Origin of the sequence: Cerasicoccus sp. TK19100, from assembly GCF_027257155.1 — a bacterium.
Taxonomy (GTDB): domain Bacteria; phylum Verrucomicrobiota; class Verrucomicrobiia; order Opitutales; family Cerasicoccaceae; genus Cerasicoccus; species Cerasicoccus fimbriatus.
In genome coordinates this window covers 1-55,630 of the sequence record NZ_JAPWDU010000005.1, presented here as the reverse complement: position 1 = coordinate 55,630, position 55,630 = coordinate 1, and the positions used below count along the sequence as shown (strand labels likewise).

Annotated in this window: 56 protein-coding genes (1 of these 56 cut by a window edge); 15 read left to right on the top strand and 41 right to left on the bottom strand. The window is 58.8% G+C overall.

Going from position 1 to position 55,630, the window contains the following annotated elements; all coding sequences use genetic code 11:
- On the top strand, positions 1-431 hold the final stretch of the coding sequence (locus O3S85_RS12910) for an MFS transporter (RefSeq protein WP_269540836.1). Its footprint begins 874 nt before the window's first position; the window shows 431 of its 1,305 coding nt (coding positions 875-1,305); the start codon falls outside the window, past its left edge; the stop codon is at positions 429-431.
- Positions 432-607: 176 nt separating this feature from the next.
- Here the strand turns inward: O3S85_RS12910 and O3S85_RS12905 are convergent, their stop codons facing one another.
- From O3S85_RS12905 to O3S85_RS12855, 11 genes are all read right to left on the bottom strand, one after another.
- Positions 608-1,462, bottom strand: coding sequence for an outer membrane lipoprotein-sorting protein (locus O3S85_RS12905; protein WP_269540835.1), 855 nt, complete (start codon positions 1,460-1,462; stop codon positions 608-610).
- A gap of 35 nt (positions 1,463-1,497) precedes the next feature.
- Positions 1,498-2,055 (bottom strand): preprotein translocase subunit SecG, encoded by a 558-nt coding sequence (gene secG / locus O3S85_RS12900; protein WP_269540834.1) that lies wholly within the window; start codon positions 2,053-2,055, stop codon positions 1,498-1,500.
- Between the two features lie 149 nt (positions 2,056-2,204).
- Positions 2,205-3,143: a ParB/RepB/Spo0J family partition protein gene (locus O3S85_RS12895; RefSeq protein WP_269540833.1), complete on the bottom strand. Its 939-nt coding sequence runs from the start codon at positions 3,141-3,143 to the stop codon at positions 2,205-2,207.
- Between the two features lie 59 nt (positions 3,144-3,202).
- Positions 3,203-3,784, bottom strand: a complete 582-nt coding sequence (locus O3S85_RS12890) for a LysM peptidoglycan-binding domain-containing protein (RefSeq protein WP_269540832.1) — start codon at positions 3,782-3,784, stop codon at positions 3,203-3,205.
- Between the two features lie 54 nt (positions 3,785-3,838).
- Positions 3,839-4,822 (bottom strand): methionyl-tRNA formyltransferase, encoded by a 984-nt coding sequence (fmt, locus tag O3S85_RS12885; RefSeq protein WP_269540830.1) that lies wholly within the window; start codon positions 4,820-4,822, stop codon positions 3,839-3,841.
- A gap of 263 nt (positions 4,823-5,085) precedes the next feature.
- Positions 5,086-6,006 carry a hypothetical protein gene (locus tag O3S85_RS12880; protein ID WP_269540828.1) on the bottom strand — a complete coding sequence of 307 codons (921 nt, stop codon included), beginning with the start codon at positions 6,004-6,006 and terminating at the stop codon, positions 5,086-5,088.
- 125 nt (positions 6,007-6,131) lie between these two features.
- Positions 6,132-7,169: a Ppx/GppA phosphatase family protein gene (locus O3S85_RS12875; RefSeq protein ID WP_269540827.1), complete on the bottom strand. Its 1,038-nt coding sequence runs from the start codon at positions 7,167-7,169 to the stop codon at positions 6,132-6,134.
- Positions 7,166-7,876, bottom strand: a complete 711-nt coding sequence (rsmI, locus tag O3S85_RS12870) for a 16S rRNA (cytidine(1402)-2'-O)-methyltransferase (protein WP_269540826.1) — start codon at positions 7,874-7,876, stop codon at positions 7,166-7,168. Before rsmI ends, O3S85_RS12875 begins: the two co-directional genes overlap by 4 nt.
- A 30-nt stretch (positions 7,877-7,906) precedes the next feature.
- On the bottom strand, positions 7,907-8,104 hold the full coding sequence (locus tag O3S85_RS12865; protein WP_269540825.1) for a hypothetical protein: 198 nt from the start codon (positions 8,102-8,104) through the stop codon (positions 7,907-7,909).
- Between the two features lie 40 nt (positions 8,105-8,144).
- Entirely contained in the window at positions 8,145-8,951 is an 807-nt protein-coding gene (locus O3S85_RS12860) for a coiled-coil domain-containing protein (protein ID WP_269540824.1), read from the bottom strand.
- Positions 8,952-8,998: 47 nt separating this feature from the next.
- Complete coding sequence (locus tag O3S85_RS12855) at positions 8,999-10,579, bottom strand: glucose-6-phosphate isomerase (protein WP_269540823.1); 1,581 nt, start codon at positions 10,577-10,579, stop codon at positions 8,999-9,001.
- Between the two features lie 147 nt (positions 10,580-10,726).
- Here O3S85_RS12855 and trpA point away from each other — a divergent pair, with 147 nt between their 5' ends.
- Positions 10,727-11,524, top strand: coding sequence for a tryptophan synthase subunit alpha (gene trpA, locus O3S85_RS12850; protein WP_269540822.1), 798 nt, complete (start codon positions 10,727-10,729; stop codon positions 11,522-11,524).
- Between the two features lie 162 nt (positions 11,525-11,686).
- Here trpA and purH read toward each other — a convergent pair whose 3' ends face one another.
- Positions 11,687-13,237: a bifunctional phosphoribosylaminoimidazolecarboxamide formyltransferase/IMP cyclohydrolase gene (purH, locus tag O3S85_RS12845; RefSeq protein WP_269540821.1), complete on the bottom strand. Its 1,551-nt coding sequence runs from the start codon at positions 13,235-13,237 to the stop codon at positions 11,687-11,689.
- 100 nt (positions 13,238-13,337) lie between these two features.
- Here purH and O3S85_RS12840 point away from each other — a divergent pair, with 100 nt between their 5' ends.
- Positions 13,338-14,036: a type II secretion system protein gene (locus O3S85_RS12840; protein WP_269540820.1), complete on the top strand. Its 699-nt coding sequence runs from the start codon at positions 13,338-13,340 to the stop codon at positions 14,034-14,036.
- Between the two features lie 34 nt (positions 14,037-14,070).
- Here O3S85_RS12840 and O3S85_RS12835 read toward each other — a convergent pair whose 3' ends face one another.
- The 5 genes from O3S85_RS12835 to O3S85_RS12815 all read right to left on the bottom strand — a co-directional run bounded on the left by O3S85_RS12835 (position 14,071) and on the right by O3S85_RS12815 (position 19,424).
- A complete protein-coding gene (locus O3S85_RS12835) occupies positions 14,071-15,123 on the bottom strand; it encodes a type IV pilus twitching motility protein PilT (protein WP_269540819.1) in 1,053 nt (350 codons plus the stop codon).
- A gap of 33 nt (positions 15,124-15,156) precedes the next feature.
- The gene (locus O3S85_RS12830; RefSeq protein ID WP_269540818.1) at positions 15,157-15,516 is read right to left on the bottom strand and encodes a glyoxalase superfamily protein; all 360 of its coding nucleotides are present in this window, start codon (positions 15,514-15,516) and stop codon (positions 15,157-15,159) included.
- Positions 15,517-15,521: 5 nt separating this feature from the next.
- Positions 15,522-17,396 (bottom strand): type IV pilus twitching motility protein PilT, encoded by a 1,875-nt coding sequence (locus O3S85_RS12825; protein ID WP_269540816.1) that lies wholly within the window; start codon positions 17,394-17,396, stop codon positions 15,522-15,524.
- Positions 17,397-17,523: 127 nt separating this feature from the next.
- Positions 17,524-18,615: a glycosyltransferase gene (locus O3S85_RS12820; protein WP_269540815.1), complete on the bottom strand. Its 1,092-nt coding sequence runs from the start codon at positions 18,613-18,615 to the stop codon at positions 17,524-17,526.
- A complete protein-coding gene (locus O3S85_RS12815) occupies positions 18,612-19,424 on the bottom strand; it encodes an SDR family NAD(P)-dependent oxidoreductase (RefSeq protein ID WP_269540814.1) in 813 nt (270 codons plus the stop codon). The genes O3S85_RS12820 and O3S85_RS12815 overlap by 4 nt, the downstream gene beginning before the upstream one ends.
- Positions 19,425-19,433: 9 nt before the next feature.
- Here O3S85_RS12815 and O3S85_RS12810 point away from each other — a divergent pair, with 9 nt between their 5' ends.
- Positions 19,434-20,606, top strand: a complete 1,173-nt coding sequence (locus O3S85_RS12810) for a glycosyltransferase family 4 protein (RefSeq protein WP_269540812.1) — start codon at positions 19,434-19,436, stop codon at positions 20,604-20,606.
- A 64-nt stretch (positions 20,607-20,670) separates the two neighbouring features.
- The gene (locus O3S85_RS12805) at positions 20,671-21,564 is read left to right on the top strand and encodes a trypsin-like serine protease (protein WP_269540811.1); all 894 of its coding nucleotides are present in this window, start codon (positions 20,671-20,673) and stop codon (positions 21,562-21,564) included.
- A 5-nt stretch (positions 21,565-21,569) separates the two neighbouring features.
- Here O3S85_RS12805 and O3S85_RS12800 read toward each other — a convergent pair whose 3' ends face one another.
- Complete coding sequence (locus tag O3S85_RS12800) at positions 21,570-22,034, bottom strand: TFIIB-type zinc ribbon-containing protein (protein WP_269540809.1); 465 nt, start codon at positions 22,032-22,034, stop codon at positions 21,570-21,572.
- A gap of 104 nt (positions 22,035-22,138) precedes the next feature.
- On the opposite strand from O3S85_RS12800, the gene O3S85_RS12795 reads away from it, so the two are divergent.
- Positions 22,139-23,623, top strand: a complete 1,485-nt coding sequence (locus tag O3S85_RS12795) for a sulfatase family protein (protein ID WP_269540807.1) — start codon at positions 22,139-22,141, stop codon at positions 23,621-23,623.
- A 115-nt stretch (positions 23,624-23,738) separates the two neighbouring features.
- Here O3S85_RS12795 and O3S85_RS12790 read toward each other — a convergent pair whose 3' ends face one another.
- From O3S85_RS12790 to O3S85_RS12700, 19 genes are all read right to left on the bottom strand, one after another.
- Entirely contained in the window at positions 23,739-25,526 is a 1,788-nt protein-coding gene (locus O3S85_RS12790; RefSeq protein WP_269540805.1) for an ATP-binding cassette domain-containing protein, read from the bottom strand.
- A gap of 78 nt (positions 25,527-25,604) precedes the next feature.
- On the bottom strand, positions 25,605-26,897 hold the full coding sequence (ftsZ, locus tag O3S85_RS12785) for a cell division protein FtsZ (protein ID WP_269540803.1): 1,293 nt from the start codon (positions 26,895-26,897) through the stop codon (positions 25,605-25,607).
- Positions 26,898-26,910: 13 nt separating this feature from the next.
- Entirely contained in the window at positions 26,911-28,122 is a 1,212-nt protein-coding gene (gene ftsA, locus O3S85_RS12780) for a cell division protein FtsA (protein ID WP_269540800.1), read from the bottom strand.
- Between the two features lie 35 nt (positions 28,123-28,157).
- On the bottom strand, positions 28,158-29,093 hold the full coding sequence (locus O3S85_RS12775; RefSeq protein WP_269540799.1) for a cell division protein FtsQ/DivIB: 936 nt from the start codon (positions 29,091-29,093) through the stop codon (positions 28,158-28,160).
- Positions 29,094-29,095: 2 nt separating this feature from the next.
- Complete coding sequence (locus tag O3S85_RS12770) at positions 29,096-30,025, bottom strand: D-alanine--D-alanine ligase family protein (protein WP_269540797.1); 930 nt, start codon at positions 30,023-30,025, stop codon at positions 29,096-29,098.
- Complete coding sequence (murB, locus tag O3S85_RS12765; RefSeq protein ID WP_269540795.1) at positions 30,022-32,193, bottom strand: UDP-N-acetylmuramate dehydrogenase; 2,172 nt, start codon at positions 32,191-32,193, stop codon at positions 30,022-30,024. Before murB ends, O3S85_RS12770 begins: the two co-directional genes overlap by 4 nt.
- Positions 32,186-33,283: a UDP-N-acetylglucosamine--N-acetylmuramyl-(pentapeptide) pyrophosphoryl-undecaprenol N-acetylglucosamine transferase gene (locus O3S85_RS12760; RefSeq protein ID WP_269540793.1), complete on the bottom strand. Its 1,098-nt coding sequence runs from the start codon at positions 33,281-33,283 to the stop codon at positions 32,186-32,188. The genes murB and O3S85_RS12760 overlap by 8 nt, the downstream gene beginning before the upstream one ends.
- Complete coding sequence (gene ftsW / locus O3S85_RS12755; protein ID WP_269540790.1) at positions 33,280-34,434, bottom strand: putative lipid II flippase FtsW; 1,155 nt, start codon at positions 34,432-34,434, stop codon at positions 33,280-33,282. The genes O3S85_RS12760 and ftsW overlap by 4 nt, the downstream gene beginning before the upstream one ends.
- 3 nt (positions 34,435-34,437) lie before the next feature.
- Positions 34,438-35,658 carry a LysM peptidoglycan-binding domain-containing protein gene (locus O3S85_RS12750; RefSeq protein WP_269540788.1) on the bottom strand — a complete coding sequence of 407 codons (1,221 nt, stop codon included), beginning with the start codon at positions 35,656-35,658 and terminating at the stop codon, positions 34,438-34,440.
- A gap of 11 nt (positions 35,659-35,669) precedes the next feature.
- Positions 35,670-36,977, bottom strand: coding sequence for a UDP-N-acetylmuramoyl-L-alanine--D-glutamate ligase (gene murD, locus O3S85_RS12745; protein ID WP_269540787.1), 1,308 nt, complete (start codon positions 36,975-36,977; stop codon positions 35,670-35,672).
- Between the two features lie 3 nt (positions 36,978-36,980).
- On the bottom strand, positions 36,981-38,081 hold the full coding sequence (mraY, locus tag O3S85_RS12740) for a phospho-N-acetylmuramoyl-pentapeptide-transferase (protein WP_269540785.1): 1,101 nt from the start codon (positions 38,079-38,081) through the stop codon (positions 36,981-36,983).
- Complete coding sequence (locus O3S85_RS12735) at positions 38,075-39,481, bottom strand: UDP-N-acetylmuramoyl-tripeptide--D-alanyl-D-alanine ligase (protein WP_269540783.1); 1,407 nt, start codon at positions 39,479-39,481, stop codon at positions 38,075-38,077. The genes mraY and O3S85_RS12735 overlap by 7 nt, the downstream gene beginning before the upstream one ends.
- Positions 39,481-41,049: a UDP-N-acetylmuramoyl-L-alanyl-D-glutamate--2,6-diaminopimelate ligase gene (locus tag O3S85_RS12730; protein ID WP_269540782.1), complete on the bottom strand. Its 1,569-nt coding sequence runs from the start codon at positions 41,047-41,049 to the stop codon at positions 39,481-39,483. The genes O3S85_RS12735 and O3S85_RS12730 overlap by 1 nt, the downstream gene beginning before the upstream one ends.
- Positions 41,046-42,827, bottom strand: coding sequence for a peptidoglycan D,D-transpeptidase FtsI family protein (locus tag O3S85_RS12725; RefSeq protein ID WP_269540781.1), 1,782 nt, complete (start codon positions 42,825-42,827; stop codon positions 41,046-41,048). Before O3S85_RS12725 ends, O3S85_RS12730 begins: the two co-directional genes overlap by 4 nt.
- Positions 42,828-42,862: 35 nt before the next feature.
- A complete protein-coding gene (locus tag O3S85_RS12720; protein ID WP_269540779.1) occupies positions 42,863-43,315 on the bottom strand; it encodes a hypothetical protein in 453 nt (150 codons plus the stop codon).
- Between the two features lie 16 nt (positions 43,316-43,331).
- Positions 43,332-43,475, bottom strand: a complete 144-nt coding sequence (locus tag O3S85_RS12715) for a hypothetical protein (protein WP_269540778.1) — start codon at positions 43,473-43,475, stop codon at positions 43,332-43,334.
- Between the two features lie 5 nt (positions 43,476-43,480).
- The gene (gene rsmH / locus O3S85_RS12710; RefSeq protein ID WP_269540776.1) at positions 43,481-44,404 is read right to left on the bottom strand and encodes a 16S rRNA (cytosine(1402)-N(4))-methyltransferase RsmH; all 924 of its coding nucleotides are present in this window, start codon (positions 44,402-44,404) and stop codon (positions 43,481-43,483) included.
- A gap of 25 nt (positions 44,405-44,429) precedes the next feature.
- A complete protein-coding gene (locus tag O3S85_RS12705; protein WP_269540775.1) occupies positions 44,430-44,633 on the bottom strand; it encodes a hypothetical protein in 204 nt (67 codons plus the stop codon).
- A gap of 39 nt (positions 44,634-44,672) precedes the next feature.
- On the bottom strand, positions 44,673-45,134 hold the full coding sequence (locus O3S85_RS12700; protein WP_269540773.1) for a division/cell wall cluster transcriptional repressor MraZ: 462 nt from the start codon (positions 45,132-45,134) through the stop codon (positions 44,673-44,675).
- A gap of 186 nt (positions 45,135-45,320) precedes the next feature.
- On the opposite strand from O3S85_RS12700, the gene O3S85_RS12695 reads away from it, so the two are divergent.
- The gene (locus O3S85_RS12695; protein WP_269540770.1) at positions 45,321-46,097 is read left to right on the top strand and encodes a TlyA family RNA methyltransferase; all 777 of its coding nucleotides are present in this window, start codon (positions 45,321-45,323) and stop codon (positions 46,095-46,097) included.
- Between the two features lie 57 nt (positions 46,098-46,154).
- On the opposite strand, the gene O3S85_RS12690 is transcribed toward O3S85_RS12695, so the two are convergent.
- From O3S85_RS12690 to rpsU, 3 genes are all read right to left on the bottom strand, one after another.
- Positions 46,155-46,775, bottom strand: coding sequence for a PEP-CTERM sorting domain-containing protein (locus O3S85_RS12690; RefSeq protein WP_269540768.1), 621 nt, complete (start codon positions 46,773-46,775; stop codon positions 46,155-46,157).
- A 135-nt stretch (positions 46,776-46,910) separates the two neighbouring features.
- Positions 46,911-47,711: a hypothetical protein gene (locus tag O3S85_RS12685; protein ID WP_269540766.1), complete on the bottom strand. Its 801-nt coding sequence runs from the start codon at positions 47,709-47,711 to the stop codon at positions 46,911-46,913.
- 281 nt (positions 47,712-47,992) lie between these two features.
- A complete protein-coding gene (rpsU, locus tag O3S85_RS12680; RefSeq protein ID WP_269540765.1) occupies positions 47,993-48,193 on the bottom strand; it encodes a 30S ribosomal protein S21 in 201 nt (66 codons plus the stop codon).
- Between the two features lie 267 nt (positions 48,194-48,460).
- On the opposite strand from rpsU, the gene O3S85_RS12675 reads away from it, so the two are divergent.
- Positions 48,461-49,189, top strand: a complete 729-nt coding sequence (locus O3S85_RS12675; protein WP_269540763.1) for a TrmH family RNA methyltransferase — start codon at positions 48,461-48,463, stop codon at positions 49,187-49,189.
- Positions 49,190-49,385: 196 nt separating this feature from the next.
- On the opposite strand, the gene O3S85_RS12670 is transcribed toward O3S85_RS12675, so the two are convergent.
- Positions 49,386-50,306 (bottom strand): hypothetical protein, encoded by a 921-nt coding sequence (locus O3S85_RS12670; protein WP_269540762.1) that lies wholly within the window; start codon positions 50,304-50,306, stop codon positions 49,386-49,388.
- Positions 50,307-50,358: 52 nt separating this feature from the next.
- Between O3S85_RS12670 and O3S85_RS12665 the strand changes: the two genes are divergently transcribed.
- The 7 genes from O3S85_RS12665 to O3S85_RS12635 all read left to right on the top strand — a co-directional run bounded on the left by O3S85_RS12665 (position 50,359) and on the right by O3S85_RS12635 (position 55,401).
- A complete protein-coding gene (locus O3S85_RS12665) occupies positions 50,359-51,198 on the top strand; it encodes an MBL fold metallo-hydrolase (RefSeq protein ID WP_269540761.1) in 840 nt (279 codons plus the stop codon).
- Between the two features lie 53 nt (positions 51,199-51,251).
- The gene (locus O3S85_RS12660; protein ID WP_269540759.1) at positions 51,252-51,926 is read left to right on the top strand and encodes a PEP-CTERM sorting domain-containing protein; all 675 of its coding nucleotides are present in this window, start codon (positions 51,252-51,254) and stop codon (positions 51,924-51,926) included.
- A 138-nt stretch (positions 51,927-52,064) separates the two neighbouring features.
- Positions 52,065-52,562: a ferritin gene (locus O3S85_RS12655; RefSeq protein ID WP_269540758.1), complete on the top strand. Its 498-nt coding sequence runs from the start codon at positions 52,065-52,067 to the stop codon at positions 52,560-52,562.
- Between the two features lie 212 nt (positions 52,563-52,774).
- Positions 52,775-53,218, top strand: a complete 444-nt coding sequence (locus O3S85_RS12650) for a methyltransferase family protein (RefSeq protein ID WP_269540756.1) — start codon at positions 52,775-52,777, stop codon at positions 53,216-53,218.
- A 287-nt stretch (positions 53,219-53,505) separates the two neighbouring features.
- Entirely contained in the window at positions 53,506-54,018 is a 513-nt protein-coding gene (locus tag O3S85_RS12645) for a glycine cleavage system transcriptional repressor (RefSeq protein WP_269540755.1), read from the top strand.
- Between the two features lie 195 nt (positions 54,019-54,213).
- Complete coding sequence (locus O3S85_RS12640; RefSeq protein ID WP_269540754.1) at positions 54,214-54,672, top strand: acetolactate synthase; 459 nt, start codon at positions 54,214-54,216, stop codon at positions 54,670-54,672.
- 45 nt (positions 54,673-54,717) lie between these two features.
- On the top strand, positions 54,718-55,401 hold the full coding sequence (locus O3S85_RS12635) for a class I SAM-dependent methyltransferase (RefSeq protein ID WP_269540751.1): 684 nt from the start codon (positions 54,718-54,720) through the stop codon (positions 55,399-55,401).
- Positions 55,402-55,630 lie beyond the last annotated feature (229 nt).

Genomic DNA, 55,630 nt, shown 5'->3' with positions numbered 1-55,630 from the left:
GCGGTAGTGGGCTGGCCGCGCTGCTCAGCTCCTACATTTGGGGGCGTCTTTCGGACAAATCCAGCCGTCTGGTGTTGATCATCGTCGGCTATCTGGGCGCGACGCTGGCGGGCGTTTCCATCTTAATCGCCCAAATGAACGCCTCAACCACGCGCACAGTGCTGGTGATGCTGGTTTTCTTCGCGCTGGCCGTCGTCCACCAAGGGACGCGGATCGGCCGCAAAACTTATGTGATCGACCTCGCCAATGCCGACAACCGCAGCACCCTGGTAGCTCTGGCCAACACGCTGATCGGCATCGCACTGATTCTACTCGGTGGGATCAGCGGTGCCCTTTCCTCGCTCGGCTACGCGTGGGCAATCGGCTTCTGCGCGCTGATCTCACTCGGCGGTGCTTTGCTCGGCCACGGCCTGGATGACGTCCAGAGCTAGCGTACGAAAACAGGTGGCGGCCGATGTCCTCATCGGCCAGAGGCGATTCGAAAAGAACTAATGAGTCCGCGATAAACGCATCACCAGAATGCATGATTTGAAACGTGCACCGCTTAAGGTGATTGCTCTGCCCGATGAGGACATCGGCCGCCACCTTATTCCACTGAAGCCGGGGTTTAAACCGGCTCAAAGATCACCTGCGAAATGTCCGGATCCTTCGTCAAGGTCTCCGGCTGAAACAGAGACTCGGGCAGGAGCAGATTGAGTGCAGCACCGGTCACACGGAAACGGGTTTTGTCGCCGGATCGCTCGTCGATCAAGTCGATCTCCTTGACGATGTATTGCTCATCGATCTCCTTGAAACCGCCGATGTCGAGCGTGCGCAGGCGCTCGCCTTCAGTGTCGAGCATCTTGGCACTCAAGGGTGCGTTGAAGCTGGCGTCGATCGCGAGCTCCACCGCAGCCAGGTCTGGCATTAGGTCGGCGACATCGGCCGGAGCATAAAAGACAAAAAAGTGCGCTGGGCGACCACGCGCCATGCGCTTGGAGGAAACGTATTCGTAGAGGTCCCAATGCGCAAACGGCATCACGACGTCGTATGGCGTATAAACCATTTCCGGGAAAAACGGTTCGCCCTGCTGCTCTTTGCTCATTTCGACAGGCTTACCATCTTGGAGCGTCCACACATGCGGGTCGGCACCGCCCTGAACGATGAACTCACGTGAGTTGGTGTCGCGCTGGCCCTTGGGCCAAACCACTACACGGTCCAGCGGTCCGTGCTCATTCCATGTGCCCCACAGCACGCCTTCGTAAACGACATCCTTGGCACGCGCCGGCTGATGCACCATCTGGAAGGTGAAAATGAAGTCGCCGCGCAAACGCTGGTTGCGGAAACTTTCGATAATCTTACGCCCCTCCTCCTGGTCAATCGGGTCGACGGCTTTCGGGCCGTGAGCGCGTTCACCGGGCTTCTGGCTCCAAGCAAGCGGAGCCAAAAAAACAAGCGTCAAAGTAATGAGTGCCAATCGCATAAAAGTCGGCTTTCCGCCGTGCAATGCAGACAGGGCTACTCAGCTTTTGTTTCGGAAGATTCAGCCGCCGGTGCAGCTTCTTCAGCAGCGGCCTTGGCATCGTCAGCCGTTTGTTCCGCGCTCTCAGTGGCCTCAGTGGAGGGAGTCACCTCAATGGCGTCCTCGGTAACAATCATCGTACCCTGATCACTGGTCACCGTCGTGGTGTTGCCATTTTGCAACGCCTGCGAACCAGCGGTCCAGTCCATGCCTTCTGGCAAATTGACGAGCGGAGCCGAAGGATTCTGTGTCGATTGAGCATCCGGAGCAGCGATCTCAGTCGGCAGGGTGTTGACCGGGCCGGTTTCCTCGGCTTGCGCCAACAGGCCCAGATACAGGCCAAAGCAAAGAATAAAAAACGCTGCGGCTCCAAAGATGGTGCCCTTGGTCAGCACATTGCCTGCGCCTGCGCCCAAGGCGGACTCGGCGGCACCTCCGCCCATGGCGGAGCCCATGCCCGCGCTGCTCGCACGCTGCATCAGGATGATCAGGATAAGATACCCGCTGACGAGGATCAGCAAAAGGGTGAGAAGGCCAAAAATGATTGCACTCATGTGGGAGTTAATTGGAAAACCGCGCAGAATGGGCGTTCAACGCGGCGGTTTCAAGGTTTTTTATTAGGTTCGAATGTTTGGAAGTTTGAAGGTCCGGAGGTTGATCCGCTCGATAAAACAACTTTCGAACCTACGAACTTTCGAACCTTCTACTGCAAGCCCGTGCGTTCGAGGATGCGCTGCAGGTCATCGTTACCATAATATTCGATGATCAAACGCCCCTTCTTTGCGGTGTGTTTCAGGTGGACTTTGGTATTCAGGCGGCTGGAAAGCTGCTTCTCCAGATCGCGGACAACGGTGTCCGAGGCGTCGTCAGTGGAGGCGTTGTCTTTGCGCAAATTGCTCTCGGACTTGATGCGCTTCACCTGCTTTTCGATCTCGCGAACGCTCATGCCGCTCTCGATGGCGCGGCGGGCCAGAATGATGCGCTGGGCCGGGTCTTCCACGCCAAGTAGCACCTTGGCGTGACCGGTGCTGAGCATGCCTTTGGCCAAGTAACCCTGGATTTCGCGATCCAGCGCTAGCAGACGCAAAGTGTTGGCAATCGAGGCACGCGGGCGACCAATGCGGTCAGACACCGCCTCCTGTGTCAGGTCAAAATCCTTCATCAGGCTCGCATAGCCGAGAGCTTCTTCGATCGGATTCAGGCCCTCGCGCTGCAAGTTTTCGATCAGTGAAATCACAGCCGACGACGTATCGCTGGCGTCCATCACGCGGGCGGCGATGGTTTTGAGCCCCAGCTTCTGGTGGGCGCGCCAACGGCGCTCGCCGGCGATCAGCTCATATTGGTCCTTCTGCTTGTTGGGGCGAACCACGATCGGCTGCAGCAGCCCTTCGCTGGAAATACTATTAGCGAGCTCCTGAACATGCGCGGGGTCCATTTCGCGCCGCGGCTGGTATGGGTTGGGCACGATGGCCGAGACCGGGATGTCGCGGTATGGCCCGGCAACCACGGGTGCTGGCTTGGCCTCGGGTTCTGCCTTGGGCGCGGCTTTAGTTGCGGCTTTTTTAGTTGCCGTTTTCTTTGCGCCGCCACCGGCGATGATGCCGCCCAGGCCGCGGCCAAGTCTGCTTTTCGAAGCTGCCATGAATCAGTTCAGCACGAATGTTGGGGGTGTTTCAAATTCTTTCGCGGGCAATTTAAACATCACTCGTTTACGGGGACGAAAATTGTCTCGCCAGCCTTGAGATCTTGCGCGCGCGCAATGCGGTTGGCGTTCATGATGTCCTTGATCGACGAGCCGTATTTCTTGGCGATGCCGGAGATCGTCTCGCCGCCCTTGACGACGTGGGAATAGCCCGTGGTCGGGTAGTCTTCGGAAAAATTAGTCTGCACATTGACGTTTGGCGTGGCGTTCATGGCCTCGGCCAGCGCCTTGAAGCCGGCGTCGGTCTGCTTGGCAAGTACTTCGATCTGTTTGGAAACCTCGGCCAGGATCTCACGCTTGGCGGCGGCTTCGCGCTCGGGCAAGGCGCTGAGCTTGGTCTCCGTCTGCGCGACGAAGGTGTTCAAGCTCGTGGTAACGGCATCCTGCCGCTTCAGCAGCGCCTCATAGTTTTTTAGCATCTGGTCCTGCTGGCGCTGCATTTGCTCGACTTGCAGACGCAGTTGGCCGATCTGCTCCTGCATTAGCTGGACATCCTGCGACATCCGCGCAAAGGCGTTATTTTGCGCAGTGGCGAAAACCGGCCAACTCAGGGCCAGAAAAACGAAAAGAAATCGATACATGACAATGTCTTAGAAAACAGCGGGCATCAACAAAAGCAAAATCCGGCGTATGGGTCAGACTTTGCGCGGAAAAGGCGCTTTTGACACTAATTTGGTAAGTTCGCCGCTTTCGAGAAAGGTTCCCGGCTCCAGCGGATATCCCCGCAAAAAGTCGCCAGCGGTCAGCATTTTGGCCCCAGACCGCTGCAAATTTTCGATGCGCAGGGCCCCCTCCCCGCACGCGACCACGAGGCCATCCACCGTCGCGCATAAAATCTCACCCGGTGCGCCATGACCGCTCTCGGCGTGACCACCCTGCACCTTGATCCGCACGCCCTCATGGTCGAAGTAGCAGCCTGGCCACGGAAAGAGCCCATTCACCCGCGCGGCAAGCTGTGGGGCCTTAGCATTGAAGTCCAACGCGCCGTCGGCTTTCTCAAGCTTGCGACAGTAGGTGACAGCCTCAGGGTCTTGCTCGGTAAACGCCGTCGTCCCATCGAGCAAAGCAGGCAAATTTCGCTCGATCAACGGTGCACAGGCATCGGCCAGCTTGCCACGCATGGAGGCCCCGGTGTCACTCGGGCCGACATCGACGCGCTCCACATCGCAGACCGCGCCAGCGTCCATTTTCGGCACGATGCGCATTAGCGAAACGCCGGTCTCGGACTCGCCACTGGCGACGGCGGTTTCAATCGGCGAGGCACCGCGATAAGCCGGCAGCAGCGACGCGTGGAAATTAACAAAGCCCCTTGGCGGCACGGCCAGGAGCGACTTCTTCAAGATATGCCCGTAGGCCATGACCAAGGCCAGCGCTACGTCGCGCTCGCGCAGCCAGTCCTCCAGCTCGGGCCCGGGCTTTTCCGGACGCAGCAGCTCGATGCCGTGCTCCAGCGCCCAGGCGGAGATTTCATTGGGCGAGAGCTGCTTGCCCCGCCCCTTCCGCCGGTCCGGCTGACTCACCACACCAACCAATGTCACCCCATCGGGCGCACGTTCGCGGAGGTAATTTAACAACGGGAGCGATATCGGATCCGAACCGAAAAAGACGACGTTAGGCATGAAGGGAGATTAAAGGAAAAAGATTAAAGGAAAAAGGCCGAATGCAGCGGAGGATAGGACTATTTAACAGAAGGTTGCTGAGATAGCGAAACCACGTGTAAGAATAATATCAATTCCAACGTAGGTATAAACAGGAAGACCGGGAAGACCGGAAAGATCCTACGAGTTCGCTTCCCGTTCTTCCCGATCTTGCTGTTAAAAAAGCGAACACGCCCGTCTGGCTTCGTTCCCTTTCTTACCTGCTGCTCAAAAATTTAATCCGCCTAGCTGATCAAATCCGCGCGCCAGCCTTCGATGACCGGGCGAAACTCGTCGCGGTAGATTTCGTCGGTTTCGGGCTTGGGCAGGCCGGCGAAGACGCCCCAATACTCGACGTGGTCAACGCTGGCACCGGGCTGGATCGTGACCAACGGCCCAAGCGTTTCCAGCTCGATCATGAAATCATTGCAGAAGGTCTCATAAACACAGCCAAAATCCGGGTAGGTCTTGCGCGGGTCAAACGTCGCCGCCTTCACAAAGGTGCCCGCCTCCTGCCAGTAGGCCGCCCAACCGGGATAATTGCTCAGGCCTAGCTTCTGCGGGACCTGCGCCTTGGTGGTGTCGATGCCGATAAAGTCCGGGTGAAATTCCCACTCGGGGCGCGAAAAGTCGGTGTAGGTCCACGGCACCATGTGGTAGTTGGGCAGCAGGTCCGTCTCGTGGCTTCCCTTCGGCAACAGTGGGATGGTGGAGTAGCCGCCGCGCTCCATGACAGTCATTGCCCAGGGCGCGCATTGGACGGGCCATTGCAGGGTGTTGCGGATGCGGTGCGTTAGCTTGAACGTTTCCGCGCCGAGGGCGGCAATTTGGATGGTTTTTTGGATGCCGGACGGGTCTGGCGTCGGCGCTTCAAGCAACAACTCGCGGCCTTCGTCGATCTCGGCAATATTGATAGTGGCGTTGTCGGGGTCGTAAGTGCGGGGCTTGATTTCCGGCGAATGCCAGAGGCGGTGGCCACCGCGCAGGAGCCATTCTTTTTCGCCGCTGCCGCCACGCTCCTCCTTGACGCTGTGGAAAAGGTTCGCGCCGTTGTCGATCGTGCAGGAGACGATACGGGGGCCGATTTCAGTCGGGATGGCGAGTGTCGCGCCGCCGGAGCTAAGCATTACACAATTCCAGCCATAAATTTCTGAGGTGGTAGGCATAGATCAAAATATTAGCGTAGTGAGCCCGCCTAAGATGCGGACCAACGATCCGGGGAAGATAGACGCGGATCGAATCGGCGCAAATATCATTTGCGAAAATATCCCATCAATCCTGCAGAAGCGCTCTAGTTGGCACCTGGCGCACTCCGGTTGGCCGCATTGAGATCTTGGTGCTTCTCGATCCGGCGCTCCGGACTCAGCCCGGCTTGTGCCGCGTGGGCAAGGAACTGGGGCGTCCCTTCCTCGTTGGAGAAGTATTTCGCCGCAATGCCGTAGCGCAAATTGTGCGACGAGAAAATGTAGGAACCGGCACCCGCCATCTCAGCGACCGTGAGCAGGATCAGCAATGCTGCGGGCATGATGTCCGCCCGCTCCGCCGGTAAAGGCGGAATTTTCGTGCGCTCCTCCAGCTTCATCGCCGCGAGTTCAATATACAGAAAACGCAAATATGCCAAGCTGAGCGAGTTACCCGCCTCCTGCTCGGTCTGGCCAAGCCAGGACGCCCGGATCGCCCGAGCAACGGTCAGCGCGCCACCGGTGCCAGCCAGGATGCTGACGTCTTTAGGAAACTGAAACCCGGATTCGTCGATCGTCTTACGCACGCGGCGGATGATCTTTCGCATTTCCACGGACTTCATCGGCTGATTCATGTCGTCGAGAAGCTGCTGCGAGAGGCGAATCGCGCCAAGAGGCAGGCTAACCTTGGACACAATGTCTCGGTTGCGCACGTGGATCAGCTCCAGGCTGCCACCGCCCAAGTCGGCGAGGCAAAATTCCTGATACTGCGCGAGCACGGAGTCCGTCGAAATGCCCCAGGCAATGTAGGCTGCCTCCTCATCTCCGGTCAGTACCTTGAGTTTTTGGCCGGTGGCCTCGCGAATGGCCTCAATGAAGTCGTCACGGTTTGAGGCATCGCGCACCGCGGACGTCGCGGCGATAAAGAATTTTTCCACGTCATACCCGGAAGCTTCTTCGATGAGGGATTTGACGGCGGCGCAGGCGTTCTCGATCGACTTGCGCGTGAGCACCGGGTGATCCATGCCCATGACCGTGCCAATGCGCGTCTCCCAGGTGGTCTCATAGTGAATGGCGAGTGATGATCCGGTTTCCGCCACCAAAAGCTTGATGGAATTGCTGCCGATATCGATGACTCCCAATCTCATAATGTAAAACCTTCGGTTGCAATTAGTACGACGAACTCACCTTTGACCTTAATCGAATTTCCACCTGCCGCAAGTTCTTTGAGCGGTGCGGTGCGAATCGTTTCGTATTTTTTAGTGAGTTCGCGTGCGAGACAGACTACGCGCTCCGGCCCGAGGACGTCCGCCATCTCCGCAATGAATTTTTCAATACGGTGGCACGACTCATACAGGATAATCGTGTGGGGAAAGTCCTTGTGACGCTCCAAAAAGGTGCGGCGGGCCGCGGACTTTGGCGGCAAAAAGCCCGCGTAGAAAAATGCGTCAGTCGGCACCCCGCTGGCGGCCAATGAGGCCAACAGCGCCGATGCACCCGGAACAGGAATCACCGGAAGGCCGCGGCGTTTGCACTCACGTACGACACGAAAGCCGGGATCGCTGAGCGTGGGTGTGCCCGCATCGGAGACCAGGGCGATGGCCTGCCCGGCTTCGATTTTGTCCGCCAGTTCGGTGGCGCGGGCCAGCTCGTTGTGCTCGTGGTAGGAAACCGTGGGCTGCTGTGACTCAATGTGCGCAAGCAGTCGACCGGTCGTACGCGTATCTTCGCAGGCAATCAACGCAGCTAGCCGGAGCACACGAATCGCGCGCGCAGACAGGTCGCCAAGGTTGCCAATTGGCGTGGAGACGACATAGAGCCCCGGCTCCAGTTGCTCTGCGGAGGAATCATCCATGGACTGCCGCCGCAAAGGGCTGGGCTCGGATTAGTAGGAGTCGCGACCAGCGTTGAAGCCGCCGCCGCCCATACCAGGCGCGCCGCCTTCCCAAGTAGCCGGGCGCGCCCAAGGCAGGTTGCTTTGCTCAGGATCTGCGGATTCACAACCGGACAGGAATAAACCGCCGAGCGCTACGAATGCCGCAGCTAGCCAGAGCCGCGAATGCTGTTTCAATTGTTCTCTCATCGAGGGATTACGGTAGCCAACTTCTGACCGCCGACAAGTCCTATTGAGTAATATTGACGGGATCGCCTTCTTGCAGGTGGCTGGGGTCCTGGCCGGGGAGCACGTAAGCGACACTGTAAGTCGGTGCAACGGTGCCCACCTTGACGCGGACCTTCTTGCCAAAGCCCTTGGCAACATCGAACTGCATTTCCTTCTGCATGCCGTCGACCTGGCCACGGCTGATGATCAGGATACCGCGGTCCATATCGGTGCGGAGGATGGAAGCATCCTGCTCCTTAACGGGACCAACCGGGCCGCCAGCGAGCGTCACCGGAGAGCCATCACCCGAGGGGATTGCGCTGGCGGTGTTCTTAATCTGGTAATTGAGGGCGTCGATCTTGTCCTTGTAGTCGCCAACCTGAGACTGCAGGGTTTCGATTTGCGTTTCGAGATCCTTAATAATCGCGGGATCAACCGAAGCGGTGTCCGGCTTTTGCACATTGGAGATTTCGACCTTCAACTGCTCGTGAGCGGTGTCGAGGGTGGAGTAACGCTTTTCGAGATCCTGATAATCATCCTTCTGGCGATTGATGTCGCGGCGAAGCTTGTTCAGCTCGTTGGACGAGAAGTTGATCTTGGAATTGGCGTCGGCGAGCTTTTGGTCAAGGTCATTGGCCATGCCTTGAAACTTCATCTTCTCGGCCTCGAGGTCCTGAATCTGAGATTCAGCGGCCTTCTTCTGCTGTTCAATGGCGGCGATTTCCTCGTTGGCGGCCTTCACCTTACCATTAGTGGAATACCAGAAGAATGCGGCGGCAGCGGCGCCGAGGATCGCGATAATGCGAAGCGCTATGGAGAGACCTTTCATAATGTCAAATAGGAGATATTGTCTGTTTCGGGGATGGTTCTTAGAGCTTACTGCTCAATCAGGTATTTAGATTCGTAGAAAGGCTCACCAACCAGCTTGCGTAAGGGGCGATTCTGGTTGGCCGCCATATGATCTAGCAATTTAAAAATGAGTTCGGTTTTCGATTCAAGACCTAATTCCGCAGCAAGTTGTTCTGCGGTAAAGGCTTCTCCGGCCTTGGCCGTAAGCGTGTCGACGATCTTCTGGCGGAGCTCCAGCGTGATCGCGGCGGCCTTTTTACCGGCTTCTACGCCTGGCTGGTGGTAGGCATTGATGTTAACGAGTGATCCGTAGAGACCCACGGCACGCTCGTAAAGGGCGATCAGCATGCCGACCGTGTGCGGGGTGACGTCCTTGACGGTGATGGTGATCGACTCGCGGCCCTTCTCATCCAGCGCGTCGCGCGTGCCCAGGAAGAAGCCCTGCAGGAAGTCGCCCGCGGTAAAGTCGGCCTCCACCTTGGGAGACTCGCCGGCGCGGTCGGTGTGGACCTCGATAAAGGTCGCAAAGAAATTCAAGACGCCGTCGCGCAGCTGCTGCACGTAGGCGTGCTGGTCGGTCGAGCCCTTGTTACCGTAAACGGCGATGCCCTGGTGAACGGTGTTTCCGTCAAGGTCGAGCTCCTTGCCGAGCGACTCCATGACGAGCTGCTGCAAGTAGCGGGAGAAAAGCTCCAGGCGATCCTTGTAAGGCAGGATCACCATGTCCTTTTTGCCCGCGCCATCGGTCGCATAGTACCACATGAGCGCCAGCAGCGCAGCCGGATTGCGCTTAAAGTCCTTCACGCGGGTAACGGCGTCCATCTCCTTCGCACCGAGGAGCATGGCGTCGATGTCGTAGCCCGACAGCGCAGCGGGGACGAGACCCACGGCTGCGAGCTCAGACGTGCGGCCACCCACCCAGTCCCACATTGGGAAGCGCGTCAGCCAGCCGTTTTCCACGGCATGCTTGTCCAGCTTGGAGCCAACGCCGGTAATCGCCACGGCGTGTTGACCGAACTTCAGGCCAGCCTTGGCCCAGGCGTTTTCCGCCTCGACCATGCCATTGCGCGTCTCGGGCGTGCCACCGCTCTTGGAGGTGACGACGGCCAGCGTCTTGCCGAGCTTGCCATCGAGCTGCGCCAGCACCTTGTCGATGCCGTTCGGGTCCGTGTTATCAAAGAAGAAGACGTGCATCGGGTCGCTGGCGGGATTGCCGAGCGCCTGGTTGACGAACTCCGGGCCGAGGGCCGAGCCGCCAATGCCAATGCACAGGAGGTTTTCAAACTTACCCGCCGAGCCCTGGATCTCACCGCCGAGGACCTTCTTGGCGAAGTCCTTAATCGACTGTTCGGTATCGGCAATTTCCTTTTGCAACTCCGGCGTGGGTGCCAGGCTCGCGTCGCGCAGCCAATAGTGGCCGACCATGCGGTTTTCATCGGGGTTGGCGATAGCGCCACCCTCGAGTTCTTCCATCGCAGCGATAGCCTTGTCGATCTTCGGCTTCATCGTCTCGAAGTAATCGTCCGCAAAATTCATGCGGCTGATGTCGAGCGCGAAGTCGAGCTGTTCGATAAATAAGTAGTTTTCTTTAAAACGATCCCAGGACATGACGGAGTTCATCTAGGCAACGCAGCGGGCGCGGCGCAAGGCGATATCTGTAAAAGTATCCCATGGATGGCAAAAATTTCACCCATAAGCAGAAAACAATTGTCACCCCGCAGTGCCAGACATGTCCTAGAGCGAGAAATTCCCACCATGAGTCGCATTTCCCAAGCATTCCAAAAAGGCCGCGAAACCGGCCGCCCTCTATTCGTTTCCTACCTCTGCGCGGGCGATCCCAGCTTTGAGACCTCGCTGGAAGCCTGCCGCGCGCTCATTGAGGCCGGTGCCGACATTTTGGAGCTCGGCGCGCCGTTTTCCGATCCGCTGGCCGACGGCTTGACCAACCAACTGGCCGCGCAACGCGCCTTGGAAGGCGGCATGACGCAGGCCAAGGTGCTGGACCTCGTCCGCGAGATTCGCAAATTCAGCGAAGTGCCGGTCGTTCTCTATACCTATTACAACCTCGTCTTCGCGCCGGGTGAGGCCGACTATGCGCGCCAGGCCAAGGAAGCCGGCGTCGATGGATTCCTCGTGCTCGACTTGCCGCCCGAAGAGGCCGACAGCTGGCAAAAAGTTTGCGCGGACGAGGGCTTGGGCACCGTCTTCATCCTAGCCCCCACCACCCCACGCGAGCGCATTGCGAAAATAGCAAACGCCGCCACAGGCTTTCTTTACTACGTATCGCGCACCGGCGTCACCGGTGAGCGGGCCGAGTTGTCCGCTGACTTAAAGGACTCCGTGGCGCAGATTCGCTCCGTAACGGATGTGCCGCTGGTCGTCGGCTTCGGCGTCTCCCGCCCTGAGCACGTGAAGACCATTGGCTCCGTGGCCGATGGCGTCGTGGTCGGCAGCGCCTTGGTCAACTGCCTGGCGTCCAACGTCGAGCAACCGGAGGCGGGCGTATCCGCCCTCCGCGCCAAGGCAGACGAGTTGATCGGTGCCCTCGCCTAGCCGGTTAACAAAAACTCCAGGCAGATATCCGTCACCCAAGGCTTCCGCCTTGGACAACTTCGCCTAAGCCCCACGCTCACACCTTCCCCCCGAACTGCCGCACACCCATTTCGCCAATGGCGAAATCACGATGCGCAGCATCGGGGATCCTAAGGCGAAGCCTTAGTGTTTGAAGTGGCGGGTGCCGGTGAAGACCATGGCCATGTCGCGTTCGTCAGCGGCGGCGATGACATCGGCGTCCTTGACGGAGCCGCCGGGCTGGATTGCGGCGCGGGCACCGGCGTCGGCAGCGGCAATCAGGCCGTCCGGGAATGGGAAAAAGGCATCCGAGCAAATCACGCTGCCATCGAGACCGAGTCCGGCTTCGCCGGCTTTCCAAACGGCGATCTTGCTGGAATCCACGCGGGACATCTGGCCCGCGCCAACGCCAATCGTGCGCTCGGGCTTGGCGTAAACAATGGCGTTGGACTTCACGTGCTTAACCACGCGCCAGCCGAAGAGCAGCGCGGCCCATTCTTCCTCGGTGGGTTGGCGCTTGGTGACGACCTTAAACTCGCGCGGGTCGATCTTCTTGCTGTCGCGGTCTTGGAGGAGCACGCCGCCAATGACGGTCTTGACCTCTTGCAGGGACTCGGCGCGCAGCCAGTCGCGGGAAACCATCAGGCGCAGGTTCTTCTTTTTGGCAAAGATTTCGCGGGCTTCGGCTGTGAAGTCCGGCGCGATGATCACCTCGCAGAAAATGGAGGAAATGATCTTGGCCAAGTCGGCGTCGAGCGTGCGGTTCATCACGATAATGCCGCCAAATGGAGCTTGCTTATCAGTCTCGAAAGCCTGCTCCCACGCAGTGACGAGGTTCAGGTCCGAGGCGACGCCACATGGGTTCGTGTGCTTGAGAATGGCCACGGTCGGCTTCTCAAACTCGCCGATCAGGTAGGCCGCGGCGGTGATGTCGATCAGGTTGTTGTAAGAAAGCTCCTTGCCCTGAAGCTGCTCGAAGCACTCGTGGAAACGACCAAAAAGCGCCGCCTTCTGGTGCGGGTTTTCGCCGTAGCGGAGCGTTTGCGCGCGCTTGAGGTTGACGTTGATTTGCGTCGGCAGGCCGAGCGTGCCGCCCGGGATTTCGCTGGCGAGCTTGTTGTCCAGGTAATTGCTGATCGCGGCGTCGTAGGCGGCGGTGCGCTGGAAGGTCTTGAGCGCCAGCTCGCGACGGAGCGCAGTCAGGGCCTCATCGCCTTCCTTCATCGCGGCGAGCACACGGTCGTAGTCAGCCGGGTCGCAGACCACGCTCACGCTGGCGTGGTTCTTGGCGGCGCTGCGGAGCATGGACGGGCCACCGATGTCGATATTTTCAATGGCGTCTTCGAAGGTAGCATCGCGGTTGGCCACGGTCGCCTCGAACGGGTAAAGATTCACGCAGACCAGATCGATCATGCCGATGTTGTGCTCCTTGGCCTGGGCCAGGTGGTCTTCCTTGTCGCGGCGGCAGAGCAGCCCGCCGTGGATCTTCGGGTGCAGTGTTTTAATGCGGCCTTCCATCATCTCCGGGAAGCCGGTGTAGTCGCCAACCTCGGTGACGGGCAGACCCGCCTCCGCAAGAATCTTGGCGGTGCCGCCGGTGGAGAGGATCACGTAATCGTGCTCCTTAACGAGCGACGTGGCGAAATCCACCACGCCTGCTTTATCACTGACCGAAATAAGGGCTTGCTTGGGCATGGGGAGAGATTTCGCGGAAGGCGCCCGCCTGAGGCAACGAAATTCCTTCTCCATAAACACACTTTCGCGGATTGCGAAGTGATAGGAAAAGCACTACACTATGAATATGCTTCCAAAATACCACTACCGCTCCGCATTTACCTTGGTGGAGCTGCTCGTCGTCGTCGCCATCATCGGTATTCTCGCCGCTATCCTGATCCCCGCCGTGGGGGCCGTTCGCAACTCCGCGCAGAAGTCTAACGGCGTCAACAACATGCGTAATATCGGTGCCGGCATCAGCATGTATACTCAGGATAACCTGGGTGCCTACCCAGGCCCGCTGTGGCCGGGACAGGTCCCCTTTTATGAGCCCGACCGCGGCGAGGAAGACGGCCGACTGGCCTATTTTCTGTCTCCCTATCTGGATGTGACGGATAGCCCGACGCCTCCCACCCGTGTCGAGTCGATGATCCCGCCTGCCTACCCGCTGGAAGAAATGCTCGCTGCCGGTGTCACCGAGCCACGCACCTTTATTCTGAACGACAAGGCCGAAAACCCGAATACTAATGAAATCATCAACCCCTGGGGCGTGCATCCAAATTTAACGGAAAACGAGAGCGAAACGATCCCGGTGACCACCTCACGCATTATCGACCCCGCCGCAACCTGGGCCATGATGGACGTCGATCAAAAGCACCCGCGCGTTGGCAGTTGGTCCAGCAGCACCCCCGAAGCACCCATTTACGGAAATGTCCGCCTGGCGCTGTTCTTCGATGGCCACGTCGAAGAAGTCTCCGTCTCGGATGGATTGCCTTTGTAGGGCTGCCAACTGCGATTGACAATAGCGCGATTGGCTAGGTGAGGTATTGCTTGAAGGCTTCCTTGTCGGCGGCCTTCATGTAGGCTTCGTTGCCGGTAATGTTGCCGGCGTCGAGCTGTTGCTTGATGGAGAAGTCCATCATGCGCATGCCGGAAGCCATGCTGCTCTCAATGATGCCGCGAATCGCGCTGGTCTTGCCGCTGCGGATAGTGTTGGGCAAGGCGTCGTGCTTGAGCAAAATTTCGTGTACCGCCACGCGCCCTTTGGGCACCTTTTTGCAGAGTAGCTGCGAGACCACGCACGAGAGGCAGCCCGAAAGCATGATGCGGATTTGGCCCTGCTCTTCCGCCGGGAACGCGTCGATGATGCGGTCGACGGTCTTGGGGGCGTTGTTGGTGTGCAGCGTGCCAAAGACGAGCATGCCCATCGAGGCGCAGCCGAGCGCGAGCTTGATTGTCTCCAGCTCACGCATTTCGCCCACGAGAATGATGTCCGGGTCGGCGCGCATAGCACCGCGCAGCGCATTGGCAAACGAGTGGCTGTGCTCGCCGACTTCCCGGTGCACGATGACGCTCTTTTTATTCGGGTGCACGAACTCGACCGGGTCTTCGATCGTGATGATGTGCTTCTGGTAGTTGTCGTTGATGTAGTCGATCATCGCCGCAAGCGTGGTCGACTTACCCGAACCGGTCGGCCCGGTCACAAAAACGAGCCCCTCTTTATACGCGCAGACCTCGCGCAGCACCTCGGGCAGCTTCAGCGTATCGAAGGATAAAATCTCGGCCGGAATCTGGCGAAAGACGGCCGCCTGCCCCCAGTGATTATAAAAATAGCTGCCACGAAAACGCGCCAGGCCCTTGATTTCGTAGGCCAGGTCGAGGTCACGCGTTTCCAGATAATGATTCCAGCGCGTCTCATTGGTGATCTGGCTGAGGAGCGTCGCCATTTTCTTGGCCGTGATGACCTCGTCCGTCAGCGGCACGATGGCCCCCGAGGCCCGAATCTTCGGCGGCGAACCCACGGTGAGGTGGAGGTCCGATCCGTCGTTATCCAGCATTCCGGAGAGCAGTGCGTCGATTTCAGCCATCTTTTAAAGTTTAGAAGTGTGGAGGGGTGGAAGTTACGACTCCTGAATGAAGCGGAGTTTGTTGCCGTCAGGGTCGTCGAGATACATCTCGCGGTTGCCCCAGGATTGATCGAACGGTTCCAGGGCAAAGGCGACATTGTGCTCTTTAAACTCTTCGTAAAGCGCGTCGACGTTATCCACGACGAAGTTCACCACGCTGCCGACAATACCATCTCCCGTAAACGAGGAAACATACACCCAGCGATTGTCACGCTGCAGCCCCAGGTAAGCGGGGTTCGGCTTGTCGCCGGGAATAAATTCCCACTGCTTCGTGAAGCCCAGTTTACCGCAGTAGAAGGCCTCGGCGGTTGGTGCGTCTTTGACGCGGATGACGGGTATCGTGGCGAGTATCATGGCGGTTAACGTCCGAAGAGACCCTTCTTCTTGGGTGGTTCCGGCGACTGAGAAGAAACGAACGAAGCCTGAGCGCCAGCACTTGCTCCGCCATTGCGAATGCGCAACTTTAGCGGGTCGCTGCGGAGGTTGGCAATCGCAGTTGCGTCGTCAATACGGCCCGCTTCCCACAGGCCCATGATGGAGTTGTCCATCAGGACCATGCCATCGCGTTTGCCGGTCTCGATAATGTTGCTCAAGCCCTCGGATTTGCCTTCGCGAATCAGCGCGGACACGGCGGTGTTTTTGAGCAAAAGCTCGTAGCAAAGGGCAACGTTGCCGTCCTTGGCCGGTAGCAGACGCTGACACAAGATACCGCGCAGACTCTCGGCCACCATCGCGCGAATCTGCGGCTGCTGGGCGGGCGGAAACACATCGAGCAGACGATTGAGCGTCGTGGAGGCGTCACTGGTGTGCATCGTGCCGATCACGAGGTGACCGGTTTCCGAGGCACTGATCGCCATTTCGATGGTTTCCAGGTCGCGCATTTCGCCGATCACGATGATGTCCGGGTCCTGGCGCAAGGCCCCCTTGAGCGCACTCTTGAAAGTCTGTGTATGCGGGCCAACGCCGCGTTGCGTGATCTGGCACTCCTTGGATTTTTGGATGACCTCGATCGGCTCTTCGACCGTAATGATGTGGTCTTGACGCGTGGCGTTAAGGATGTCCACCAACGAGGAAAGCGTGGTCGTCTTGCCCGCTCCGACGGGCCCGGTGACGAGGATCAAGCCGTTGTGATAAGCAAGCAGCTTCGTAATCGTCTCCTGCCCCTGCGGATCGAAACCGAGGTCGGCCAGGTCGGGAATTCGCGCCGGCACAATGCGATACGTGCCCGCCACGCCATCCTTGTGCTCCATCAGGTTCACGCGAAAGCGCGGGCCGGAGTCGAACGGCATGGCAAAGTCGTAATCCTTCTCGTGGTCAAAAAACTCCCGCTGCTCGTCGCTAAGCACGCTAGTATTAATCGCCTTGGAAAGCTCCCGCGACACGATGGACTCCGAGATGTATTCCACGTTGCGGCTGCGACGGATAAACAACCGGCTATCCGCCGAAATGTGGACATCACTCGCGCCGTATTCCGAGGCTTGGAGCAGCAGCCCGATCAGCGCCTGGCGCATCTGGCTGGCATTGTTCGGATCGAGGCGGCCCGGGTCCGGCCAAACCGGTTTCGCGCCCTGAGTCTTCACCACAGCCTCGCGCGGCTTGGTGCGCTCCTCCACCGGCTTGCTCATCTGGGCAAAAATCTCCTCCGCCATCTTGCGGAACTCCTGCATCTGGTCGGCATGCTCGCCCAGTGCGAAGAGCGCTTTCTTGGCATTTTCCGATGAAAAGCTGGGATCGGCCTCGACTTTGGACATGTCGACGCCCGCCACGGCGTTTTCCGGCGGTTTCTCACCAGTGGCTTGCCAGATCGCGCTGACCGCCGAGGCCAAGTCGGAGATTTCAGGCTCATCCGCCACTGGCTCTGGCTCGGGCTCGGGTTCCGGCTGTTTACGCAAGCTGATAGACGGCTTCTTGGGCTCCGATTCGGGCTCCGGCTCCAGCTCGGACATCTCCGGCTTTAGCACAACACTTGGCCGCGAGCCGCCCTTCTTCTTTTTGAGCTCCATGAAGGGGTCAAACGGCGGCTCGTCCCCCTGCTCAGACATTTCCACAGCCTGATCGAGCATTTCCTGCATCGCGTCGAAATCGTCAAAGATTTCGTGGTCCAGAATGGCCTGCGCGAACTCCAGCAGCTCGACATCGTCATCGAGCAACTTCTTCAGTTTCTGGCAGGATTTAACATCGAGCACGCCGTTGCCGATGCACAGGCAGGCAAAGATTTGGATGTCCTTGTTCATCGATGCAGTAGTTTAAAAATCGCCAATGCAAGGTGATACACTGACCCCATAAGCATGACAGCATGCGTGCATCTTTGGCAAACAGAAATGAGGCCAATACCGGAGATTGTAGCTGGCCAACAAAAGCCTAGATCGCAGTGCGGCGCTTTTTCAGCAGGCGCTCAAACAAATCCAGGTAGCACGCGGCATTGTCGCCAGATTGAAATTTCTTCACGGCAAAGGCTCGTCCGCGCTCACTCATCTGCTCCAATAGAGGCGTGTCATCCAGCAGAGCACCCAGCTTTTCGCGAAATGCACTGGCGTCATTTAAAGGCACGGCATAGCCGCTCTCGCCGGGGATGAAACACTCGCGCACGCCCCCGGTGCAGTAGGCAACCACAGGCAACCCGCACCACTGCGCCTCGACCAGCGCATTGGGCTGAGACTCCGCCTGCGAGGCGAACACCGCCACATCTGCGCCCGCCAAAAGCGGGTATGGATCGGCCACGTTGCCCCAGAATTTCACCTTATTGGCCAAGCCAAAGTTACGGCACGCTGCCTCGCATTCGCGGCGCGTCACGCCATCCCCCGCCAACCAGAGACGCCAGTCTGAGCCCGGGCGAAAATTTGCCAGCGCATGGATCAGCTCCATCTGACCTTTGCCCGGACGAAAGGCCGCCACTTTCACCAATACGGGGGCCCCGCCCACGCCCTCCTCCGCGCGGATTTTGGCGCGGAGTTGATCATGTTGCTCCCAGTCCCATTTGCGGCCCACTGCGTTGGGGGCGACGAGCACGCGGTCGTGCGCCACGCCGATTTTCTTGGCGCGCTCGGCGGTCCAGTTGGAGTTGCACACCACGGCGTCGTCCAGGCACAAACTGCGCTCGTAGTGATGCGGGATCGCGTTACCCGTGCGAAGCGTGCCAATGATGACCGACTCCGGCACGCGCTCTTTAATACGCAAACCGCGGCAATTGGCCACCTTGCCCATGAGCAAAATGATCTCGGGTGCTTCGGCGCGTAGAGTAGTCGTCAGCCCCGGCGTCCAGATGTTGCAATGCGTGTCGATGGGCTGCAGCGAAATGTGGCGCGCATTCAGGTTTTTCGCCAAGGCCCCACGCGGCCGGCACGTCACCACCACGGCGTCGTGGCCCGCAGCGGCAAAGCGGTTAGCCAGATGCACGGTGTGCTTCTCTGTCCCGCCCGTGCGCAGCCAGTCCTGGACGATTGCGATCTTCACAGCTTGTAGTAGGCACGCATGACGCGCTCGGTCAGGTTCCACGAGCTAAAGCGCGTGAGAAACGGTGCAATCGCGGCCTGAAAAAAGTCCCCCGTGCGGACGACGCCGCTCTTCTCACGCTGCAGTGCGGCGCGCAGATCCAGCGCAGCCTTCTTCGGATCGGGCCCGGCGTTGAGGTGTTTTTCGTGGCTCGCCCAAGCTTGCGCAACGCGTTCGTTGCTGAAGTCCTCGGCCCGTTTGGAGGAGGCATTGAACGCCGTCTTAAAGTCGCCAGGTTGGAAGTCAATCACGGTCACGCCGCTGTCGACGCACTCGGTTTGCAGGCTGCGGGTAAAGTTCGAAAGACCGGCCTTGGCCGCATTGTAGAGGCTGAAATACGGTAGCGGGAAATCCCTTGCCAGCGAGGCCACGTTGACAATCGCACCGCCACCGCGCGCCATCATGTGCGGATAAACTTGATGGCAAAGCGCGATCGGCCCATGCAATAGCACGCGCAGTTGCTCGCCGATGTCGTTGGGGGCGATCTCCTCAAACGCGCCAAAAACGCCGTTGCCCGCGTTGTTCACGAGGATATCGATCTCCGGAAACAGCGGATGCATGCCGCGCATAAAGGCCTCCATGCTGCGGCCATCAGCCAGATCAAGCGCCAGCGGGTGCAGTTGGTCGTGCATGGGCAAGCGCTGGGCGTCGCGACTGGTCGCCCACACCTCCACGCCTTCGGCCAGGAGCATTTCGGCAAAGGCGCGGCCCAAACCCGAACTGGCTCCCGTGACCAAAGCGGTGCGATATCGCTGCGACAAGGGTTGCATAAACCGCTCATGTTCCCAAACTTTCGCGCTTGGTCAATCGTGATGTCGCCTTCTACTGCTACGCCAATCATTCTGATCACCCACGAATTCTATCCGAAGCGCGGGGGTATCGCCACGTATGCTGAGGAGATGGCGCTGGCCGCCCAGCAGGCCGGATACGAGGTCAACGTCTGGGCCTCGAACCGCGAAGGTATGCTCGACCGGCGGACCCCGTTTCCGCTCAAGCCGATTGCCAATATCGGCAGCCTCGGCTGGTCCTGTCGTCACGCCACCGCCACCATGCTTCGCACCCATCACGCGGAGGTCGAGCGCAGTCTGCTCTACCTGCCTGAGCCCGGCCCGATTTTCACCATGATGTACGCGCCGCTGCTCGGCCTACCCCGCCCCAAGGCGCTTGCGCTAACACTCCACGGCACCGAGATTTTACGCTACAGCCAAAGCCCGCACCGCCGGTTTCTCTTTAAAAGACTCCTCGCCAAAACCGACCGCATTGGCGTCGTATCCGAGTATAATCAACGCTTGCTGCTGGAGAAATTTCCCGCGACCGACCCGCAGAAAATCCGCATCGTCCCGGGCGCGCTACGCCATGATTTCGCCAACCCGCCCCTGCGCAAGCGCGACCACCTTTACAGCCGCGTGCGCGTGCTGACCGTGGGCCGCATCCACCCGCGCAAGGGACAGCACTACGTGATGGAGGCCCTCGCCCGACTGCCGGAAAATCTCCGCTCGCAGGTGGAGTATCACATCGTCGGCCCCATCGTAAAAGGCGGCCGCGACTACGCGGAAAGCCTCAAGCAAACCGCAGCCGAGTCGGGCATCCCGGTGGAGTTCGTGGGCGAAGTCGATGACGACGAGTTGCCGCAAATCTATGCCGATGCCGACATTTTTGCGATGACCAGCATCCAGAGCGGCATCAGCATTGAGGGCTTCGGCTTGGTCTATCTGGAAGCTGCCGCCTGTGGGCTCCCCGTCATCGCACACGATACCGGCGGCGTCGCCGAAGCCGTGCGCCACGGCCAGTCGGGCTTCGTGATCAAGCCCGGAGACGAGGCCGCGCTGACCAACGCCTTTGCCCAGCTAATCGAGTCTCCGCAACTGCGCGAAGAGATGACCCAGGCTGGCAAAGCCCGCGTCGCCGAGCTCTCCTGGCAGCAAAATGTCGAGGCTCACTTCGCGGTTTAAATTAACGGGGAATTTTAACAATGCTGTAGTTGTCATAATAAAAACAACTGCCATGCTCCATCCCATGAAATCCTACTGGCCATTAGTCGCAAGTTTGTCGCTCGCCATCAGCGCCCAAGCCTCTACCCGTATCGCAACGGAAGACGCGCCAGGCATCAGCGACGCGGATTACGTGAACTACGCCGCGAATTTCCCGTCGGTCGGCAAGCTCAACGGGGCCTTCAGCGGCAGCGGTGTCCTGATCAGTAGCCAGTGGGTGCTAACCGCTGGACACGTGGCCGACTTCAGCAACAGCATGACGTTTACCATCGGCGACCATGTCGTTGGCAGCAGCGAAATCATTGTCCACCCAGACTATCAGTCGTATTCTTCGAACCACGCTTATGACCTTGCCTTGGTGCGACTGGAAACGGCCATTGGCGACATCAACCCGGCACAGTTGTGGGAGTTCAGCTCGCCCGATGGCGTCCTGGGCCGCGAAGGTAGCTGGGTTGGCTACGGGCAGGGCGGCGACGGCCTTACTGGCGCTCAAGGCGCGACATATGCCCTGCGCGGATTCACCAACATGATCGAATACACGGGCGACGAGATAGGCGTAACCGCCGATGCCTTCGTGGCCGACTTCGACCGCCCTGATGGCAGCGAAAATTTTAACGAAAAGTCCGACCCATTTCCCACTGCCCTGGAGGGCCAGCTGACCCCCTTTGACAGCGGCGGCGGCGTCTTCACCCAAATCGGCGATTTCGATTACCTGATCGGCATCAACAGCTTTCGCGGCGTCACCGACGGCAGCTTCAACTCCGACTACGGCGATCTTTCCGGAGCGATCAATCTACAACCTTTCATCGACTGGATCGAGACCACTACCGGCGTCATGGCCGTCCCCGAGCCCGGGCATTTCGCGGCCATCGCCGCGCTGGCGATGCTGGGAATCGTCGCGTGGAGACGGCGGCGGTAATTCAGCTACCAATCGAAAAAAACGAGCAAAACTTCCAGAAAATCCAAGCTAATCAGTGAGTCGCCTACCGCGTCTCCCCAGCGTCCTTTTCTTTTCATCTGACGATTCTCCATGGCACTCGTATTGAGGTATTGCCTCAGCTTCGTCAATTCACCGACATCGAACCAGATGCCGCCGCAGCCTAGGCAGTAATCCAGCTCCACGCCTTTATAGAGAATCACCGAGAGCCGCTGCTGACAACTGGCACAATTCCGGCAATGGCAGGCTTCCGCATCCTTTTGGATGAATTGCTTTAAGCTGGCCTCTCGGAAGAATTGCCGCACGGATGCTCCTGGTGCCCAAACCCCTTGGCACTTCTGACAAATAAAGTATGGCGATTCCGCGCGCCCACTCCGCGCCATCGCAAAGCCATCAACAGGGCAGTAGCAAGCGCGTCCCCAATTCGCATCATCTGTTTCTATCACATCCATGTTATCCTTAAGTTATTAATAATTGTCCAGCACCTTGTCCGGGGCTTGAAACTTCGCTTCAGAATTGGCTTTAACCTTTCGCGTTATGTGATTGCAATGTGGTCATGCCCCGCAAGCCGCACATTGTCTATATCCTCACCGATGATTTGGGATACGGCGACCTCCCCTGCAACAATCCGGACTCGAAAATCCCCACGCCCAACATCGACCGCCTTTGCGGCGAAGGACTGCGCTTTAGCGACATGCATGCGACCTCTGCCGTGTGTACGCCGAGCCGCTACTCCATCCTTACCGGGCGCTACTGCTGGCGCACCCACCTGAAAAGCAGCGTGCTCTGGCCATGGGACGGCCCGCTCATCGAGCCCGACCGCCCCACCGTTGCCAGCTACTTACGCGACCAGGGCTACCGCACGAGCTGCATCGGCAAGTGGCACCTCGGCCTGGACTGGACCAAGAAAGACGGCACATCGACGGCTAATGATTTTACGCCCGGCGTGATGTCCATACCCGAACGCTGCGCGCACAACGAACGGATCGACTTCAAGGCACCCTATCGGGGTGGCCCCATCGACTGTGGGTTCGATTACCACTTCGGCATCGACGTGCCAAACTTTCCACCCTTCACCTGGTTTGAGCAGGACCGCCTGCTGATCCAGCCGACCGAGCAGCGGCCCGGGCATGTCGCCGGTTACACCGGATTACAGGCACCCGGTTGGGACTTAAAAGCCGTTGTTCCCAAACTCGTCGACAAGGCCAAGGAGGAGATTGAAAACGTCGCCGACCAACCGCTGTTCCTCTACTTCGCGCTTACTTCGCCGCACACTCCGATCGTGCCCAACGACGAGTTCATTGGCAAAAGCAGCGCGGGCCTATACGGCGATTTCGTGGTCGAAGTCGATTGGGTCGTCGGCGAAATCATGGAAGCTTTGCAACGCAAAGGTATCGCCGATGACACGCTGCTCGTCTTCACCAGTGACAATGGACCGGAGTGTCTCAAGGGGGCCGATGGCGGTGCCTACGAGCGCATTCGCAACCACCGGCACTACAGCATGGGCGAGCTGCGCGGCGTGAAGCGAGATAACTGGGAGGGCGGACACCGCGTGCCCTTCATCGCACGCTGGCCCGGCGTTACACCCAGTGGCGAAACTTGCACGCAATATGCCTCACTCGGCGATTTCATGGCAACCTGTGCCGCGATCACCGGCACTCCCCTGCCCCCTGGTGCCGCCGAAGACAGCGTCAGTAATTTGCCACTGCTCGAAGGTAAAGATGTCGCCGTGCGCGACCACTTGGTCCACCACAGTCAGGACGGCCAATTCGCGATACGTCAGGACAACTGGGTCTACATCGACGCACCCACCGGCCAAGACACCGACAGCCCGGAGCCTGACTGGTTCAAAGCCGAACGCGGCTACACGCACCACGATTTCCCCGGCGAGCTCTACGACCTTTCCGCTGATATCAGCGAAAGCCGCAACCTCTACGGCGAACGCCCCGACCTCGTCGCAGCCATGTCTGCCAAGCTACGCGCCATCCACGGCCTGTCGGACAAAGAACGCCTTGCACGCCTCCCCAGCGGCTCGGAATAGCAGTGCGAAATCGGCTTCACTCGCCGGAGGGCAACGCTCCGTCGTTGCCACCACTCGCCAGTTAACGCTGAATGTTCCAAGTAGTGGCAACAACGGAGTGTTGCCCTCCAGAATACTACCCCTCCAACTCCGCCTTCAGTGTATCAAGCTCTTCCCAGCGTTCGTATTTTTCGAGCAGCAGGTTTTCAATCTCTTCTAACCGAGCCTGTGTCTTGGCCAACTTATCCGGGTCTTGATAGGTGGCGGCATCGCCCAGCTGTTCAGCGAGCTGCGACTGCTCGGTCTCCAGTGCTTCGATTTCGCCAGGTAATGCTTCCCACTCCCAGCGCTCGCGATTGAGGAATTTGCGCGGCTTTGGCGTCTTGCCCTTCGGCGTCGCTTGCGCTTTGGATTTCTCCGTCGCCGCTGTCTTTTCCTTTTTCATCAGCACGCGGTAGTCGCTGTAGCCACCGACCATTTGCACCACCTCGCCGTCACCTTTGAGCACGAAGAGTTCGGTGACGACGTTATCCAAAAACGCGCGGTCGTGGCTGACCAACAGCAGCGTGCCATTGTATTCGAGCAGGCGCTCTTCGAGCAGCTCCAGCGTTTCCAAATCCAGGTCGTTCGTCGGCTCGTCCATCACCAACAGGTTGAACGGCTTGGTAAAAAGTCGCGCCAACAGCAGGCGATTCTTCTCACCACCAGAAAGCACCTTCACCGGCCCACGCGCGCGGTCCGGCGAAAAAAGGAAATCGCCCAAGTAACCCATCACGTGACGGCGCTGGCCATTAATCGTGATCGTATCGAGGCCGCCCGCAATGGCGTCGACAACTTTCATCTCCGGATCGAGCGCTTCGCGGTGTTGATCGAAATACGCGATCTCCAGGTTGGTACCGTGCTTTACCCAACCGCTTTGCGGCGCATGTTTGCCCAGCAGCAGCTTGACCAACGTCGACTTGCCCGCGCCGTTGCCGCCGACGATGCCCACCTTGTCCCCCCGCCGAATCAGCGTGGTAAAATCGCGAATGATCGTGCGATCGCCGTAGCCAAAGGTCGCGCCTTCGGTGGAAATAACTTTTAGCCCGGAGCGATCAGCCTCCTCCATGCCGAGGTTTACCGAGCCCTGCCGCTCACGGCGCCCACGGTGCTCGTCGCGCATTTTCAAGAGCGCACGCACGCGGCCCTCGTTGCGAGTGCGGCGCGCCTCGATGCCACGGCGAATCCAGACTTCTTCCTTAGCCAATTTTTTATCGAACTCGGCTTGTTGCCGTGCCTCGGCTTGCAGCCACGCCTCCTTGCGCTGAAGGTAGGTCTGGTAATCACAGTCCCAACTGATCAACACGCCACGCTCCAAGTCGAGAATCCGTGTAGCCAGGCTTTGCAAAAATGCACGGTCGTGCGTGATGAAAAGCAGCGCGCCGCGAAACTTCGGCAGAAACTCTTCCATCCACGCAATGGCATCCACGTCCAGGTGGTTCGTTGGCTCGTCCAGCAGGAGCACGCCGGGCTCGATCACGAGACAGCGCGCCAGCAGCACACGACGCTTCATGCCAGCCGACATCGATTCGAACGCCACATCGCCATCCAGCTCCATGTCGCGCAGCAGTCGGTCCACCCGCGCCTCGCGCTCCCAGGCTTCGAGCGATGCAGACTCCAACGCCTGGTCGACCACATCGTAAACACGACCGGTGATATCCATGGGTGCTTCCTGCTCGAGCATCGCCACCTTGACGCCGGGCGGTGTGTAAACCTCGCCACCATCTGGCGCAATGCGACCGCCCAAGACTTTTAACAGCGACGACTTGCCCGCGCCATTGCGGCCGACCAAACACACGCGCTCGCCCGGACGCACCTCAAACGAAGCGCCATCCACCAGCGAGGGTCCACCAAAGGCCAAAGAAACATTCCGGACGTGCAACATAAACCCGCCACTATTGCCGAAGTCCGCTCAGGCTTGAAAGCATAATCTTTTGCCCCACTCCTGGCCAAATGCTTTGCACTACAGAGTAATGCGCACGCCGCGTCGCAAGTAGGTGGGCACGTCCAAGTCTTCCCCGTCGAAGATATTACGTTCGGTATTCTCAAAGAATCCGCGCTGCTCATCCTCGGCGACAAACATGAACTCCTCCTGATCAAGCTCCATTTCGGGCTGCCGTTTTTTGCCGAGCTTACTCTCGTGAACTGGCATCTTCGACTTCGCGTCGACCGTGGAGAAAAGTTCGTCGTCCGCCGTCTGCCGGGCAGCTGGTTTGGGCTCGGGGGCAATGTCCACGCGCGGCGCGACGCGGCGCACCTTGCGCTCCGGTCGGTAGCCGCCAATGTGCGTCGTGCCGATGACACAGATCTCCACCGAGTTCTGGCAACTCTCGTCCACCACGGCACCCAGCACGATCTGCTCTTTGCTACCAAACTTGTCCGAAATCGCCGTCATGATCTGGTTCACGTGAGCGATGCCTAAATCTGTGCCACCGATGATATTCACCAGCAGGCTGTCGGCGCGCTTGGCAAAGCCCGGCGTGTGCAGCAGCGGGCACAGCGCGAGGTCATTCAACGCCTCGGCCATAAAGTCGTCACCCTCGCCACGACCAAGGCCAAACAAGGTCTTGCCGCAACGGCCCTGGAACACCTTGCGCAGCATGGCGAAGTCCAAGTTGATCAGGCCGGTCTGCGTCAGCATCGCGCAGATCGATTGAATGCCGCGGCTGATCCAGGCATCCGCCTGCGCAAAAGCATCGAGCACCGTCGCGCTTTCGTCCATCTGCTGCAGCAGCAAATCATTGGGTAGCGGGATCACGGCATCGCAATGCGCGCGCATAGCCACCAAGGCATTCTCGGCCACCTCGTGATGGCGCGCCCCTTCAAAGGTAAACGGCTGCGTGACAAATGCGATCACCAGCGCGCCCTGCTCCGAGGCAAGCTTGGCCACTACCGGGCCCGCGCCACTGCCGGTGCCACCGCCCAATCCGGCGACAATAAAAATCAGGTCCTGCCCATCGACCATTTGGCGGAGTTTGTTCTCGTCCTTCTCCGCCGCCGTTTGGCCGATTTCGACATCGCCGCCCGTGCTTAAACCGCGCGTTACGGACTTACCGATAAGCAGCTTTTCGCCGATGGGCGAGCCCTCCAGCGCCTGCGCGTCGGTGTTGACCGCCGCCAGATGAATGCTCTCGTGCGGCGTCATTTGGATGCGGTCCACTGCGTTGACGCCGGCACCGCCGACACCAATGATCTTTACCCGTACGCCTTCGGAGTTCAGGTCACTGCGAAATGATTTTCCGGTATGTTCGCTCATGATCGTATCTCCTTTAGTGGGCAAAAAGTTGAGTGACCCGGCGCAGCAGGCCGCGTTGTTTCCTCTGCATTGCAGAGTCGTCCAGCGACTGGCCGGAAAGCGCGAAGTGCAGCAGGCCCAGGCCCGTGCTGTATTCCTGACGCTGCAGGTTGTCATGCACCCAGGAAGGCAGTTCGCCCTGGCGCGTGGTGACGCCGAGGATCTTCTCCGCCGCCACATCGATCTGCTCCAGGTGGGAACCACCGCCAGTCAGCAGCACACCGGCCGGCAGATACTTTGCACCGCAAAGTTCGCCCGCTTGCTTGTGGATCAGTTCAAAGATTTCTTCGACACGCTCGCGGATAATCTGGATCAACGCCTGCTTGGGAATGCGGCGGTCGCCGATCATTTGGTCGCCCACCATCCAGACCTTCTCCTGCTTGTCGTCGTTTTCAAGCACCGCCTTGCCGAAGCCCTGCTTCAGCTTTTCGGCATACTTGCGGTTCACGCGCAGGCCGAGGGCGAGGTCGTTCGTAATGTGGTCGCTGCCCACGGGGAGCACGCCAGTCCGGGCCACGATTCCATTTTGGTAAATTGCCCAGTCGGTCACCCCTGCGCCCATGTCGATGACCATCACACCCGCACGCTTCTCTTCGTCGGATGCAATCACGGTGCCCGAAGCGATGCTCGACAGGATAATGTCCTCCACGTTCAGGCCAAAGCCGTTGATCACGTGGATGTGGTCACGCACCTTGCGCTCGTCGCCGTGGATCGACCAATAGCCGACCTCTAGCTTCTCGCCTTCCATGCCGAGGGGCTCATGCGTCGGGCGGCCATCGAGCATGAAGTGGCTGCGAATGTGGTGAATATAAAGACGGTCGTCGGAAAGTTTCTTGGCCTTGGCTTCGTTCATCGCGCGGGCGATGTCGGCCTCACTGACGCGGTTCTCACTGGAGCTGACATTGACCGCGGCGCTGTTATAAAAACCTTCGAGGTGGCTACCCGTCTGCGAAAGGTAGATGGCCTCAATCTGTGCGCCCGCACTTTTTTCCGCGCCCATGATGGCGGCGTGCACGGCGTTGCTGACTGCCTTAAAGTCGACAATCTCCCCCTTCTTGACGCCCTCGGAGGTCGCGTCCTGCTTGCCAATAATGTTCAGGCTACGCCCGTTGACGATATCGCCAACTAAGACGGTGACGGAAGCGGCGCCGATGTCGACGGCTCCGATTATTCTACTTTGGCTCATGGTGCGGTCGTTCGGTTAGCATTGAGGTAAAGGAATTATCGAAAACGAACTGGGCCCCGGCTGGTCGAGTCTGCGACTTTAACAACGGCGTCCTCCATCGACAGGTCGATGCGGTCAACGCGCTGTCGCTGCGACTCCATCTGAGACAGGATGGCATTGAGCCGCGCGAATTGTTCGTCCAGCTCATGTGGCGAAAAAACAATGGTATAGCCCTCGGCCGTCACCACCTCCAGGCAGGAGCTGTGAGCCTTACCCGACGGATCAAACTTGGCCAGCGAAACGCTTTCCCAATTTTGGACACGCTCGGGCATTAGCGAGCGCGCGTGTGAGAGGAAAGCCGACACTTCGGGAACCCCCTCAACCGGGAAATAATCGCCCGTTACTTTGCGACGCAGAGTGACCCCCGCGGCATAGGGTAGGTTACGAACCACCTCAGCCGGGTAACGCTTCCCCGGGTAAACAATGCCTTCCTTCGAAATCAGCCGCAGGTATTTCCGTCCCGTGGCATCCTGCACCACAACACGTAAAACCGGCTGACGCTCCGAGATGCGAATGCGCAGTGCGTCGGGAAATACACGCTCCACCAACACCGAGCGCACCTGACCATCGCTATTGAGTTCGCGCTGCATGGAGTCGATATCGATCGCCATCAGCTCAATGTTTTCCGGCAGGTCGATACGCGCATTGAGCCACTGCTCGTCGAGCACGCCATCGCTCTCCAGATAAACATTGCGCACGGGGTCTGAGCCGCCCGCCATTAACCGTGCAAAGGAATCACTTTGTAAATACCGAACACCGGCCCACAGCGCACAACCAGCCAAGGCCAAGCCCACAACCCCGCCCAAGAGCTTGAGGTTGAGCATCCAGCGTCGCTTGCGGGCATGCGGCGTCACCGCGCGTCCGGTAAAGGATTGCTGAATGTTCCGCCAGGTGCTTGGCGTGTTGGACTTGGTTTTCTTTTTCTTGGCCATGATCAGGAAGCAGCGCGGTGCTTCGCCGCGCGTGCGATTGCGGGTTCCATCATTCTTCTCACCAGAGGCTGAAATCCCAGCCCAACGCAACTTGCGCTTTTAGGCAGGAGGCTGGTGGGCGTCATGCCGGGGATGGTGTTAATCTCCAAGAAGAATGGTTGGTCGTCGTGAGTTAGTATAAAATCCAATCGAGCGAAGTCCCGGCAGTTGCAGGATGCAAAAGCATTCTCTGCAAAAGACCTTACTTTGCAAGACAAAGTTTCATCCATAGGCGCCGGAAAAAGATACTCTGTGGCGCCCGTGGTGTATTTGTGTTCGTAGTCGTAAATGCCGTCTTTCGGGCGAATTTCGACGATGCCCATCGCGCCGCCATCGAGCAGGCCAATGGTCATCTCGCGCCCGGCGATGAGCTGCTCCGCCATCCAGTCGCCAGCCTTAACGCGCTCCAATACGGCGTTCAACTCGTAACGACCATGAGCGATATGGACACCCACGCTGCTGCCACTGTCCAGCGGCTTAATCACCACGCCCTCACCTAGCTTAGCAATGATGGCTTCGGCCGACGGTTTACTTTGCGCTGCAAAGGTAAAGTCCTTGGCCAGGGCAAAGCCGCTGTCTGTCACCGCATTCTTGGTGTTGACCTTGTTCATGCAGAGCGCACTGGATGCAGCATCGCAACCGGCGTAAGACACGCCTGCCTGATCAAGCAGCATCTGCAGTTGCCCGTCCTCACCGAAAGGCCCATGCATCGCCGGGAAGACCACAGTCTTTGCCGCGTCCAAAGCGGGCAAAGAATCATCGGCCAAATCAATCAGCTCCACATCGTAAAACTGCTTCAACGCCTCCGCGACCGATGGCCCCGTCACCCGCGACACTTTGGCCTCCGGCGAAGCACCACCGCAAAGGACCGTTACATGCGCACGCTCGCTCATAGGACATCCTCCCAACGTTGGCCAACCAGCAGCGCCTCCGGCTCCAGATCGATGCCGCGTTCTCGCTTGATGACTGCGCGGATTTCACGAATCAATGCCAGCACATCGGAGGCTTTCGCCTGCTCGCGGTTAATGATAAAATTACCGTGCACGGTGGACACCTCCGCCCCACCGATGCGCTTACCCTTCAGGCCAAGCTCATCAATCAGTTTGCCCGCGTGGTCGTTAGCCGGGTTTTTAAAGATACAGCCCGCACTGGGTTCACGCGGTTGCGACTCCTTGCGCTTACCGGCGTATGCATCCATCTGCTGGCGAATATCATCACCCTCGACTTGGGCACCGACTTTAAGAACAGCGCTCAAGGCCATGCCATCGCGCAGTTCATGGCAGCAGCGGTATTCCACATGAAACTCGTCACACGACCGCTCGCGGATCTCGCCGTCGGCAGTCATGTAAGTCACGCTTTCGACGACGTCGAACATCCAGCCGCCCATCGCACCGGCGTTCATCCGCAATGCGCCGCCCACGGTCCCGGGAATGCCTTCGAGAAACTCAAAACCACCCAGCCCCTCTTTCGCAGCCAAGCCGCAGAGACGCTTCAACGCCAGGCCTGCGCCGACTTCGATTCGGCCATCATCAAATGGTTTAAACTCACGGAAGTGGTCGCTCTTCAGGCTAATCACCAATCCATCAAAGCCAGCGTCGGCCACGATCAAGTTTGAGCCGCGGCCCAAAACAAACCATGGCAACTTACTTTGCCGCGCAAAGTTAATGAGCTGCGCCAAGTCTTCCGCATCGACGGGCTCCGCATAAAAGCGCGCAGGGCCGCCCACGCGTAACGTGGTTTTGTTCGCCAGCGGCTCACCGAGTTTAAGCACGGTGTTCGGGGAAAGCCCGTTACGCCACGACTCGGTGGTTCGCCAATCCGCCGCAAAACGATGCGCCAGATGGTCGATATCCCCAGCGCCGACAAACATCACCGTAACCGGTCGCTCGTCACCCATGGCGTTTTCCACTGCGCGGCACATTTGCTGAGCATCAAGCACGGGCCAATCCTGCCCGGCCTTTTCGACAATGGCCTCGCTGGCACCATCGCGTAGAGGCGATTCGCTCGCGGCATAAACCGGCAGCAGAAAGACCTCATCGGCAATCTCCAGGGACTTGGCAAACTCCGCCGCAAACTGGCGCGTGCGCGTGAAACGATGCGGCTGAAAAACGACGATTTGCCGACCCGGCCATTCACTGCGCGCATGTTGCAGCAGGGCGGTGATCTCCGTCGGGTGGTGCGCGTAGTCGGCCACCAGCGTTACCTCGCCTGCCTGATACATCACATCCTGGCGGCGGCGAATGCCGGCAAAGCCCTTTAGCATCCCGAGCGTTACCTCGGCCCCAAGCTCTCGCGCAGCTGCCAGCGCCAAGGCCGTGTTCGACGCATTGAAACCCGCCGCGGCGTGGCAGCGAAGCGCCTTGTTCTCGGGGGCAATTTCGTTGAGCACGAAACAGTCTTCCGGGATGATCACACTGCTCTTTGTCCGGCTGAACAACCGGCTGAAGGCGGCGCGTAAATCAGACTCCTTCGGGTAAAGGTCCGCATGGTCCCAATCGAAGTTTACCGCCACCGTGATCTCCGGTGAGAAACCCTCTACGGTGCCATCGCTCTCGTCGACTTCGGCGATCACCCAGTCGCTCAAGGCAGAAAAATGCGCGGGCGAGCTGTCATCACGAAACAGTGCTCCCAGCAAATATCCACAGTCATAGCCGGCTTGGTTCAGCAGGTGAATAAGCATGCCCGTCGTCGTGGATTTGCCATGGCTGCCCACCACCGCGAGCAGTTTCTTGCCCGCAACGATTTCCGCCAGCAGTTCGCCACGACGCAGCACACGGGCACCGCGTTGCTTGGCTTCCAGGTAAAGCTCGTGCGTCTCGCCAATAGCGCTGGACCGCGCAACCAGCTTGGGGGACTCGGGGAGTTCGTCGCTAAGCTGCACACCGTGGCGCTGCAACAACGTCGCCACCTCGGGGCGCAAACCGTCGTCCCAACCCGTGACCGCGACACCGGCTTCGGCCAAATAGATGGCCAGCGGTGCCATGCCCATGCCACCCACGCCAAGCATAAACACGGCGTCCGGCAGGGAGGAAGTAGTCGGCTCTGGCATCATCTTAATCATGCGTCGTCAAGGCGATGCTCGCCATGTCTTTGACAATGTTATCCACGGGATTGGCCCGGTCGAGGCGCTCCAAATTTTCGCGAAAGCGCTTAATCAACCAGTCGTTAAAAATCGTATCGGTCACCTCGCCCAAGAGACGGTCCATTTCTTTTTCCTCGATGACCACCGCACCGCCCTGTTGCTCCAGGAACTGTGCGTTGGCCAGTTGGTGATCATCCGCCGAGTGCGGAAACGGCACCAGGATGGATGGCAAACGGCAGCGCGCAAACTCAGCGATACTGCCTGCGCCAGCACGTGCGACCACGAGGTCAGCCGCGCTCAAAGCAGCCGCCATGTCATCCACAAACGGGGTGAAAACCGCGCGCACGGTTTGTCCGTCAGCAGACTTTCGCTCGATCACATCGACCGACATTTTGTTCAAACCGCTGACGCAATACACGCTGATACTCTCCTTGGCCAGTGCCTCAAAATTACGCGAGACCCACTTATTCAGTGCCGTCGCTCCCTGGCTGCCTCCCATGACCAGCAGTAGCTTACCCGTGACATCGAGACCCAGCTTCGCACGAGCTTCGTCCTGCGGCATGCGGTGGATTTCCTTACGAATCGGGTAGCCGCAGTGGTGGATCATCTTGCGCGGCAGGCCCTTGATCGTCACGCCCGGCGGTAGATATATCCGGCGCGCAAAACCGGCCAGCATGCGAATCGCGCGACCGGCACGACGGTTGGCCTCATGCAGCATCACGGGCACACCGGTAAAGAACGCCGCGAACACCGCGCCCACCGTCAGAAAGCCGCCAAAGCCAATCACGGCGTCGGCCTTAAACTCGCGCATCAAGTTGATCGTAAACAACAGGCCGCGCACTTGCTCGATGTTGAATTTTACAAACTTGGCCGGGCTCCACGCGAAGCCCACACCCGGCGAGCGCGCGTATTGCAGTTGCGGATAATTTTTAACCAGGCGGGAATCGACATCCTTGTTGCTGATGATCAGTCGGCAGTGGTGCCCCTTCTCCATCAAGGCTTCGGCAATGGCGATGCCCGGCGCCAAGTGGCCGCCCGTTCCTCCGCAGGAAATGACAAAATTACTCATAGTTCGCGCGGCTTCAACAGGGGTTTAGCGGACCAATTCGCAAAGCAGTTAAAGATCAATCCGATCAGGACAAACATCGTCACCAGGTTCGTGCCGCCGTAGCTGATGAACGGCAGCGACATGCCCTTGGTCGGTAGCAGGCCGGTGACCACGCCCATGTTGATCAGCGCTTGCAGCGTCAGGAAAAGCAAGGCACCGGTGGCGAGCAGGAAATGAAACAAGTTCGGCGCACGGCGCAGCGCAATTACCCCGACACCAAAGATCGTGGCGAAGAGAAGCACCACGGCGGCCGTGGCGGTCAGCCCGAGTTCCTCACCAATGACCGGGAAGATGAAGTCCGTGTGCGCTTCGGGCAAAAAGAACAACTGTTGGCGCCCTTGCCCCAAGCCAACGCCGGGCACACCGCCAGCGCCAAAAGCCAGGATGCCCTGCCAAAGCTGATAACCGCTGTCGGCTTTGTTCGCCTCCACATCGAGGAAGGACGTGATCCGACGCATACGGACGGGGTCCATGTAAACGGCCACGCTGAAACCAGCCACCCCCATCAATGCCGAGGGGAGCAGGAACCACAGACGCACGCCGGCAAGGAACATCACCCAGAAGCCAACTGCGCCGCAAAGCGCAGCCGTCCCGAAGTCGGGCTCCAAAAAGATCATGCCGCAAATCAAGCCAACCACCATGCCCGGCGCAATGAAGCCATGAAACCAATGCGTCACCTTGCGCTGGCGCGAACCGTAATACTGCGCCAGCCAAATGATGAGGGCGATCTTCGCCAAGTCAGACACCTGCAAGCGCATCAGCCCGAGGTCCAGCCAGCGGCGCGCACCATTGACCTCTACCCCGATCTGCGGCACCAGCACGACACCGAGTAGGATCAACACGACACCCAGGATGTAGTGGCTCATCTTGCCCAGCCACTCCAGGTTGATCAGCGAGGTGAAGATACCCGCGAACAATGCAATACCCAGCCACATCCCCTGCTTGCGAAACAGGTAAAACGGGTCGGCGTCAATCGACTGGTTGTAGGACTGCCCGGCGCTGGTCAACATGATCAGGCCGAGCGAAGTCAACACGAAGACACAAGCCAGCAACGCCCACCCTGCTCCAGGACGGAGCAGGTAGCGGAAAGTGTGCTGGCTAATGGCTTTCATCAATTATTCCTGGACGTTAACTACCGGCGCGTTCTCGATATCGATCTCGTCGAGCTCGTTCGTTTCTTCTTCAACAAAGACGGGTTGTGGCTGTGCAGGCACGACCGGTGCTGGGACAACGGGAGCAGCGGGTGCCAGTGGCGCTGGCTTCGGCGTAACTACCGCAGCGGGCTTCGGGGCTGGCTTCGGAGCCGGAGCAACGGGCTCAAGACCGGTCGGGATCATCAGCGTTTGGCCAACACGCAGACGGCGCGGATCAGAAATTCCGTTGGACTGCATGATGGTTTTTACCGACACGCCATAGCGGTTGGCGATTGCCCCCAAAGTGTCACCCGAGGCAACGACGTAAGGCACTTCACCGGCGGCATTGGGCACGCCTACCTCTGGCTGCGGCGCGGCCTCAACCTTCGGGATCAGCAACTCCTGGCCGACGAAAATGCGGTCACTGCTCAGGCCGTTCGCGCTGAGGATGGTGCGCACATTCGAGTTGTAGCGCTTGGCGATGCTGGAGAGGTTGTCGCCCGATTGCACGGTGTAAACCTGGCCTTCTTCGCTGATCTGCACCGGTGCGTAGGTGGGTGTGGGCGCATTGACCGGAGCGGAGGGTTCGTCATCCGACGCAGCCGGAATAATGATGACCTGGCCGATCTTCAAGCTGTTGGCCGAGCTCTTGTCGAAGCCGTTCACGGCCATGACCTCTCCCAGCGTTACGCCGTTATTGCGGGCGATCTTCGAAAGCACGTCGCCCTTCTTCACAATGTAGGTCTTTCCGCCAGACGAGGGTTGCGGAGTGGCAACAGTCGTGACCGGTGCATCCGGAGTACTGGGCGTCCCGGAGGAGCGCACCTTGTTAAACTCTTGCACGCTGCTGTCCTCGTAAACGAGCGGCTCCGAAGACTCGGCAACATAGGTGTCCCGCGCCACGTAGGTCTGGCTGGCGGGCACGACAACCTCTGGCGATGAAGAGTCACTGATGTTCCAGTCTGGCCGCGTGGGCGGGTAGCGGGTCTGGCTGCCACTCTGGGCAGCGGTTGGGTTGGGGCGCACGGGTGCATTGGCCGGGCGGTAAGGTTGCTCCTGCGCATGGCTGGGCTCGCCAGTCGGCTGAGCTGCGGCAGCGTTGGTTTCCCCCTTGTCCGAGGCGCATCCTGGCCCGACGAACAGCGCGAGGATAACAACCGCGTGCAGTCCGAGAACGATGGTGAAAATGTGGGCAAGTTTCATGGTGATGGTTTTTACGATTTGACGCATTCGGTGACGGTAGTTGCGGCAGTGACGCCCTTCAAACTCAAAACCGCTTGTTTAAAGCATTCCCCGCGCTCCGCATAGCTGGAAAATTGATCATGACTGGAAAAGCCAGGGCTAAGTAGGATAGAACCCCCATTTTCGTGGCGTTTCCAGGCTTCGCGGACGGCGTCGGGTAGATTCGGCAACACCGCATTTGGGGTGCCTGCAGCGGTTAATGCCTCAGCCAGCTCGGCAGCGGACTCCCCGATCAGGCAGGCAAAGTGAACTTTTCGGGCAATGCGCTGGGCAAACCCCGCGATGTCCCCGCCTTTACGACGCCCGCCGCCGATCCAGATAACCGGTTCATCTGTCGCAATCAAACCAGCTTCAGCGGCATGGAAATTCGTTGCTTTGGAATCGTCGTAGAACTTCACGCCCTCGCATTCGGCGATGAGCTCCAGACGGTGAGCGGGTAATTTAAAGGTGCGCGCCGCGGCTTCGAGCTCGGCCATGTCGTTGCCCTCAGCTTCCCAGTAGGCTCGCGCGATCGCGTAGTTTTCACGTTGCGGCGCACGCGCAAAGGGACTGTCCGCCGGTGATGACACAGCGTCGACATTCACGATCTTCGTGTAGGTCGGCAGCGCGAATCCCAGCTCCGCTGCCCACTGCGCCACACTGGGCCCAATGATTAAATGCGGGCGGGCCAAGCGCTCAACCAGGCGCCACTTCGCCGCAAAGTAATTCTTCATGGAGCCGTGCCGCTCCAGATGGTCTTCAGCGAAATTCGTCCAGAGCACCGCCTGCGGACGAAACGCATGCATGACCTCGGCCTGGAATGAACTGACCTCGCAAACCGCGACCGTGTTCTCGGCACCTGCGGTTTCGAAAAAGCGGGAAAGTGGGTAGCCGATATTGCCCGCAGCCAGCGCGTCCGTCCCACTGTTTTTAAGTGCGTGCACGAGAAACTCGGTCAGCGTGGTCTTGCCGTTTACGCCCGTCACGGCAACGAGGCCGCCCGGCCAAAACATGGAGGCAAAATCCAGCTCGCCATAAACCTTGGCTCCGGCTGAGCGTGCGCGTACTAGCCAAGGGTGACTCGGCGCAAAGCCCGGGCTGTGCACCACGACGCGATGCTGCTTGGCGTCGCGCTCGGTGAAGTCGGTTTTTGCCCCGGAGGTTCCGCGCTCGTCAAAAAGATTTACCCACGCACCCTGGCTGCGCAGCAGCGCCATCGCGCCAAGTCCGCTCACGCCAGCCCCCAGCACCGCGGCGGGCGATGCTTGCAAGTCGGGAATCTGCTTGGCGATGCGAGTCATGAATTAGCGAAGTTTGAGTGAGGCGAGTCCGATGAAGGCGAAGATGAACGACAAAATCCAAAAGCGAATAACGACCTTCGACTCATGCCAACCGGCGAGCTCGAAGTGGTGGTGGATCGGTGCCATACGAAAGATGCGCTTGCCCGTCAGCTTAAACGAACCGACTTGCAAGATAACCGACACGGCTTCCATCACAAAAATACCGCCCACGATAACCAGCGTAACCGGTTGATGGACCATGAAGGCAATGGCTCCGATCAGGCCGCCGAGCGCCAGCGAACCGGTGTCTCCCATGAAGACCGTAGCCGGGTGACTGTTGTGCCAGAGAAACGCCAGGCTACCACCCACCAGCGCAGTGCAAACCACGGCCAGTTCCCCCGTCCCCGGGATGTAGCTGATCAGGAAGTAATCGGCGATAATCGTGTTACCCGAAGCGTAGGCAAAGATCGCGTAAACCAGAGCCACCGTCACCGTGCAACCGATGGCCAAGCCGTCGATGCCGTCAGTCAGGTTGATCGCATTGCTCGAACCCGCCAGCACGAAAAAGAAAAAGACAAAGGCGAACCAAATCGGCATGGGTGCCAGCACCGCGTATTTATAAAACGGCAGCCAAAGCTCGCTCATCACGCCGCGCGTCTCGGAGTTTCCGAGCAGTAGGCCAAGCGCGAGAAAGGTCAACAAAGCCTGCCCCGCCAGCTTCCAACGGCTCGATAAACCGGCGCTGCTTTTCTTCGTTACTTTCAGGTAGTCGTCAAAGAAGCCAATCGCGGTCAACCCCGCGTAGACGACCAGCGCCGTGATCACGTAAACATTCGGCTTGGCCCAAAGAATGGAACTCCCGGTTACGGCGGCAAAAATCATGAGCCCGCCCATCGTTGGCGTGCTCTTTTTGCTGGCGTGTAGATCGGCCAATTTGCCGACTTCGCTGGAGTTGCGCAAAATTTGCTCGGCCTTTAGGCGGCGCAGGCGATCAAAGATCCGGGGCGCGATAATAAAGCCCACGGCCAATGCCGTGGCCGCCGCCATCATCATGCGAAAAGTGATCGAACCGAACAATCGGAACGGTCCCCAAACTTCCTCCAATCCTGCCAAATACGTTAACATGCAGCCGTCTCCTTACGCGTCATCAAACCCTCCGGCAGCAACGATTCCAGCGCATAGGCGCGGCTGCCTTTTACAAAAATCGATCCGTGGAAATCACCCATCGCATCCTGAGCGACATCGGAGCTATCAAACACCGTGACTTGGCTGGCCGAGGCACCGGCCTCACGCAAACCTTCGGCGTAGGCCTCGGCCTCCGCGCCGATTAACACCGCGCGATCCTGTGCGCGCAGCGGAACATCCGCACCCACTTTGCGATGCAAAGCTTCTGCATGCTCGCCGAGCTCCTTCATCCCGCCGAGCACATACAGCCGGGGCGCATCTGGAGGTGCCAGCGTGGCAAATGTCTCCAGTGCATCGGTCATCGAAGCGGGGTTGGCGTTGTAGCAATCCACGTAAAACAGGTCATCGCCGCGCAGGTAAATCGAGCCACGGTCGGCACCGGGCTTCCAGCCTTGTAAGCGCTGCTTCACCGTCTCCCACTTTGCACCGCAAAGTATGGCGGTCAGCACGGCGAGCACGGCGTTGGACACCATGCCCTTAGTCAGGTGCGAGTCGATGGTGAACTGCCCTGCGAACAAAGCGCTCTTCACCTGAACCCGTGTCCCCTGCCCTTCGCGGAAGAAGCGGAAACAGCTGTGGTATTCCGTGTAGTCGAGTGTGGAATCTTCTCCGCAAGCCTGGCACACGCTGAAAATTTCTCCGCCAAACTGATGAAACGCCGGATACTGCAAACACCCTGCCGAGCAAAGCAGCGAAGAACCGGGCGCAGACAGGCGGACCAGCTCAGCCTTCTCGCGGGCGATATTTTCCTGGCTGCCCAGCTTTTCCAAGTGAGCCGGCCCAATCATGGTGACCACCGACACGTCCGGCGAAATCATCGCGGCCAGGGTCGACATCTCACCAGGCTGATTAATGCCCGCCTCGACTACCGCGTAGCGATGCTTCTCCGCATCGAGCTGGGTCAAGGTCAACGGCACGCCGATGGTGTTGTTTAAATTCTTTTCTGTCTTCAGGCACTCATCGCCAAGCAGACGTGCAATGAGATCCTTGGTCGACGTTTTGCCACAGCTCCCCGTCACGCCTACAACCTGCCCTGGAAATGCATGACGGTGCTGGCAAGCGATCGTCTGAAACGCGCCCAGCGAGTCGCCCACATACAACTGCGGCAGGTTAATATCGTCACGCGGTTTGCTCACGAGCGCGGCGGTTGCCCCGGCATCGCGCGCCGAAGCGAGGAAGGCATGACCGTCCCGCTGCTCCGTTTCGAGCGCGACAAAGCAATCACCCGGTTTCAGCTTCCGGGTGTCCTGGCAGAAGCCAGTGATCTGCTTGTCTGGCGTGGTGCCCAACCACTTTCCGGCGGTCCAATCGGCAAGCAGCTGTGGGCTAAAGCGTGGCATCAGTGAGGTCGCAGTTTTTTGAGGTTGAGTAATTCCCGCGCGACTTGTCGGTCGTCAAACGGGGCAACGGTGTCAGCAAATTCTTGATAAGTTTCGTGGCCTTTGCCGGCAATGAGCACGCAGTCGCCAGCGGCCGCGGCATCGAGCGCGAGGCTGATCGCGCGGCGGCGGTCGTCGATGAATTCAATGGCATCGGGCTTCGTCACGCCTTGGTGCATATCGTCGAAGATCGAGGAAATTTTCTCACGGCGCGGATTGTCCGCAGTAGCCCAAGCGTGGTCGGCCAGCTCTTGCACGGCAGCGGTCATCTTCGGGCGCTTGTCGCGGTCGCGATTACCACCGCAGCCGAACACCACCAGCACGCGTCCAGGGGTGATTTCGCGCAGCATGCTCAGCGCGTTGCGCAGGGCGTCGTCGGTGTGCGCGTAGTCCACCAGCACCGGATAAGTCTGGCCCACATCGATGCGCTCCATGCGACCCGGCACGCCAGGGAAACTCGCCACGCGCGGCAGCACCTGCTGCAAGTCTTTGCCCATGCCAGCGCAAATCGCCAATGCGGCCAAGAGGTTGCTCACATTGTATTTACCGGCCAGTTCGGTCGCGACCTCTGCCTCGCCACCCTGCCAGGTCAGCTTGAAAACACTGCCGTTGGGCGAGAGCTGAATCTGCTCAGCGCGAATCTCCGCCGCCTCGTGCGTGCCAAAGGTGATGACGCGTCCCTTGGCCTCCAGCTCTTTCGCGAGCCGGAGACCATAAGGGTCGTCGATGTTGATGACGCAGACTTCCGGCTGGTTGCCGGTTTCGCCGGTAAAGAGGCGGCGTTTGACTTGGAAATATTCGTCCATCGACATGTGGTAGTCGATGTGGTCCTGAGTCAGATTCAGGAACGCGGCGACCGGGAAACGCATGCCGCGCACACGGTGCTGATCGATCGCGTGGGAGCTGACTTCGAGCACGGCGGACTCGCAACCTTCGATGCGCATTTGGTCGAGCATCGAGTAAATGTCCACGCTTTCGGGCGTCGTCTTATAGCTGGGCAACGTGCGGCGACCGAGGTCGTAGCGAACCGTGCCCAGCAAGCCAACGCTGCTCGGTTTTTCCGCGAGCAGGTGCTGCGTCAACATCGATACCGTGGTCTTGCCGTTGGTGCCTGTGATGCCCACCAGGTCCATCGCGCGGTCCGGGTGATCAAAGAAACGGCCGGCAATCTCGGCCAGCGCCACACGGGCGTCCTTCACCTGATAGTAAGGCACGCTCATGCGGGGGCCAGGTTCGCGCTCGCCGACAATGCCGACGGCACCCCGGTCGATGGCTTCTTCCACGTAGAAAGAACCACTGGTGTTCGCGCCTTCGATGGCGAAGAACAAAGCGCCCGGAGCCACGCGACGACTGTCGGTGATAAGGCAAGTCACGGGCACATCGCTATCGCCGGTGGACTTAATGCAGTCCACGCCGTGGGTCAGCGCGCGCATGGTGCGCTTGGCCGCCAAGGCACCGCCCTGCGAAGAGTTGCTGCGCATGGCCATGCCCCAGCTGAGTGTGTTTTCTAAAGAAGCAAATCCGATCATCGTGCGCCCTCCGTAAAGGCCATCATTTGGTTTTCCGGTTCAGGCGGAATTCCCAGGTATTGAATGCAGTGCTCGGCGATGTTTTTAAAGACAGGCGCCGCCACGACGCCGCCATAGCCCACGCCTTTCAGCTCCGGCTCATCCACCACCACGGTGATGACGAGTCGCGGATTTGACTGCGGAAAAAAGCCCACAAAAGAACCTACATGATGTTGCCGCGAATAGCGACCATCGACGATCTTTTGTGTGGTGCCGGTCTTGCCAGCCACGCCGTAATTTTCAATCGACGCGCGGCGCGCCGTGCCGTTTTCCCCGACAACGCCAGCAAGCATCTGCGTGATCTGCGTTGCGGTGTAGGAAGAAACGACGCGCGACTTGGCGTCGGGCGAATACTGCACGACGACTTCGCCGTTGTTATCAAAAACCTGGCGCACGATCTGCGGCTTCATCAGCACGCCGCCATTGGCAATCGCGCTCATCGCGAAGTGTACCTGCATCGGCGTGGCACTGATGGCGTGCCCCATCGGCAAGCGAGTAATCGTCAAGCCATCCCAGCGATTGACCGGGTGGAGAATGCCATTCTCTTCCAAGTCCAGCGGGAAGCCCGTCGGCTCGCCGAAGCCAAAGCGCTTCGAGTATTCGTAAAGACGTTCTTCCTCTAGCTCCAGGCCAAGCAAAGCTGCCCCACGGTTGCTGGATTTGATCACAATCTCAGTGACGCTAAGCTCCTCCAGCGGGTGGTGATCCGAGGGCAGACGCAGGGTGCGGCCCTTGTAATTAACGGTCGCTTGCCCACAGTCAAAGAGCTGGTCTGCGGTGACCAAGTCTTCGTTCAACGCACCAGCGGCGGGCACGATCTTAAACGTCGAACCCGGCTCGTAAATATCCGTCACCGCGCGATTGCGGTGGTTCTCGATCGGGAAGCGCCAGAACTCGTTCGGGTCGAAGGTCGGGTAATTGGCGAGCGCGAGGATTTGGCCTGTGGCAACCTCGCTCACGATTACGGCGACACCCTTGGGCTGGTATTCGTCGACGAGCTTCGCGATTTCCTGCTCCACCTTGTGCTGGATATTCAGGTCGATAGTCAGTTCGACATTCAAGCCATCGCGAGGATCGACTTCGCGCGAGCTGAACTGCACCAACTCGCGGCGACGACCATCCTTCTCGGACTTGCGCCAGCCGTCCTGTCCGGCCAGATAAAAATCGCAAAAGCGCTCGACGCCCGATACCGGCGTTTCCTCTTTATTGACAAAGCCCAACACGTGAGCGGCGAGTCCCTCACTGGGATACACGCGCTCATACTTGCGATTCCCATAGACGGCGCGAATGCCGAGGGCCATGACTTCGTCGTAGGTTTTTTCGTCCACGGCGTCCGCGAGTTCAACCCAGCGCACGTTGCGAATTTCCGGTCCACTGGGCGTATCGACGGTGCGCAGCTTTTGCTCGAATTTCTCCCAAACCAGCTCGGGGTCGAGGCCAAGAACGGCGGCCAGTTCCGGCGCGCGGACCATGTCTTCCGGATTGACGGACTGCGGGTCCACGCCGATTTCGTAAACGGCCTGTGTGGTGGCCATCAGGTTGCCCCGGCGGTCCACGATGTTGCCCCGACGGGCCTTGATATCCAGGAAGCGTTCCCGGTTCTGCTCAACAATGCGCGCAAGCTTCTCGCCCTCGACGAGATGCAGGTGGATCAATCGCCCAAGCAGGACGACGAAGCACGTGAAAATGACGACGGTTAAAAAAGCGAATCTAATTCCTGAGACGTATGCGCGGTTCATTGGTTACGAGGCCTGCAGCCTCCCTTGGCAGTGGTTTATGGTAAGGCGAAAGAAATGGATAGTGGTGACTCCGGCTCGGCGGCGGGGGCCACAGCCACAGCAGTGGCGGGTTGGTTGATCGGTGCCGCTGGAGCAGCGGGTGCCTGGACCGGCAATGCCGGGTCGACGTAATCCGTGGGGCGCAGCGGCGTGGCACGCGGCATCCAAACGATCTGGTCACCCTGGGTCGGGCGCAGACCGGCCGGAGCGCGGGACGTCAAATACTGCGGACTGTGCGCCTTGGCAATGCGGGCATCCAGCGCGGCAGCCTGGCGCTCGGCCTGGGTAATCTGCACTTGGATGGCCTGCGTTTCCTTGGCGGTTGTCGCCACGCTCTTGCGCAAGTAGACCACGCCAAAGGCACCCCCGGCGACAACGAGCAACGTAAGTGCGCCCATCGCGAAGGCCGAGAATCGGCAGATGTTGATGTTTTGCGTATAATGAGTCATGGCAGAAAAGTTGAGGTTAACGGTGGTCCCGGCTCAGGCCGGGCAAAGCGCCACGCAGGCGACGGAATATCGCACGCTTGCAACGGCGAACGGTCATCTGTGTCGTAGAGCGGCGCTTGAGCATATCCCAGATGTGGTCTGATTGGATGGCGGTCTTCATAACCCTCAGTCTTGAGGTGAAGTCAGCTTGCGGACGGCCCGTAGTTTGGCCGAACGGCTGCGCGGATTGGCGGCGATCTCCGCCTCGGCGGCGGTAATCGGTTTGCGGGTAAGCCTTTCGGCGAGTTGCACGCGCTCATCTTGCGCGCGGTAGTCGCGTCCATGCTCGGGTCGCCCGGTCACGCGATTGAAGAATCGCTTCACCAGACGGTCTTCCAGGGAGTGGAAACTGATAACGGCCAGCACGCCTCCGGGGGCCAGGGCGTCAAACGCCTTGGGCAGGCCCTCCTCGATCGCGCCCAACTCGTCGTTGACGGCAATGCGGATGCCTTGAAACGACTTGGTCGCGGGATGGATGCGCTCACCGCGGCGTTGGGAAACGTTAGCGGCGATCAAATCGGCCAGCTTCGCGGTAGATTGCAGGACGCCGGTTCCGCGGGCGTTGAAGATCGCGTCGACCACCCGGCGCCACTGTTTTTCCTCACCGTGGTTACGGATGGCATGGATGACGTCTTCGCGGCTGGCGGTTTCAAGAAACTCGGCTGCGGACACGCCCTGACGCGGGTTCAAGCGCATGTCCGCAGGCGCGTCCTCCCGAAAGGAGAAGCCCCGCTCGGCCTGGTCCAACTGAAAGGAGGAAACGCCGAGGTCCAACAAGACCCCGGCGAACCCAGTTTGCGTCAGTTTGTCCAGTTTACGGAAATTAAGATCAAAGAACGAAAGTCGGTCGGGATAACGCTCCCTCAGGGCGGCGGCCCGCTCAGCAGCGGCAGGGTCGCAATCGAGTCCGGTGACGTGTGCTTGTTCGCTGGCTTCGAGGATGGCAGTCGTGTGGCCGCCTCCGCCGAAGGTGCCATCGAGATACCGGCCTTGCTGAATGGGCGAGAAGCATTCGAGCACCTCGTTGAGCAGCACTGGCAGGTGTCCCATAGTCCGAGTCAAAGCGGTTGAGCCATTAGCGAAGGTGAAGCACATGGGACAGGACCCTCCAGCCGCGGGCGGAAACCTTCATGGAAGGCTCTTCGCGGGTTGCCCCCTCGAGAAAGGGCAGGTCCTGGCGGCCAAGCGGACGGCGTGGCTGGTCAAATTCCCAGTCGGTCGGTCCTGAACGTTGGCGGCCCAAGATGCCGGCGTTGTAGAGTTGTTTGCTGATTTTCATGGTGAGGTGTTCGGTTGGAAATTTTCATGTGTCTTTGGATTAGAAGCCCAGATCGGCGAGGATGTCGCTCAGATCGCCGTCTTCGTCTTCTTCGTCGTCGGCGACGTAGGCTTCGTAGCGCTCCGGATTCCAGAGCTGGAAGAAGTTAACGGTGCCCGCCAACACAACCTCTTTGGTAATGCCAGCGTGCTGGAACAAACGGTCGTTGACCGTGATCCGCCCGTTCTTGTCGAAGGAAAAACTGTCAGCCGATGCCAGAAGCTTGGTGATGGCCCGGCGGCCCTTCTTGTCGCCAATGCTGACCTTGGAAATCTTCTCCTTCAGCTCGGCTACCATCTCGGGCGGATAGACCGTCACGCAACCCGCTGGATCGGGGAACGCGAGGTAGGTCTGAGAATCGTCACCTTCACTACGCCACTTGGACGGGACCGTGAGCCTCCGCTTGGCGTCCAGATTGTGTCTGAACTCCCCTGCGTAAAAGCCCTGGTTGAAGTCGATCATGGAGATAAGTGCGCGCGTCTCAGTAGTCCCACTACATCCCACAATGCCCCACTTTGCTCCCCCGTCAACCTTTTTTCTTCCGTAAACACGTCATACGTAACGATTTTGGCAAATTTGGAGGCTGATTTTTGTGAATAACTTGGTAATTTTGGTGAATAACTCCCCGAAAACCGATATTCACCCAAAATGACGTCCCACTTCGCCCCCCACACGCCCCCCAAACGTGCCGACGAGCTTCTCGTGGCCCAAGGGGTGGTCGAATCCCGGGCAATCGCTCAGCGAATTATCAAATCCGGTCAGGCATTTCGGGCCGACGGGTCCACCATCGCCAAACCGAGTACCAAGATTCCCGCCGACGAGCCGCTGACCATCACCGCCCCGCCCCGCTTCGTGTCCCAGGGCGGCGAGAAGCTGGAGTCGTGGTTCGACGCGCATCCGTTGGACTTCAGCGGCCTGGCTGCGCTCGATGTCGGTGCTTCCACGGGCGGCTTCACCGACTGCCTGCTCCAACGCGGCGCGGCACACGTAACCGGAATCGACGTCGGGCATGGCCAGCTCCACCCTCGCCTGCTCGACGATGAACGCGTTACTAATATAGAAGGGCTCAACGCCAAGGACCTCGATGAGGCCGAACTGCCCCACGAGGTTTACCCCATCGTCGTGGCGGACCTGTCCTTCATCTCCTTAAAGAAGGTCATCGAGCCAATCTGGAACCGCGTCGCCCCGGGAGGTACGGCCATCCTACTGGTTAAGCCGCAATTCGAGGCCCCCAAGGAAGTAATTTCCAAAACCAAGGGTATCTTGCGCGACGACGCCCTTCGCGCCGAAACGCTGGCCGGCGTCATTGCCGAAGCCACCGCCCTGCCCGGCTGCAAAATCATTGGCCAGATTGAATGCCCTGTCGCTGGCGGCGACGGCAACCGCGAATACCTGCTCGGCCTAAGCAAGAGCGACATCCACTAGGTGAACACAAAAAAGCGCCAGCAGCGATCACTACTGGCGCTTCGACATCTAATAAGCTCAGACTTCAGACATGGTCGATGCCATACGTTTACGGCGCATCCAAACAAAGCCGACCAGTCCCAACATCCCGAGCGCTGCAATATAAGTCCCCGGCTCAGGAATTGCTGAAACCGCATTTAGCTGGACAGAGTCACCTGCGCCAGTCCAAGTCCACGAATACACTCCTGGAGTCACTCCCATGCTCGCCAGTGATTGCCCAGTGAAAGTGCCACCACCGGTAACTGGCGTGCCTGCCGAATATCCGCTAGGTAAAATCAAGGCACCAGCACCCAACCCCAACGTTAGATCAAGTCCCACGATTGCCGAGCCTCCATCATTCAAATTGGCATTAAGCAATGTCCCGGCACCGAAGTTCAAATCGCCAGTAATACTACCCACAGTTGGTAAAAACAATTCACCAGTTAGGTTCGTCCCAGTCTGAATAATCACGGTGTTTGGATTAACCAAACCCACGATAGGAGCCGAGACACCCGCCGAACTCAATCCAGACAAGCTCGTCAACGAACCTGAAACCGTCAACTCAACGTCGGGGCCGTTTTCTTGCAGCGTAAAGAGCAGCAAGGCGTGTGAAGGAAGCGAGAAAATGCAGAAACACAGAAAAGGCAGCAGTTTTTTCATGTTGTAAATCATACTAAATAATTAAGTAAGAACAACGCCAAGCATCCCTTATATTTTAGGGCTACCTAATGTATCTGTACAATAAATGCGGCGCCCCATGGAGCGCCACATCGAAAGCCTAGCTGTCTATACCGTCTACTCGATAGTGCCAAAGTCCATAATGACCGGCTCCTCTTCTTCAGCCTTGGCTGGGTCTTCTTTAGCTTCTTCGACCTTCTCCTGCACCTGCTTGGCGGTCTCTTCAGGGTTCGGAGCCTGCTTGGCCTTTTCCTGTAGAGCCTGATCGACGGGAGTGGTCTGCACTTGAGCCGGGGGCTGCGGTGACTCGGCCCGCTGGATGATCTGCTCAACCATCTCAGCGCCCTTGGGATCTTCGTAAGTGACAACGCCGTCCTTACCCTTGGTCCACTTGACGTCCTTGCTGTCCGTAATCAGCTCTTCACCGGGCGCGACCGTCGGCTCGGAAGTCAGCACAATGCCTGTGTCGCGACCAGTTTTGGGTGTATCTTTGGTCTTAATACTGCGTGACAGCAGACCCATGTCGATTGCATCAGCGGACTGGGACTCGGGCTCGGGCGAGACAACCGGCTCCGGCTTTTCGTAAATGATCGCGTTATCTTCAGCGAGAACGGCGTCATTGACCTCCTTTTCGGTCTTTTCTTCCACCATGTGGTTGACCGTATGAGTGTCGTTGGCCATGCGCTCAGCTTCGCGCTTATCTTTCAGCTTCTCGTGGTACTCGCGGCGCTCCAAGTCTTCAAGAAGCAGCTCCTTCTTCTCGCGATATTCGTTCCAGGAGAGCTCGCCGTTGAAGTATTGTTCCTTGAGCGGCATGAGCTCGTGCTCGCGTTCGAACCAATTATTGACGCCCTTACAGCCGGAAAGGAAAAGCGAGCCAGCCAAGACTCCCAGAGTAATCCCGTAGAATGAATTCATGACAGCAGATTATTAATGATATGATGGATTTTGCCGGAGTGGTAGTCGCCCGACAGCCGGAGCAGTTCGGTGTTAAGTGTTTAGGCGCTAATAAGATAAACGCAAGCATGCTGTCGCCCACGGGGCGGTTTTTTACGAGCATTTGGCAAACGGTAACGGCCCGCCATCGGGCCAAATACTCAGTTTGTCCGGCGTCAATCGCCTACAAAGTCGCCAAATGGAGACACAAAAAACCGGCGGGACTGCTGTCCACGCCGGCTAAAGCTTTTGCGTTGATGCGCTTACTGGTTCTCGTAACGCTGGCGCAGCATGTTAGTGAAGGCAGCAACCTTCTTCTTGCGGCGGCGCACTTCACAGGGCTTTTCAAAATAACGCTTGGCGCGGACGTCACGGATGACACCCTCGCGGTCGAGCTTCTTCTTCAAGCGGCGGAGCGCCTTTTCCATGGGCTCGCCTTTACGGACTTTGACATCAACTGGCATAGGAATTCTTAAAAGTAATTGTGGGAAAAAGCAGAGGATAAAGCGACATCTTCCGCCATTCGTCAAGCGAAATTCGGTAGATAATAGCGAATAAGTAATAACGAATGACGAATTGTGGATAGCGAATGCCGAAATGAAGGATATTCCACTTTCCATGCCACGGGGATTCGCCCTGAGCTATTCGCCATTCGCAATCCTAAATTCACCATTCGCCATTCCAAATAAAACATTCGCCATTCCCCATTCGGCCTTCGCTATTATCCCCCGATGCCCAATCCCGTATTCGATCCTCTGCCCGATGAGCTCGTCGCCGCGCTGGAGTCCATGCCGCGCGACCAGCTCGCCCAACTGCGGGAAAAGCTCATTATCGAGCGTGACCACCCGCGCCGCCTGACCGAGATGAAGCGCGTCCTCGGCGAGCGCACCCAGTGGCTCACGGTCGTGCTGGAGGACATCTTTCAGCCGCACAACAGCTCCGCCGTTCTGCGCACCTGCGAATGTTTTGGCGTACAAACGGTCCACGTGGCCGAGGTCACCAAGAAGTTCAAGATCAGCAACCAGGTCGCCATGGGCGGCGCGAAGTGGATCGATGTCGAGCGCTACGAGCAGACCACCGACTGCCTGGACCGCCTCCGCGCGCAGGGTTACCGCACCGCCGCCGCCACGCTGCGCGACGACGCGCTGCCCCTCGACGAGATCCCCCTCGACAAGCCCCTGGCCGTCCTGATCGGCCATGAGCGTAAGGGTCTTTCTCAAGCCGCCCACGACGCGGCCGATGTCTGGTTCAGCCTGCCGATGCACGGCTTCACTCAGAGCTACAATTTGTCCGTCTTCAGCTCGCTCTGCCTCTACGAGCTCACCGAACGCCTCCGCGACAGCGACCTCCCCTGGCGGCTCAGCGACGAGGAACAAGAGCGCATTCTAACCCGCTGGCTCTGCCAAGACGCTAAGTCCACCCAGCGATATGCCCAGGGGCTGATCGGCCAAACTAGCTAATTCTACCACAGGCCATTCCCCAAAGGTGGCGGCCGATATCCCTATCGGCCAGAGACTCGGCTGCCAGCATCCATAAGTTCGCGAGAGCAGCTTATGGCAGATAAGTCTATTGAAATATCCCTAGCTATTGGCCGCTGCTCTGGCCGATAGGGACATCGGCCGCCACCTCAAAGAACCCTCCAAGCGGTAACAACACCTACCGCCGCCCCACCGTCAGCATCCGCGAGATTGGCAAATGAAATACGCCACGCTGCTCATTCGTTAAGAGCAACGTATCGGCGTCCATGAAGCAGATGGCCTCGATCTGGCCTTCGCGAATCGGCAGCCACAGCGCCGGCCCCTCGAACATCTTGTCGGCATCGCCTCCGGGCGGGTCGAACACCCACACACCCGTATAAGTCAGCACCGCGATGCGCTCACCGTTGTTCCAGGAATCCGCGGCAGTGACCATCTCGCGGAGGTTCGCTTTCGCGACCAAGGTCAGCGCGTTGGACTTCTCTTTATCGAACGTGTCCATCCGGTAAAGCGCGGCGTCGCGGTCGGCCCGGTGCTTCATGACGAGATAAATCTGATCCTGCGCAACGAAGACGGCCTCGCAGTCAAAGTTATTCATCGGCGGCGGGAACTCCCACTGCTCCGGATAATGCACACGCCAAGTCTCCGTGGGCGTGATGCTCGTTGCGGTCGCGTAGTCCGGCATCGGCACGCGGTAGAGGGTCAGGTTGCGGCGGCGGTTGTTGTTATTACCCAAGTCGGCAATGATGAGGTTGCCGTTAAAATCGCTGGCGAGGTCTTCCCAATCTTGATTCCGTGCGCCCTCGACCGCCACGCCCTCGGCACCGGCCTTGCCGATCACTTGCCCATAGGCATTGATCGCGAAAATCCGCGCACGGTCGCCGCTGTCGTTCATTGTCCAGTAAACACCCGCTTCCGCGCCACGCGCCAGGCCGGATGATTCGTTGATGGCGCGGGGCAACTCGCCAACTTCCTCCAGCGCCACCGCGCCGCGCTGGGGCACATCGTAGTAGGCCACCTTGCCCGTGCCGGCGGAGGTCGCGCATCCGGTCAACAGCGCCAACGCCACGACGGCCCAAAATGTTTTTCCCCTTGTGTTCATAAAACGTCCGCCAACACTGGACAAGCTGCCAATCACCGCAATTCATTTCGCCATGAGCATTCCCATTGAAGACCTCGCCGAAGACGTCGTCGGCAAAGCACAATCCGGCCTCGGCCTTAGCGACGGCGAGCTCGCCGAACAATGCGGGGCCGACCGCCAAGCCATCCGCCAACTGCGCAAAGGCACCTTCTGTGCCGACACCGCTCGCGTCATCGCGCCCAGCCTCGGTCTCGACGCCGACGCCCTAATCGCCCTCGGCGAAAAGACCTGGTATCCTGACCCCATCGAGCTCGACGGACTCGCGCAGATCAACACCCCGCATCCCGTCCCCGGCTACGAGGAAATGACGGTCAACGCCTACCTGATCGCCGACCCCGCCACGGGCCAGGCCGCCGCCTTCGACACCGGTGCCGATGCATCCCCGCTGATCGCCATGCTGCAACGCAAAGGCTGGACGCTGCAGTCTATTTATATAACGCACACCCACCGCGATCACATTAAGGACCTTAGCTCGCTCAAAGCCCGCCTTGAGCCCGGTGGCAAAGTTTATGCCCACCCCAGCGAGTCGCTCACCGGTGCCACGGAGCTGCGCGATGGCGAATCCTTCACGCTCGGCTCGCTCAAGATTACCGCCCGCGTAACCAGCGGCCACTCACCGGGCGGGACAAGCTTCATCGTCGAAGGCCTCGCCCGCACGGTCGCCATTGTGGGCGATGCCATTTTTGCCGGTTCCATCGGTGGCGTCCGCGCGAACTACCGACTCGCGCTCAAAATGATCCGCGAGCACATCCTCAGTTTGCCTGGCGAGGCCATCCTCTGCCCCGGTCACGGCCCGATGACCACCGTCACCAACGAGCAACAGCGAAATCCCTTCTTTGCGGGTGATTTTTAGGATCGTAAAAAATCAGGGAATATTTACCCTAACCAAGCATCTAGTATAATTTTATGAACAAATCCTACCTATTGCTTATCACGGGCCTAATCGGGGTATCCGCGGCACAAGCCGAGTTGATCACCTACTGGAATATGGACGAAGAGGCCATTTGGGACAAACTCACCCCTAATGACGGAAGCCAGACTGGGGTATCTTCAGTGTTCACCCACTTTAGCGTGGGGATCGGCTCTGAGTTGAGCAATGAAGATGGCACCGAGGTAAACATCCTCCCGCCAATCCCTCCCATCGCGGATAATAACTCCGTTGGCTGGTATCATGTGGGTGCCGCCTACGACAGCGCCTCATTCAGAATTAATGGCTTTAATTTCTCTGGCTACGAGGATGTCGTCGTCTCATTCGCTTACCAAAGCGAAAATTTCTTCACTTGGGACACCAACCTGGATGTCGATTACAGCCTGGACGGTGGCACCAACTGGGAAGACTTTGTTGAAGATGAATCCTACAATGCTGGTTGGGATACTGCCAGCGTTGCACTACCCGCCGCAGTAAACGGCCAGTCCAACGTCTCGATCCGCATTCGCAGTGTTAGCTGGGGCAGTGTCGCAGGATTCCTGGATATCGACAACGTGCAGATCAACGCCACACAAGTCCCCGAGCCCTCGACTTACGCCCTGCTAGCCGGTATCGGCGTGCTAGGTTTGGTTGCTTGGCGTCGCCGCAAGTAATCCTGCAATCTTACTTTCCACGAAGCGCGGCTAGACCAGCCGCGCTTTTTTCGTGCCCGCAAATGTGGGAAAACATTTGGCACCATTACGAAGGTGGTCTAAGTTTAACGCCATCAACCGTTAACCAACATCTATGCTATGAAAATTTCCGACGAAGTGGCGGCGGCCATCAACACGCAGATCAATAACGAACTCACCTCCTCCTACCTCTACCTCGCCATGTCGGCCTGGTTCGAGACCCAGCCCTACCCGGGCTTTGCGAAGTGGATGCTCAAGCAGAGCGAGGAAGAGCGCATGCACGCCATGAAGTTCTTTAACTACCTGAATGACCGTGGCGGCGTGGTAAAACTGGAAGCCATTAAAGAACCCAAGGCGAAGTATTCGAAGCCACTGGAGGCGTTCCAACTCGCACTCGAAAGCGAGATAAAGACCACCAAGCAAATCCACCACATTTACGAAGTCGCTGACACGGCCAAGGACTACGAAACCCGCCACTTCCTGAGCTGGTTCCTCCAAGAGCAAGTCGAAGAAGAAAAGACCGCCTCGGACTGGGTGCAAAAACTCGAACTCGCCGGCGAACACGTCAACGCCCTCTTCAATCTCGACCACGACGCGAACACCCGCGAGGATATCTGAGCGGCATTAAAGGTAGGGCGCAGTCTCCAGACAGCCGCATCAGTGGAGTGGCGTAAGCGGTTGGCTTCAGCCATCCGTCTGCTGCACCGTCAACCTGCCGGCCTCTAAAGAGACCGGCCTACGCTAATCCAACGCATCGGCATGTCAGGAGACTGCGCCCTACCCTCACCAAAAAATCCGCGTTCCATCCGCGTCAATCCGCGGCTAAAAACATGAACCCGCTCAAGCTGCCGCCTTTCTGGTTTCTACTGGCTGTGATCGCGCAATTCGTCTTGGGCTGGGCTTCCAACTCAGGTAGCGGTGGCTGGCCGTGGTATGCGGCGGGATACACATTGCTCGGGCTGGGGATGTTTTTCGTGCTCGGAGCATGGATGTCGTTCCGGCTCCACGAGACGCCGATCTGCCCCTTTCGCGAACCCACGCACCTCATCACCGATGGCGTGTTCCGCATCTCGCGCAACCCCATTTACCTTGGCCAGGTGATCATGCTTTTCGGCCTGGCCACGCTTCATCACGCGTGGATAACACTGCTGCCGATACCGATCCTGATCGCGGTGCTGCACTGGGCATTCATCCGCCCCGAGGAACGCATCCTCGCCAAGACGCACAGCTCCGAATTCGCCGCCTACCGCCAGCGCGTCCGCCCCTGGCTCTGATCAGTTGGCAAAAACATTGCCTAAGTTTGGAGTGCGCCAGCCCCCTGGCGCTTTCAGCATTTTGCGAGCACGTAAGCAAGCGACACTTGGTGCAATTCTTCATTGTCTTCGGTTCCATGCGAAAGCGCCAGAGGGCTGCCGCACTCCAAACGCATCCTTCGCAAACCAGTTGCACCGACTGGGTGCGACTTGAGTTGCGAATACAATAAACCCTCCCCCGCTCGCGAGCGCCACCTCCCACAACGATCACCCTTGACCCGCAGGCACGACAACGATTCGATGCAGCCATGAGCCATTCTTCGTTGATCCTTACCCTCAGTGGACGCGACCAGCCTGGTCTGGTCGAGCGTATGGCACGCGTTATCGCCGAAAACGGCGGCAACTGGGAACAGAGCCGCATGGCCCACCTAGCCCAGCGATTCGTCGGCCTGCTGGAAGTCCATGTCGCCAATGACCAGGCCGCCGCCCTTTGCGACGCCCTGCGCGAAATCCCCGACCTCGAGCTGACCATGCACGTGGAAGAAAAGTCCACCGCGCCCAGTGGTCCCTGCTTCAGCCTCGACCTGCTCGGCGGCGATCAGCCCGGCATTGTCCAAAAGATTTCCCGTGCCTTGGCCGCAGCCGGGGTCAACATCGAGGAGCTCACGACCTCCACCGAAGCCGCGCCCGACTCCGGCGCTCCGCTTTTCCGGGCCAAGATGCGCCTCAGCGGCGGCGGCGACGACGCCCAGCAAGCCATCCAGGCCGAGCTGGAATCCATTGCCCACGACCTGATGGTGGACCTAACGCTGGCGCGTTAGGAGTGTTAAAGTGAGCAAATTAAAGATTAAAGAGTTGGGTGAAGTGATTTTGCAATAGGCGCAAACCCAAGCTTCTCCCCCTCCCCTAACAAATCGACACTTTAATTTGCTCTCTTTAATTTGCTCACTCCAAAATTTGCTCACTCCAAAATAGAGATTGTCTTACATACGTAAGACGCTTTATATAACCCACTTATGAGTGCGGAAATACTGCGCAGCCCGGGCGATGATTACATCCGGCAATTCTCCATTTTTGCGGACAACAAAGTCGGTCGTCTTAATGACATCATCGGCCTTTTGGCCCAGCACGACATTCACATCTTGTCGATCTGCACGGTCGACACGACGGACAGTGCCATTATCCGCCTGATCCCCGACTACTGGGAAAGCGCCAAAGACCTCTTCGAGCAGCATGCCTTTGCCTACTCGCTCAACGAGGTTATGGTCGTCGAGTTCAATTCCGAGGATGACATTCGCAACGTCACCTGCGCATTGACTCAGACCGAGATCAACATCCACTACACTTACCCGATGCTCATGCGCCCCAACGGCAAGTGCGGTCTCGTCCTCCACCTGGAAGACAACGATATGGCCACCGACATTCTCACCTCCAGCGGCATCAAGGTCCTCAAGCTCAACGACCTCGCACGCTAAGCTGCGCGCAACGAGTCAACGCCTGGACCCAAGTTGACCGACCCGATGAAAGCCGAGGGCATCAAAAACGATCCAGTAAACGACAAGGTTTACCAAAACTCAGGCAACCCCGGCGTGATAGGCTGCATTCCGCCAAGCGCCAAGCGCGTATTGGATGTCGGCTGCGGTGCTGGCGACAACGGACGCGCCCTTGCTCAAACCGGGGCCCAAGTCGATGGGCTCACCCTTTCTGAGAGCGAAGCGGCCATTGCCCGGAAATGCCTCAACGCGGTTTACATTCACAACCTCGAATCCGGGCTCCCCGCCGAAGTTACCGCAGGCTACGATGCGATTCTGGCCTCCCACGTTCTGGAGCACATTTGCTTTCCCGAAAAACTCCTGGCCGACATCCGGCGCGTATTGACGGACGACGGCGTATTCGTGGTCGCCCTGCCCAACTTACTCATCCACCGCAATCGGCTAAAAATGCTGCTGGGCGAGTTTGAATACGAATCGGGCGGCATCATGGACAACACCCACTTCAAGTGGTACACCTTTAAGTCCGCCCAAGACCTGCTGCGCAGCCACGGCTTCACTATTGTGGAGGCCTTTGCGGAAGGCAACGCCCCCATCGGCCCCTTGCGCAAACTCATGCCTTCCGGCCTGGCTTCCGCCATTGATCGCGCCGCCACCAAAGCGTTCCCCGGCATGTTCGGCTGGCAGATGATCTTTGTGGCCAAGAAAACGTAAAGCCCGGCCTTGGGCCAACGGACATTCAAAAGAATCAATCGCGATCAAGCCGGACTACCATCAGTCCTTGAAGATGAGCACCAAAGGTGCGAACTCATACTAGCCTAGGGTCAGCGTAAGTCGCAGCGCGACTGAAGCGCAGCCCTAGTGTGTTGTCAGCGAAGTTTAGCACATAGGTGTGCGACCTTTGCGATAATATCCTCGGCAGTTGCGGTCCAATAAAATGGCT

What these genes read in the sequence shown, in the direction of transcription:
- O3S85_RS12690 (WP_269540768.1), bottom strand. Translation starts at nt 46,775, where the DNA reads ATGAAAAAACTGCTGCCTTTTCTGTGTTTCTGCATTTTCTCGCTTCCT.
- O3S85_RS12795 (WP_269540807.1), top strand. Translation starts at nt 22,139, where the DNA reads ATGCCCCGCAAGCCGCACATTGTCTATATCCTCACCGATGATTTGGGA.
- O3S85_RS12770 (WP_269540797.1), bottom strand. Translation starts at nt 30,025, where the DNA reads ATGAGCGAGCGTGCGCATGTAACGGTCCTTTGCGGTGGTGCTTCGCCG.
- O3S85_RS12735 (WP_269540783.1), bottom strand. Translation starts at nt 39,481, where the DNA reads ATGCCACGCTTTAGCCCACAGCTGCTTGCCGATTGGACCGCCGGAAAG.
- O3S85_RS12635 (WP_269540751.1), top strand. Translation starts at nt 54,718, where the DNA reads ATGAAAGCCGAGGGCATCAAAAACGATCCAGTAAACGACAAGGTTTAC.
- fmt (WP_269540830.1), bottom strand. Translation starts at nt 4,822, where the DNA reads ATGCCTAACGTCGTCTTTTTCGGTTCGGATCCGATATCGCTCCCGTTG.
- O3S85_RS12790 (WP_269540805.1), bottom strand. Translation starts at nt 25,526, where the DNA reads ATGTTGCACGTCCGGAATGTTTCTTTGGCCTTTGGTGGACCCTCGCTG.
- ftsZ (WP_269540803.1), bottom strand. Translation starts at nt 26,897, where the DNA reads ATGAGCGAACATACCGGAAAATCATTTCGCAGTGACCTGAACTCCGAA.
- O3S85_RS12905 (WP_269540835.1), bottom strand. Translation starts at nt 1,462, where the DNA reads ATGCGATTGGCACTCATTACTTTGACGCTTGTTTTTTTGGCTCCGCTT.
- ftsA (WP_269540800.1), bottom strand. Translation starts at nt 28,122, where the DNA reads ATGAGCCAAAGTAGAATAATCGGAGCCGTCGACATCGGCGCCGCTTCC.
- O3S85_RS12650 (WP_269540756.1), top strand. Translation starts at nt 52,775, where the DNA reads ATGAACCCGCTCAAGCTGCCGCCTTTCTGGTTTCTACTGGCTGTGATC.
- O3S85_RS12880 (WP_269540828.1), bottom strand. Translation starts at nt 6,006, where the DNA reads ATGCCTACCACCTCAGAAATTTATGGCTGGAATTGTGTAATGCTTAGC.
- O3S85_RS12750 (WP_269540788.1), bottom strand. Translation starts at nt 35,658, where the DNA reads ATGAAACTTGCCCACATTTTCACCATCGTTCTCGGACTGCACGCGGTT.
- O3S85_RS12830 (WP_269540818.1), bottom strand. Translation starts at nt 15,516, where the DNA reads ATGATACTCGCCACGATACCCGTCATCCGCGTCAAAGACGCACCAACC.
- O3S85_RS12645 (WP_269540755.1), top strand. Translation starts at nt 53,506, where the DNA reads ATGAGCCATTCTTCGTTGATCCTTACCCTCAGTGGACGCGACCAGCCT.
- O3S85_RS12675 (WP_269540763.1), top strand. Translation starts at nt 48,461, where the DNA reads ATGCCCAATCCCGTATTCGATCCTCTGCCCGATGAGCTCGTCGCCGCG.
- O3S85_RS12655 (WP_269540758.1), top strand. Translation starts at nt 52,065, where the DNA reads ATGAAAATTTCCGACGAAGTGGCGGCGGCCATCAACACGCAGATCAAT.
- O3S85_RS12775 (WP_269540799.1), bottom strand. Translation starts at nt 29,093, where the DNA reads ATGGCCAAGAAAAAGAAAACCAAGTCCAACACGCCAAGCACCTGGCGG.
- O3S85_RS12810 (WP_269540812.1), top strand. Translation starts at nt 19,434, where the DNA reads ATGTTCCCAAACTTTCGCGCTTGGTCAATCGTGATGTCGCCTTCTACT.
- murB (WP_269540795.1), bottom strand. Translation starts at nt 32,193, where the DNA reads ATGATTAAGATGATGCCAGAGCCGACTACTTCCTCCCTGCCGGACGCC.
- O3S85_RS12730 (WP_269540782.1), bottom strand. Translation starts at nt 41,049, where the DNA reads ATGATCGGATTTGCTTCTTTAGAAAACACACTCAGCTGGGGCATGGCC.
- O3S85_RS12660 (WP_269540759.1), top strand. Translation starts at nt 51,252, where the DNA reads ATGAACAAATCCTACCTATTGCTTATCACGGGCCTAATCGGGGTATCC.
- ftsW (WP_269540790.1), bottom strand. Translation starts at nt 34,434, where the DNA reads ATGAAAGCCATTAGCCAGCACACTTTCCGCTACCTGCTCCGTCCTGGA.
- O3S85_RS12890 (WP_269540832.1), bottom strand. Translation starts at nt 3,784, where the DNA reads ATGTATCGATTTCTTTTCGTTTTTCTGGCCCTGAGTTGGCCGGTTTTC.
- rsmI (WP_269540826.1), bottom strand. Translation starts at nt 7,876, where the DNA reads ATGGATGATTCCTCCGCAGAGCAACTGGAGCCGGGGCTCTATGTCGTC.
- O3S85_RS12805 (WP_269540811.1), top strand. Translation starts at nt 20,671, where the DNA reads ATGAAATCCTACTGGCCATTAGTCGCAAGTTTGTCGCTCGCCATCAGC.
- O3S85_RS12835 (WP_269540819.1), bottom strand. Translation starts at nt 15,123, where the DNA reads ATGGCTGAAATCGACGCACTGCTCTCCGGAATGCTGGATAACGACGGA.
- O3S85_RS12715 (WP_269540778.1), bottom strand. Translation starts at nt 43,475, where the DNA reads ATGAAGACCGCCATCCAATCAGACCACATCTGGGATATGCTCAAGCGC.
- O3S85_RS12865 (WP_269540825.1), bottom strand. Translation starts at nt 8,104, where the DNA reads ATGAGAGAACAATTGAAACAGCATTCGCGGCTCTGGCTAGCTGCGGCA.
- O3S85_RS12705 (WP_269540775.1), bottom strand. Translation starts at nt 44,633, where the DNA reads ATGAAAATCAGCAAACAACTCTACAACGCCGGCATCTTGGGCCGCCAA.
- rsmH (WP_269540776.1), bottom strand. Translation starts at nt 44,404, where the DNA reads ATGGGACACCTGCCAGTGCTGCTCAACGAGGTGCTCGAATGCTTCTCG.
- O3S85_RS12860 (WP_269540824.1), bottom strand. Translation starts at nt 8,951, where the DNA reads ATGAAAGGTCTCTCCATAGCGCTTCGCATTATCGCGATCCTCGGCGCC.
- O3S85_RS12815 (WP_269540814.1), bottom strand. Translation starts at nt 19,424, where the DNA reads ATGCAACCCTTGTCGCAGCGATATCGCACCGCTTTGGTCACGGGAGCC.
- O3S85_RS12725 (WP_269540781.1), bottom strand. Translation starts at nt 42,827, where the DNA reads ATGAACCGCGCATACGTCTCAGGAATTAGATTCGCTTTTTTAACCGTC.
- O3S85_RS12760 (WP_269540793.1), bottom strand. Translation starts at nt 33,283, where the DNA reads ATGAGTAATTTTGTCATTTCCTGCGGAGGAACGGGCGGCCACTTGGCG.
- O3S85_RS12665 (WP_269540761.1), top strand. Translation starts at nt 50,359, where the DNA reads ATGAGCATTCCCATTGAAGACCTCGCCGAAGACGTCGTCGGCAAAGCA.
- O3S85_RS12670 (WP_269540762.1), bottom strand. Translation starts at nt 50,306, where the DNA reads ATGAACACAAGGGGAAAAACATTTTGGGCCGTCGTGGCGTTGGCGCTG.
- secG (WP_269540834.1), bottom strand. Translation starts at nt 2,055, where the DNA reads ATGAGTGCAATCATTTTTGGCCTTCTCACCCTTTTGCTGATCCTCGTC.
- O3S85_RS12855 (WP_269540823.1), bottom strand. Translation starts at nt 10,579, where the DNA reads ATGTCCTGGGATCGTTTTAAAGAAAACTACTTATTTATCGAACAGCTC.
- O3S85_RS12800 (WP_269540809.1), bottom strand. Translation starts at nt 22,034, where the DNA reads ATGGATGTGATAGAAACAGATGATGCGAATTGGGGACGCGCTTGCTAC.
- rpsU (WP_269540765.1), bottom strand. Translation starts at nt 48,193, where the DNA reads ATGCCAGTTGATGTCAAAGTCCGTAAAGGCGAGCCCATGGAAAAGGCG.
- O3S85_RS12875 (WP_269540827.1), bottom strand. Translation starts at nt 7,169, where the DNA reads ATGAGATTGGGAGTCATCGATATCGGCAGCAATTCCATCAAGCTTTTG.
- purH (WP_269540821.1), bottom strand. Translation starts at nt 13,237, where the DNA reads ATGCCCAAGCAAGCCCTTATTTCGGTCAGTGATAAAGCAGGCGTGGTG.
- mraY (WP_269540785.1), bottom strand. Translation starts at nt 38,081, where the DNA reads ATGTTAACGTATTTGGCAGGATTGGAGGAAGTTTGGGGACCGTTCCGA.
- O3S85_RS12895 (WP_269540833.1), bottom strand. Translation starts at nt 3,143, where the DNA reads ATGGCAGCTTCGAAAAGCAGACTTGGCCGCGGCCTGGGCGGCATCATC.
- O3S85_RS12840 (WP_269540820.1), top strand. Translation starts at nt 13,338, where the DNA reads ATGAATATGCTTCCAAAATACCACTACCGCTCCGCATTTACCTTGGTG.
- O3S85_RS12695 (WP_269540770.1), top strand. Translation starts at nt 45,321, where the DNA reads ATGACGTCCCACTTCGCCCCCCACACGCCCCCCAAACGTGCCGACGAG.
- O3S85_RS12685 (WP_269540766.1), bottom strand. Translation starts at nt 47,711, where the DNA reads ATGAATTCATTCTACGGGATTACTCTGGGAGTCTTGGCTGGCTCGCTT.
- O3S85_RS12640 (WP_269540754.1), top strand. Translation starts at nt 54,214, where the DNA reads ATGAGTGCGGAAATACTGCGCAGCCCGGGCGATGATTACATCCGGCAA.
- trpA (WP_269540822.1), top strand. Translation starts at nt 10,727, where the DNA reads ATGAGTCGCATTTCCCAAGCATTCCAAAAAGGCCGCGAAACCGGCCGC.
- murD (WP_269540787.1), bottom strand. Translation starts at nt 36,977, where the DNA reads ATGACTCGCATCGCCAAGCAGATTCCCGACTTGCAAGCATCGCCCGCC.
- O3S85_RS12720 (WP_269540779.1), bottom strand. Translation starts at nt 43,315, where the DNA reads ATGACTCATTATACGCAAAACATCAACATCTGCCGATTCTCGGCCTTC.
- O3S85_RS12825 (WP_269540816.1), bottom strand. Translation starts at nt 17,396, where the DNA reads ATGAACAAGGACATCCAAATCTTTGCCTGCCTGTGCATCGGCAACGGC.
- O3S85_RS12700 (WP_269540773.1), bottom strand. Translation starts at nt 45,134, where the DNA reads ATGATCGACTTCAACCAGGGCTTTTACGCAGGGGAGTTCAGACACAAT.